The 57,231-nt window shown below is 76.3% G+C and carries 54 protein-coding genes and 1 pseudogene (1 of these 55 only partly in view); 31 read left to right on the top strand and 24 right to left on the bottom strand.

The genetic code is table 11. The features are described from left to right. Window positions 1-709, bottom strand: a 709-nt coding sequence (locus BUE37_RS22245; RefSeq protein ID WP_139253103.1) for a PRC and DUF2382 domain-containing protein, incomplete at its 3' end; no start/stop codon positions are given. 248 nt (window positions 710-957) lie between these two features. Between BUE37_RS22245 and BUE37_RS22250 the strand changes: the two genes are divergently transcribed. Next, window positions 958-1,830, top strand: coding sequence for a DUF3097 domain-containing protein (locus BUE37_RS22250; RefSeq protein ID WP_245794882.1), 873 nt, complete (start codon window positions 958-960; stop codon window positions 1,828-1,830). A 268-nt stretch (window positions 1,831-2,098) separates the two neighbouring features. On the opposite strand, the gene BUE37_RS22255 is transcribed toward BUE37_RS22250, so the two are convergent. After that, window positions 2,099-2,938 (bottom strand): aldo/keto reductase, encoded by an 840-nt coding sequence (locus BUE37_RS22255; protein WP_175562968.1) that lies wholly within the window; start codon window positions 2,936-2,938, stop codon window positions 2,099-2,101. 72 nt (window positions 2,939-3,010) lie between these two features. Next, entirely contained in the window at window positions 3,011-4,267 is a 1,257-nt protein-coding gene (locus tag BUE37_RS22260; RefSeq protein ID WP_073422654.1) for an MFS transporter, read from the bottom strand. A 192-nt stretch (window positions 4,268-4,459) separates the two neighbouring features. Here BUE37_RS22260 and BUE37_RS22265 point away from each other — a divergent pair, with 192 nt between their 5' ends. From BUE37_RS22265 to BUE37_RS22290, 6 genes are all read left to right on the top strand, one after another. After that, window positions 4,460-5,338 carry a hypothetical protein gene (locus BUE37_RS22265; protein WP_073422655.1) on the top strand — a complete coding sequence of 293 codons (879 nt, stop codon included), beginning with the start codon at window positions 4,460-4,462 and terminating at the stop codon, window positions 5,336-5,338. 148 nt (window positions 5,339-5,486) lie between these two features. Beyond that, window positions 5,487-6,551 carry a GTP 3',8-cyclase MoaA gene (moaA, locus tag BUE37_RS22270; RefSeq protein WP_083629024.1) on the top strand — a complete coding sequence of 355 codons (1,065 nt, stop codon included), beginning with the start codon at window positions 5,487-5,489 and terminating at the stop codon, window positions 6,549-6,551. A 4-nt stretch (window positions 6,552-6,555) separates the two neighbouring features. Continuing rightward, window positions 6,556-6,798, top strand: a complete 243-nt coding sequence (locus BUE37_RS22275; RefSeq protein WP_073422656.1) for a MoaD/ThiS family protein — start codon at window positions 6,556-6,558, stop codon at window positions 6,796-6,798. A 69-nt stretch (window positions 6,799-6,867) separates the two neighbouring features. Continuing rightward, the gene (locus BUE37_RS22280; protein ID WP_073422657.1) at window positions 6,868-8,256 is read left to right on the top strand and encodes a hemolysin family protein; all 1,389 of its coding nucleotides are present in this window, start codon (window positions 6,868-6,870) and stop codon (window positions 8,254-8,256) included. Next, window positions 8,249-9,298 (top strand): hemolysin family protein, encoded by a 1,050-nt coding sequence (locus BUE37_RS22285; protein WP_073422658.1) that lies wholly within the window; start codon window positions 8,249-8,251, stop codon window positions 9,296-9,298. Before BUE37_RS22280 ends, BUE37_RS22285 begins: the two co-directional genes overlap by 8 nt. Continuing rightward, the gene (locus tag BUE37_RS22290; RefSeq protein WP_073422659.1) at window positions 9,295-9,513 is read left to right on the top strand and encodes a hypothetical protein; all 219 of its coding nucleotides are present in this window, start codon (window positions 9,295-9,297) and stop codon (window positions 9,511-9,513) included. Before BUE37_RS22285 ends, BUE37_RS22290 begins: the two co-directional genes overlap by 4 nt. A 49-nt stretch (window positions 9,514-9,562) precedes the next feature. Here BUE37_RS22290 and BUE37_RS22295 read toward each other — a convergent pair whose 3' ends face one another. From BUE37_RS22295 to BUE37_RS22320, 7 genes and pseudogenes are all read right to left on the bottom strand, one after another. Then, window positions 9,563-9,988 carry a molybdenum cofactor biosynthesis protein MoaE gene (locus tag BUE37_RS22295; protein WP_245794883.1) on the bottom strand — a complete coding sequence of 142 codons (426 nt, stop codon included), beginning with the start codon at window positions 9,986-9,988 and terminating at the stop codon, window positions 9,563-9,565. Continuing rightward, window positions 9,985-10,578, bottom strand: a complete 594-nt coding sequence (locus tag BUE37_RS22300) for a nucleotidyltransferase family protein (RefSeq protein WP_073422660.1) — start codon at window positions 10,576-10,578, stop codon at window positions 9,985-9,987. The genes BUE37_RS22295 and BUE37_RS22300 overlap by 4 nt, the downstream gene beginning before the upstream one ends. A gap of 118 nt (window positions 10,579-10,696) precedes the next feature. Then, window positions 10,697-11,152 (bottom strand): TOBE domain-containing protein, encoded by a 456-nt coding sequence (locus BUE37_RS25030; RefSeq protein WP_425432429.1) that lies wholly within the window; start codon window positions 11,150-11,152, stop codon window positions 10,697-10,699. 120 nt (window positions 11,153-11,272) lie between these two features. After that, a pseudogene (locus tag BUE37_RS25035) lies at window positions 11,273-11,716 on the bottom strand (ATP-binding cassette domain-containing protein); the annotation flags it as partial. A 29-nt stretch (window positions 11,717-11,745) separates the two neighbouring features. Continuing rightward, window positions 11,746-12,540, bottom strand: a complete 795-nt coding sequence (locus BUE37_RS22310) for an ABC transporter permease (protein ID WP_073422662.1) — start codon at window positions 12,538-12,540, stop codon at window positions 11,746-11,748. Then, complete coding sequence (gene modA, locus BUE37_RS22315) at window positions 12,537-13,328, bottom strand: molybdate ABC transporter substrate-binding protein (protein WP_073422663.1); 792 nt, start codon at window positions 13,326-13,328, stop codon at window positions 12,537-12,539. Before modA ends, BUE37_RS22310 begins: the two co-directional genes overlap by 4 nt. Before the next feature lie 42 nt (window positions 13,329-13,370). Next, window positions 13,371-13,766, bottom strand: a complete 396-nt coding sequence (locus BUE37_RS22320; RefSeq protein WP_073422664.1) for a TOBE domain-containing protein — start codon at window positions 13,764-13,766, stop codon at window positions 13,371-13,373. 214 nt (window positions 13,767-13,980) lie between these two features. Between BUE37_RS22320 and BUE37_RS22325 the strand changes: the two genes are divergently transcribed. The 3 genes from BUE37_RS22325 to BUE37_RS22335 all read left to right on the top strand — a co-directional run bounded on the left by BUE37_RS22325 (window position 13,981) and on the right by BUE37_RS22335 (window position 17,383). Beyond that, window positions 13,981-15,693 (top strand): RecQ family ATP-dependent DNA helicase, encoded by a 1,713-nt coding sequence (locus tag BUE37_RS22325; RefSeq protein WP_073422665.1) that lies wholly within the window; start codon window positions 13,981-13,983, stop codon window positions 15,691-15,693. 93 nt (window positions 15,694-15,786) lie between these two features. Next, window positions 15,787-15,987 carry a hypothetical protein gene (locus BUE37_RS22330; protein WP_073422666.1) on the top strand — a complete coding sequence of 67 codons (201 nt, stop codon included), beginning with the start codon at window positions 15,787-15,789 and terminating at the stop codon, window positions 15,985-15,987. Between the two features lie 4 nt (window positions 15,988-15,991). Continuing rightward, window positions 15,992-17,383 carry an Asp-tRNA(Asn)/Glu-tRNA(Gln) amidotransferase GatCAB subunit A gene (locus tag BUE37_RS22335; protein WP_073422667.1) on the top strand — a complete coding sequence of 464 codons (1,392 nt, stop codon included), beginning with the start codon at window positions 15,992-15,994 and terminating at the stop codon, window positions 17,381-17,383. Window positions 17,384-17,405: 22 nt separating this feature from the next. Here the strand turns inward: BUE37_RS22335 and BUE37_RS22340 are convergent, their stop codons facing one another. Then, the gene (locus BUE37_RS22340; protein ID WP_073422668.1) at window positions 17,406-18,056 is read right to left on the bottom strand and encodes an FMN-dependent NADH-azoreductase; all 651 of its coding nucleotides are present in this window, start codon (window positions 18,054-18,056) and stop codon (window positions 17,406-17,408) included. Window positions 18,057-18,202: 146 nt separating this feature from the next. Here BUE37_RS22340 and BUE37_RS22345 point away from each other — a divergent pair, with 146 nt between their 5' ends. The 4 genes from BUE37_RS22345 (at window position 18,203) to BUE37_RS22360 (ending at window position 22,551) form a co-directional block, all read left to right on the top strand. Further along, entirely contained in the window at window positions 18,203-18,697 is a 495-nt protein-coding gene (locus BUE37_RS22345) for a MarR family winged helix-turn-helix transcriptional regulator (RefSeq protein ID WP_217651356.1), read from the top strand. 110 nt (window positions 18,698-18,807) lie between these two features. Further along, entirely contained in the window at window positions 18,808-20,457 is a 1,650-nt protein-coding gene (locus tag BUE37_RS22350; protein ID WP_073422669.1) for a carbamoyltransferase family protein, read from the top strand. Between the two features lie 269 nt (window positions 20,458-20,726). Continuing rightward, on the top strand, window positions 20,727-21,143 hold the full coding sequence (locus BUE37_RS22355) for a DUF4383 domain-containing protein (protein ID WP_245794884.1): 417 nt from the start codon (window positions 20,727-20,729) through the stop codon (window positions 21,141-21,143). A gap of 196 nt (window positions 21,144-21,339) precedes the next feature. Then, the gene (locus BUE37_RS22360; protein ID WP_073422671.1) at window positions 21,340-22,551 is read left to right on the top strand and encodes an acyl-CoA dehydrogenase family protein; all 1,212 of its coding nucleotides are present in this window, start codon (window positions 21,340-21,342) and stop codon (window positions 22,549-22,551) included. Window positions 22,552-22,608: 57 nt separating this feature from the next. Here the strand turns inward: BUE37_RS22360 and BUE37_RS22365 are convergent, their stop codons facing one another. Together BUE37_RS22365 and BUE37_RS22370 are read right to left on the bottom strand one after the other, a co-directional pair. Next, a complete protein-coding gene (locus BUE37_RS22365) occupies window positions 22,609-22,803 on the bottom strand; it encodes a hypothetical protein (RefSeq protein WP_245794889.1) in 195 nt (64 codons plus the stop codon). Between the two features lie 86 nt (window positions 22,804-22,889). After that, the gene (locus BUE37_RS22370; protein WP_073422696.1) at window positions 22,890-23,069 is read right to left on the bottom strand and encodes a hypothetical protein; all 180 of its coding nucleotides are present in this window, start codon (window positions 23,067-23,069) and stop codon (window positions 22,890-22,892) included. Between the two features lie 206 nt (window positions 23,070-23,275). Here BUE37_RS22370 and BUE37_RS22375 point away from each other — a divergent pair, with 206 nt between their 5' ends. Continuing rightward, entirely contained in the window at window positions 23,276-23,569 is a 294-nt protein-coding gene (locus BUE37_RS22375; RefSeq protein ID WP_073422673.1) for an ArsR/SmtB family transcription factor, read from the top strand. Continuing rightward, window positions 23,554-23,946, top strand: coding sequence for a VOC family protein (locus BUE37_RS22380; RefSeq protein ID WP_073422674.1), 393 nt, complete (start codon window positions 23,554-23,556; stop codon window positions 23,944-23,946). Before BUE37_RS22375 ends, BUE37_RS22380 begins: the two co-directional genes overlap by 16 nt. A gap of 22 nt (window positions 23,947-23,968) precedes the next feature. Here the strand turns inward: BUE37_RS22380 and BUE37_RS22385 are convergent, their stop codons facing one another. Continuing rightward, the gene (locus BUE37_RS22385) at window positions 23,969-25,570 is read right to left on the bottom strand and encodes an LCP family protein (protein WP_083629026.1); all 1,602 of its coding nucleotides are present in this window, start codon (window positions 25,568-25,570) and stop codon (window positions 23,969-23,971) included. Between the two features lie 243 nt (window positions 25,571-25,813). On the opposite strand from BUE37_RS22385, the gene BUE37_RS22390 reads away from it, so the two are divergent. Further along, window positions 25,814-26,620, top strand: coding sequence for an exodeoxyribonuclease III (locus BUE37_RS22390; protein WP_073422675.1), 807 nt, complete (start codon window positions 25,814-25,816; stop codon window positions 26,618-26,620). A 96-nt stretch (window positions 26,621-26,716) separates the two neighbouring features. Further along, entirely contained in the window at window positions 26,717-27,013 is a 297-nt protein-coding gene (locus BUE37_RS22395; protein WP_073422676.1) for an ANTAR domain-containing protein, read from the top strand. Window positions 27,014-27,050: 37 nt separating this feature from the next. On the opposite strand, the gene BUE37_RS22400 is transcribed toward BUE37_RS22395, so the two are convergent. Both BUE37_RS22400 and BUE37_RS22405 read right to left on the bottom strand, forming a co-directional pair. Further along, on the bottom strand, window positions 27,051-27,332 hold the full coding sequence (locus BUE37_RS22400) for a hypothetical protein (RefSeq protein WP_139253104.1): 282 nt from the start codon (window positions 27,330-27,332) through the stop codon (window positions 27,051-27,053). A gap of 48 nt (window positions 27,333-27,380) precedes the next feature. After that, the gene (locus BUE37_RS22405) at window positions 27,381-27,917 is read right to left on the bottom strand and encodes a gamma carbonic anhydrase family protein (protein WP_073422678.1); all 537 of its coding nucleotides are present in this window, start codon (window positions 27,915-27,917) and stop codon (window positions 27,381-27,383) included. A 95-nt stretch (window positions 27,918-28,012) separates the two neighbouring features. On the opposite strand from BUE37_RS22405, the gene BUE37_RS24900 reads away from it, so the two are divergent. The 6 genes from BUE37_RS24900 to BUE37_RS22435 all read left to right on the top strand — a co-directional run bounded on the left by BUE37_RS24900 (window position 28,013) and on the right by BUE37_RS22435 (window position 37,239). After that, window positions 28,013-31,318 (top strand): ATP-binding protein, encoded by a 3,306-nt coding sequence (locus BUE37_RS24900; protein WP_073422679.1) that lies wholly within the window; start codon window positions 28,013-28,015, stop codon window positions 31,316-31,318. A gap of 46 nt (window positions 31,319-31,364) precedes the next feature. After that, a complete protein-coding gene (locus BUE37_RS22415; RefSeq protein WP_073422680.1) occupies window positions 31,365-31,988 on the top strand; it encodes a LysE family translocator in 624 nt (207 codons plus the stop codon). Between the two features lie 2 nt (window positions 31,989-31,990). Next, on the top strand, window positions 31,991-33,175 hold the full coding sequence (locus BUE37_RS22420) for an SPL family radical SAM protein (RefSeq protein WP_245794885.1): 1,185 nt from the start codon (window positions 31,991-31,993) through the stop codon (window positions 33,173-33,175). A 22-nt stretch (window positions 33,176-33,197) separates the two neighbouring features. Beyond that, the gene (yaaA, locus tag BUE37_RS22425) at window positions 33,198-33,944 is read left to right on the top strand and encodes a peroxide stress protein YaaA (RefSeq protein WP_073422681.1); all 747 of its coding nucleotides are present in this window, start codon (window positions 33,198-33,200) and stop codon (window positions 33,942-33,944) included. Window positions 33,945-34,096: 152 nt separating this feature from the next. Continuing rightward, window positions 34,097-36,709 carry a SpoIIE family protein phosphatase gene (locus tag BUE37_RS22430; protein WP_073422682.1) on the top strand — a complete coding sequence of 871 codons (2,613 nt, stop codon included), beginning with the start codon at window positions 34,097-34,099 and terminating at the stop codon, window positions 36,707-36,709. Window positions 36,710-36,792: 83 nt separating this feature from the next. Beyond that, window positions 36,793-37,239 carry an iron chaperone gene (locus tag BUE37_RS22435; RefSeq protein ID WP_245794886.1) on the top strand — a complete coding sequence of 149 codons (447 nt, stop codon included), beginning with the start codon at window positions 36,793-36,795 and terminating at the stop codon, window positions 37,237-37,239. Between the two features lie 12 nt (window positions 37,240-37,251). Here BUE37_RS22435 and BUE37_RS22440 read toward each other — a convergent pair whose 3' ends face one another. Then, entirely contained in the window at window positions 37,252-38,949 is a 1,698-nt protein-coding gene (locus tag BUE37_RS22440) for a DEAD/DEAH box helicase (protein ID WP_245794887.1), read from the bottom strand. 52 nt (window positions 38,950-39,001) lie between these two features. Between BUE37_RS22440 and BUE37_RS22445 the strand changes: the two genes are divergently transcribed. Continuing rightward, window positions 39,002-40,441, top strand: coding sequence for an amidase (locus BUE37_RS22445; protein ID WP_073422684.1), 1,440 nt, complete (start codon window positions 39,002-39,004; stop codon window positions 40,439-40,441). 60 nt (window positions 40,442-40,501) lie between these two features. Here the strand turns inward: BUE37_RS22445 and ppk2 are convergent, their stop codons facing one another. From ppk2 to BUE37_RS22465, 4 genes are all read right to left on the bottom strand, one after another. Further along, complete coding sequence (gene ppk2 / locus BUE37_RS22450; RefSeq protein ID WP_083629028.1) at window positions 40,502-41,524, bottom strand: polyphosphate kinase 2; 1,023 nt, start codon at window positions 41,522-41,524, stop codon at window positions 40,502-40,504. A gap of 24 nt (window positions 41,525-41,548) precedes the next feature. Beyond that, the gene (locus BUE37_RS22455) at window positions 41,549-42,265 is read right to left on the bottom strand and encodes a 1-acyl-sn-glycerol-3-phosphate acyltransferase (RefSeq protein WP_073422685.1); all 717 of its coding nucleotides are present in this window, start codon (window positions 42,263-42,265) and stop codon (window positions 41,549-41,551) included. Between the two features lie 238 nt (window positions 42,266-42,503). Next, entirely contained in the window at window positions 42,504-47,411 is a 4,908-nt protein-coding gene (locus BUE37_RS22460; protein ID WP_083629035.1) for an NAD-glutamate dehydrogenase, read from the bottom strand. A gap of 78 nt (window positions 47,412-47,489) precedes the next feature. Further along, on the bottom strand, window positions 47,490-47,858 hold the full coding sequence (locus BUE37_RS22465) for a phage holin family protein (RefSeq protein WP_083629036.1): 369 nt from the start codon (window positions 47,856-47,858) through the stop codon (window positions 47,490-47,492). Window positions 47,859-48,017: 159 nt separating this feature from the next. On the opposite strand from BUE37_RS22465, the gene BUE37_RS22470 reads away from it, so the two are divergent. The 4 genes from BUE37_RS22470 to BUE37_RS22485 all read left to right on the top strand — a co-directional run bounded on the left by BUE37_RS22470 (window position 48,018) and on the right by BUE37_RS22485 (window position 52,044). Continuing rightward, window positions 48,018-48,974 carry a chemotaxis protein CheB gene (locus BUE37_RS22470; protein ID WP_073422686.1) on the top strand — a complete coding sequence of 319 codons (957 nt, stop codon included), beginning with the start codon at window positions 48,018-48,020 and terminating at the stop codon, window positions 48,972-48,974. A gap of 69 nt (window positions 48,975-49,043) precedes the next feature. Further along, entirely contained in the window at window positions 49,044-50,231 is a 1,188-nt protein-coding gene (locus tag BUE37_RS22475) for an ATP-binding protein (RefSeq protein WP_073422703.1), read from the top strand. A 116-nt stretch (window positions 50,232-50,347) separates the two neighbouring features. After that, window positions 50,348-51,112, top strand: a complete 765-nt coding sequence (locus BUE37_RS22480) for a ZIP family metal transporter (protein WP_073422687.1) — start codon at window positions 50,348-50,350, stop codon at window positions 51,110-51,112. Between the two features lie 17 nt (window positions 51,113-51,129). After that, complete coding sequence (locus BUE37_RS22485; protein ID WP_073422688.1) at window positions 51,130-52,044, top strand: alpha/beta hydrolase; 915 nt, start codon at window positions 51,130-51,132, stop codon at window positions 52,042-52,044. Window positions 52,045-52,088: 44 nt separating this feature from the next. Here the strand turns inward: BUE37_RS22485 and BUE37_RS22490 are convergent, their stop codons facing one another. Further along, entirely contained in the window at window positions 52,089-53,861 is a 1,773-nt protein-coding gene (locus BUE37_RS22490) for a SpoIIE family protein phosphatase (protein WP_073422689.1), read from the bottom strand. A 179-nt stretch (window positions 53,862-54,040) separates the two neighbouring features. Between BUE37_RS22490 and BUE37_RS22495 the strand changes: the two genes are divergently transcribed. Together BUE37_RS22495 and BUE37_RS22500 are read left to right on the top strand one after the other, a co-directional pair. Beyond that, the gene (locus BUE37_RS22495) at window positions 54,041-55,681 is read left to right on the top strand and encodes a GAF domain-containing SpoIIE family protein phosphatase (RefSeq protein WP_083629030.1); all 1,641 of its coding nucleotides are present in this window, start codon (window positions 54,041-54,043) and stop codon (window positions 55,679-55,681) included. Between the two features lie 101 nt (window positions 55,682-55,782). After that, window positions 55,783-56,241, top strand: coding sequence for an ATP-binding protein (locus BUE37_RS22500; protein ID WP_073422690.1), 459 nt, complete (start codon window positions 55,783-55,785; stop codon window positions 56,239-56,241). Window positions 56,242-56,254: 13 nt separating this feature from the next. On the opposite strand, the gene BUE37_RS22505 is transcribed toward BUE37_RS22500, so the two are convergent. Beyond that, a complete protein-coding gene (locus tag BUE37_RS22505) occupies window positions 56,255-56,851 on the bottom strand; it encodes a GDSL-type esterase/lipase family protein (RefSeq protein WP_073422691.1) in 597 nt (198 codons plus the stop codon). A gap of 217 nt (window positions 56,852-57,068) precedes the next feature. Further along, on the bottom strand, window positions 57,069-57,231 hold part of the coding region annotated (locus BUE37_RS22510) for a hypothetical protein (RefSeq protein WP_073422692.1) (this coding region is incomplete at its 5' end). 216 nt of the annotated region lie beyond the right edge of the window; 163 of 379 annotated nt are visible.

Below are 57,231 nucleotides of genomic sequence, written 5' to 3' on the forward strand. Positions count from 1 at the left end.
CGTCCATGGCGTTGCCGTAGTTGGCGTCGGTGATCGGCTCGCGCTCGACCCGGACCTCCTCGTGGGAGACCGGCACGGTCTGCGTCACGTTCTCGCTGACGACGTACTTGCGCAGCCGCGCCCGGCCGGCCTCGACCCGCTGGGTGCCGACGGCGAGGTGCTCCTCGGAGCGGGTCATCGCGTTGTCGGTGGTCGGGCCGGAGGTGTCGTGGCCCACGGTGCCGCGGGTCTCGAGGTCGTCGCGGACGCCGTCACGGTCGCGGTCCATGCCCGCGGTGCCGGCCACGCCGGTGCCGGCGGTGGTCAGGTCCTGCTGGCCGCGGGTCTGGTCCATCGAGTAGGTGCCGGCGGTGCCGGTGTCCGTCGTCGTGGTCTGCGTGGTCTGCGTGCCCGAGCCGTAGCCGAGGCCGTAGTACCGGTACAGCTCCTGCTCCTCCTGCGGGGAGAGGTGGCCGTCGGTGTCGACCTTCGGCGCGTCCTTGACCTGGGCCTTGGTGACGCCCACGCGCAGGCCGTCGTTGGTCAGGTCGGCGTCACGCAGCGGGACGAAGGACTCCTTGGTGCCGAACAGACCGGTGCGCACCGTGGCCCACTCCGGCTGACCGGTCTCGTCGTCGAGGTAGACCTCGGAGGCGGACCCGATCTTCTCGCCCGACTGGTCGTAGACGTCCTGTCCGATCACACGGCTGATGGTGTCGGTGCCGATCATCGTCGTTTCGCGCTCCCATCTGAGCTCTGGTGTAACGGTCGACTCAATGGGTGACCGAGGTCGGCGGACCGAAACGACCGGATCGGATCTTCGTCCGCCCGTCACCGTCCGTCCTCGTTCCGGCAACCGGGCCCCTCCCCCCGGCGGGACGACGTCCGTGCAGGTCAGCGCGGTGTGTCGGAGGACGTCGCCGTACCGCTCGACGAGCGACGACTCGTAGCGGTACGTGACCGTCCGGTCGCCCGGGCGTGTCGCGCTCGTCCCGCCCGGCGCGTCTCCACGGCTGGCGCGCCGTCATCGGCTCTATTGGAGGCGTGCCGCCCCGCTCGCCCTACGACAACCTGGTGCACCCCCGCACGGTGAAGAAGCCGCCGCCGCAGGTGGCCGCCGAGCGCGACCTCGTCGTCGAGGACCCGTCGTCCGGCTTCGTCGGCGCCGTCGTGCGCTGCGAGAAGGACGTCGTCCACCTCGAGGACCGGTTCGGGAAGGTCCGCGCCTACCCCCTCGGCCCCGGCTTCTGGGTCGACGGCCGGCCGGTGGTGCTCGTGCGCCCGACGCCGAAGGGCCCCGCGACGCCGACCCGCAGCGCCTCGGGCTCGACCTACGTGGCCGGCGCCCGCGCCCGCGTCGCCCGCGAGGGCCGCATCTACGTCGAGGGCAAGCACGACGCCGAGCTGGTCGAGAAGGTCTGGGGCCACGACCTGCGCATCGAGGGCGTCGTCGTCGAGCCGCTGCACGGCGTCGACGACCTGCCGGCCATCGTCCGCGAGTTCCGCCCGGGCCAGGGCCGGCGGCTCGGCGTGCTGGTCGACCACCTGGTGCGCGGGTCGAAGGAGTCGCGGATCGCCGAGCAGGTGACCGGGCAGCACGCGCTCGTCGTCGGGCACCCGTTCATCGACATCTGGCAGGCCGTCAAGCCCTCCGTCGTCGGCATCCGCGCCTGGCCGGAGGTGCCGCGGGGCGAGGACTGGAAGACCGGCGTCTGCCGGCGGCTGGGCTGGGAGGACGACACCGGCTACGTGTGGGCCCAGCGCATCCTCGCCCGCGTGCGCACCTGGACCGACCTCGAGCCCGCGCTCATCGGCCGCGTCGAGGAGCTCATCGACTTCGTGACGGAGTGATCGCGACACCGTGATCCTCCGGATCACACCGCGGCCAGGTGCCCGGAAGGACCTCGGTGCCCCCCACACCTCGCACGCTCGGCGCGGGCCCCTGCACCGAGGCCGGTCGACGCGCTGAGCCCGGCCACGACGTCCCGGTCGGGAGCCTCCGGCCCCGCGTCCGGTCCGCCGTCCCCCGCAGGGGCGGCTCGGGTGTCGCTGCGCCCCCGCCACACGGCGACGGCCGCCGCCCCGGGAGGGGACGGCGGCCGTCGTGGTGGTGCTCCGGTCAGCTCGGCACGTAGTCGAACGTGTCCGGGTCCGGGCCGGTGCGCTCGCCGCGGTCGAGCCCGCTGATGGTGGCCATCTGGCCCTCGTCGAGCTCGAAGTCGAACAGCGCGAAGTTCTCCTCCACGCGCTTGCGGGTCACCGACTTCGGGAAGACGACGTCCCCGCGCTGCACGTGCCAGCGCAGCACGACCTGGGCCGGGGTGCGGCCCAGCGTCTCCGCGATCGCGGTGATCGCCGGGTCGTCGAGCACCTTGCCCTGCGCGATCGGAGACCAGGCCTCGGTGACGATCTCGTGGTCGGCGTCGAAGGCCCGCACCTCGTCGTTGGCCAGGTACGGGTGGACCTCGATCTGGTTCACCGCCGGGCGCACGTCGGTCTCGGAGAACAGCCGGCGCAGGTGGTGCGGGTTGAAGTTGGAGACGCCGATCGCGCGGCAGCGGCCGCCGGCGTAGATCTCCTCCATCGCCTTCCACGTCTCGACGTAGTCGACGTCGATGGTCGGCAGCGGCCAGTGGATGAGGAACAGGTCGAGCTGCTCCAGGCCGAGGTCGTTCATCGTCTGATCGAAGGCGCGCAGCGCGTCGTCGCGGCGGTGGAAGCCGTTGTTCAGCTTGCTCGTGACGAAGACCTCGGACGGGTCGATGCCCGACTCGCGGATCGCCTGCCCGACCTCCTTCTCGTTGCCGTACATCTCGGCGGTGTCGATGTGCCGGTAGCCGACCTCGAGCGCGGTGCGCACGGCCTCGACGGTGTTCTCCGGCTCGACCTGGTAGACGCCGAAGCCCAGCTGCGGGATCTCGACGCCGTTGTTCAGGCGGATGGTGGGCACGGTGGCCACGGGTGCTCCCTCTCGTCGTGGACGGTGGGCGGCGCGCCACTCCATGGCGCGCGCCTCTCCCGTCGGGGGCCGCTACCCGCCGACCGCGTCCTCAACCCGCGACGCGGGCTGCGTCACAGGCCCGGGGGCGCCGCGCCGGAGCAGCGGCGCACCGGCCAGCGCGATGAGCGCCGCCGAGGCGGCGGCCACCGCGGGCACGGCGAACGCGGCCTGCGCGCCCCAGGAGTCGACGGCGGCGCCGGCCAGCGCCGAGCCCGCGGTGACGCCGACGGTCAGCCCGGTGTTGGACCACGACAGCGCCTCGGTGAGCGCCGCGCGCGGCACCCGCGACTCGATCAGCGAGGCGCCCGACACCAGCACCGGGGCGACGGCGAGGCCGGCGAGGAACCCGGCGCCGATGAGCAGCGGCAGCGACGACACCGCCCACAGCCCCTGCGCGGCCACGCCGAAGAAGACGGCGGTGCCGAGGAACCGGGCGGCGAGCGTGCCGGGCAGCCGGGCGACGCCGTAGGCGAGACCCGCGACCAGGCTGCCGCCGGCGTACAGCGCCAGCGCGACGCCGGCCAGCGCGGGCATCCCGAGGGACTCGGCGTACCCCACGACGACGACGTCCATGGCGCCGAACACGGTGCCCACGCCCAGGTAGGCGGCGCAGACGAGCAGCACCGCGGGCCCGAGGGCGGCCAGGCGCCGCGACCCGCCGCCCTCGCCGGCCGGCGTGACGACCGGCTCGGTGGCGCGCTGGCGCGCCAGCCACAGCCCGCCCACCGTGCCCAGCACGATGCCGGTGGTGAAGCCGGCGGCGGGGGCCACCAGCGTGCCGAGCACTGTCACCAGCGGCGGGCCGACGACGAACACGACCTCGTCGACGACGGACTCGAAGGCGAACGCGGTCTGGCGGCGCTCGGCGTCCTCCAGGGCGGCCACCCACCGGGCGCGGACCAGCGCGCCGATGTTGGGGAGGCTGGCGCCGGTGAGCGCCGCGAGGCCGAACCAGGTCCAGCGCGGCGCGTCGCCGACGACGACGCCGACGAACGCCAGGCCGGTGAGCAGGTAGGCCGCCATCGCCACCTGCAGCACCCGGCCCTGGCCGCGGCGGTCCATGGCGCGCGCCCACTGCGGGCCGGCGACCGAGGCGGTCAGCGCCAGGGTGCCCGAGACGGCGCCGGCGAGGGCGTAGCTGCCGGACTCGCCCTCGACGAGCAGGACCGCGCCGAGGCCGAGCATCGGCAGCGGCAGGCGGGCGACCCAGCCGGCGAGGGAGAACCAGGCGGCTCCGGGGACGGTGAACAGGCGTCCGTAGGGACCGAGGAGGGTGCGGGGTGACACGGGCTTCTCGCGCTTCCTGGCCACAGGCGAGTGCGGGTCTGCCCGCCGGACTCTCGGGTGGCGACGCGACCGTAACAACGGACGGGGACTCCGTCGTCCCGGTTTCCTCGCGACCGAGCGTGTCGACGTCGTCACTCAGGGGCGTTGCGAGGACCCTCCGTGGCGTCCCGCACACCTCTCCCGAGGAGCCCCGTGGCCCCGACCGCCCAGCGCGCCACCCGCCCGCTGCCCCTGCGCCTGCTGCTCGTCCTGCTGCTGGCCCTCACCGCCCTGCTGTCCCCCGGCACCGCCCGGGCCTCCGGCGGCGACGACGGTGGCACCCAGGGCGCCGCGGCGGGCGGCGACTTCGCCGTCACCGTCAACGGCCGGACCACGAACCCCGGCGCGGGCAGCGAGTACCGCCTCCGCGACACGACGCCCACGAGCCCGGTCGCCGTCCGCGGCCGGCACGTCACCTTCACGATCGACCCGGCCACCCTCGGCGTGTACGACTACGCGCTCACCGGCGCCCCCGATCCGCAGCGCATGGTCACCGCCCCGACCGTCGTCTTCTCCTCGAAGGTGCCGGTGCTCACCGCCGCCCAGCTGCGCGGCGTGCGGATCGGTGAGCTGCGGCTGCGCGACGACGTCCTCGTCGTCACCTTCACGACCGCCTCCGGCGGCAAGCTCAAGGTGCAGGCGAAGGACGCCCCGCAGGGGGGCATCTTCCAGATGGAGCAGGAGTTCGGCGTCGCCGTCGAGTACGTGCACACCCTGGGCCCCGGCCTCTTCTACTTCGTCAACGAGTTCACCGGGAAGGTCAACCTCGGCAACGGCGTCGCCGGCGACGCCACGCACCAGATGCTGCTCGGCAAGGACAGCCCGCAGGTGGCCACCCGGCTGTCGCTGTCGGCGACGACGTCCCGCTGGTCGGTGGCCTCGGGCGGGCGCATGGGCGGCGTGCTCGGCGAGGACGCCGTCGAGCTGTCCGCCGGCGCGACGAACTGCACCAGCGACTGCCAGGCCCGCAACCGCATCCAGGGCTCGGTCCCCGTCCCGCCGGACCCGACCTCCCCCACCCCGATCGGCTGACCACCCCGCCGGCGTGCAACGTCGGTGCAGCACCCGCATCCGCGGGCGCGGCCGGGACTCCCCGGTGGCGTCCGCGGATGCGGCGTTCCGGGGCCCCGGTGCCGCGGGACCGGGGACGGCCGGGCCTCCCGCGGCTACATTCGCCAGCGTGAGTGCCACCCCGCTGCCCGACCCCCGGCCCCGTCGCGCCGACGCGGTCGAGGGCGGTGCGGCCCCGGGCACCGGGGGCCTGGTCGACCGGCACGGCCGCGTGGCCACCGACCTGCGGGTGTCGCTCACCGACCGCTGCAACCTGCGCTGCTCCTACTGCATGCCGCCCGAGGGCCTGCAGTGGCTGCCCAAGGTCGAGCAGCTCACCGACGACGAGGTCGTCCGGCTGGTGCGCATCGGCGTCGAGCAGCTCGGCATCCGCGAGGTCCGCTTCACCGGCGGCGAGCCGCTGCTGCGCCCGGGCCTGCCCGGCATCGTCGCGGCCGCGACCGCGCTCACCCCGCGTCCCGAGGTCAGCCTGACCACCAACGCGATCGGGCTGTCCCGCGTGGCCCCCGCGCTCGCCGAGGCCGGGCTGGACCGCATCAACGTCAGCCTCGACACCCTCGACCGCGAGCGCTTCAAGCGGCTCACCCACCGCGACCGGCTCGACGACGTGCTGGCGGGCCTGCGGGCCGCGCACGACGCCGGGCTCACGCCGGTGAAGGTCAACGCCGTCCTGCTGCGGGGCGTCAACGAGGAGGACGCCGTCCCGCTGCTGGACTACTGCCTGGAGCACGGCTACCAGCTGCGGTTCATCGAGCAGATGCCGCTCGACGCCCACCACGCGTGGACCCGCGGCGAGATGGTCACCGCCGAGGACATCCTGGAACGGCTGTCGGCGGCGCACGTGCTCACGCCCGACACCGAGGAGCGCGGCTCGGCCCCGGCCGAGCGGTGGCTGGTCGACGGCGGCCCCGCCACGGTCGGCGTCATCGCGTCGGTCACCCGCTCGTTCTGCGGCACCTGCGACCGCACCCGGCTCACCGCCGACGGCCAGATCCGCAACTGCCTGTTCGCCCGCGACGAGTCCGACCTGCGGACGGCGATGCGCGAGGGCGCCACCGACGCCGAGCTGGCCGACCGGTGGCGGATCGCCACGCTGGCCAAGCTCCCCGGCCACGGCATCGACGACCCGAGCTTCCTGCAGCCGAGCCGGCCGATGTCGGCCATCGGGGGATGACCCGGTGGCGGTGACCGTCCGCTACTTCGCCGGCGCCCGCGCGGCCGCCGGCGTCGACACCGAGACCTGTGAGGCCACCACGCTCGAGGAGCTGGTCGGCCGGATCGTCGAGTCCCACGGCGAGCGTCTCGAGCGGGTGCTCACCGCCTGCTCGTTCCTGGTCGACGGAACCCAGACGCGGGACCGCGCGTTGGCACTCGGACCCGGGGCAGTCGTCGACGTGCTGCCCCCCTTCGCCGGAGGATGACCGCCCCCTCGTGAGCTCGCCTCACCATACGAGCCGTCCCCGTCCGCTCCGCTCCGCCGAGGTCACCCCATGACCGAGTGGCTGCTCGTCCTCGTCGGCGTCCTGCTGGTCGCCGCCTGCGCGGCGTTCGTGGCCTTCGAGTTCGCCCTGGTGACCGTCGACCGGCCCACCGTCGAGCGCGCGGCCGCCGGTGGCGACCGCCGGTCCGGCGGCGTGCTCACGGCGCTGCGGACCCTCTCCACCCAGCTGTCGGGCGCCCAGCTCGGCATCACCGTCACCAACCTGGCGATCGGTTTCGTCGCCGAGCCCTCGATCGCCGAGCTGCTGCGCGGGCCGCTGGAGTCGGCCGGGCTGTCCGGCGCGGCCGCCCGGTCGGTGTCGATCACGCTCGCGCTGGTGCTCGCCACCGTGCTGACCATGGTGTTCGGCGAGCTGGTGCCCAAGAACGTGGCGATCAGCGAGCCGCTGCGCACCGCCCGCGCGGTCGCCGGCTTCCAGCGCGGCTTCACCCGGGCCACCGCCCTGGTCATCCGCTTCCTCAACGGCTGGGCCAACGCGCTGCTGCGCCGGCTGTTCGGCGTCGAGCCGCAGGAGGAGCTGGCCTCCGCCCGCTCGCCGGAGGAGCTGACCTCGCTGGTCCGCCGCTCGGGCCGGCAGGGGACGCTGCCCACGGAGACCGCCACGCTGCTCGAGCGCGGGCTGGCCTTCGGTGAGCTGCGCGCCAGCGACGCCGCCACGCCGCGCACCCGCATGACGACCGTGCCCGCCGGCGCGCCCGTCGACGAGGTGCTCACCGCGGCCCGCGACTCGGGCCACTCGCGCTTCCCCGTCGTCTCCGGCGCCGGCATCGACGACGTCGTCGGCATGGTCCACGTGAAACACGCCCTCGCCGTCCCGCGCGACCGGCGCGCCGCCACTGCGGTGTCGGCGGTGATGCTGCCGGCGCTGTTCGTGCCCACCTCGCGCCGCCTGGACGACCTGCTCGGTGACCTGCGCCGCGGCGGCCTGCAGATGGCCGTCGTCGTCGACGAGTACGGCGGCACCGACGGCGTGGTGACCGTCGAGGACCTCGTGGAGGAGCTGGTCGGCGACCTCGTCGACGAGTACGACGAGGAGGGCGGCGACGACGTCGTCGACCGCGGCGACGGCACCTGGTCGGTGTCGGGCCTGCTGCGCCCCGACGAGGTGGCCGCCGCGACCGGCCTGGCGGTGCCGTCGGACCGCCACTGGGAGACCCTCGGCGGGCTCGTGCTGCACGTGCTCGGCCGGATCCCCGAGGTCGGCGACCGCATCGAGGCCCGCCCGACCCTGCCGCCGGAGCTCGCCGCCGAGGCCGAGGGCCTGCCCGCCGGGGTGTGGGTGCAGGTCGAGCGGGTCGACGGCACCCGGGTGGAGCGCGCCGTCGTCGGCGGCGTGCCCGCCACCACCGGCGACGACGAGGAGGACGACCGTGGGTGACTGGCTCGGCGTCCTGGTCGCCGTCGTCCTGCTGCTGGCCAACGCCTTCTTCGTCGGCGCGGAGTTCGCGCTGATCTCCGCGCGCCGCTCGTCGATCGAGCCGCTGGCCGAGGCGGGGTCGCGCCGCGCCCGCACGACGCTCGCGGCGATGGAGCGCGTCTCGCTGATGATGGCCGGCGCGCAGCTGGGCATCACCGTCTGCTCGCTGGGCCTCGGCGCCATCGGCGAGCCCGCCGTGGCGCACCTGCTGGAGCCGGTCTTCGCGGCGCTGTCGGTGCCCGAGGCGCTCGTGCACCCGATCTCGTTCGTCATCGCGCTGACCGTCGTCGTGGCGCTGCACGTGGTGATCGGCGAGATGGTGCCGAAGAACCTGGCGCTGGCCGGCCCCGACCGCGCCGCGCTGGCGCTCGCTCCCCCGCTGCGCGCCGTCGTCACCGTGCTCAAGCCGGTCATCGTGTCGCTCAACGCGCTGGCCAACGGCGTCCTGCGGCTGCTGCGCGTGCAGCCCAAGGACGAGGTGACCAGCGCGTTCACCCGCGACGAGGTGGCCGGGCTGCTCGACGAGTCCCGCGCCGGCGGCCTGCTCGACGAGCGCGGGCACGAGCTGCTCACCGGCGCGCTGCAGCTGGAGGACCGCGACACCCGCTCGGTGCTCATCCCCCGCGCGGCGCTCACCACGGTGGCGCCCGGCGACGGGACCGACGCCGTCGAGCGGGCGGCCGCGGCCACCGGCTTCTCCCGGTTCCCCGTGGCCGACGGCGACCGGCTGCTCGGCTACGTGCACGTGAAGGACGTGCTGGTGGCCGACGGCGCGCCGGAGCCGCGGGTCCGCGACATCACCCGGCCGCTGCCGCGGGTGGCCGCCGCCGACGACCTGCGGCGCACGCTGGGCGTGATGCAGGCCGGACGGGCACAGTTCGCGGCGGTGACCGACGGCGGCCGGGTGGTCGGCGTCGTGGCCCTGGAGGACATCCTCGAGGAGCTGGTCGGCGAGATCCGGGATGCTGCACACAGGGGTACGGAGAGGACGGGAACGCGATGAGCTTCGTGGACAAGGCCAAGGCGAAGGCCGAGGAGCTGCTGGGCCGGGCCGAGGAGGTCTACGGCGAGTCGCACGGCGACGCCGCCGCGCAGGTGGCCGGTGAGGCGCACCGCCTGGAGGCCGAGGTGGAGCTCGAGGAGGAGCGCGCCGAGGAGGCCGCCCACGGGCACGGCACCCCGCGCCCGACGGACGAGGACGGCCGCACCGTCGGCTGAGTCCGCTCAGCCGCCGGGCCGGTGTCTCACCGGCCCGCGGCCGGCCGCCTCAGGGGCAGGCCACCCACTCCTCGTCGCCGTCGGTGAAGACCTGGCGCTTCCAGATGGGCAGCCGCTTCTTCACCTCGTCGACGAGCTCGGCGCACGCGGTGAACGCCTCGCCGCGGTGGGCGGAGCTGACCGCGCAGGCCAGGGCGACGTCGCCGATGCCGAGCAGGCCGACGCGGTGGGAGACGGCGACCGCGCGCACGCCGGGCCGGGCGGCGAACTCCTCGGCCAGCTCGGTGATGACCTGCTCCGCGGTCGGGTGGCCGACGTACTCGAGCTCGGTCACCGAGCGGCCGCCGTCGGTGTCGCGGACGACGCCGGAGAAGGAGACGACGGCACCCGCGCCCGCGTCGGCGACGGCCTGCTCGTGCTCGGCGACGGACAGCGGCTCGTCGACGACTCTGGCGACCAGGTGCCCGGCTGTCACGGGCCCGAAGCTACCCCGTCGCCGGACCCGGCCGGGGGCACGTCGAGGTCGACCGGGTCGGCCAGGCCGGTGCAGTCGACCTCCGTGACGTCGTGCGCGGCGAGGTACCGGCGGGCGCCCTCGTCGCCGGCCGCCGTCGCCGCCACCCCGGCCCAGTGGTCCCGGCCGAGGAGCACCGGGTGCCCGCGGACGCCGTCGTAGGTGGCGACGGCGAGCGCGCCGGGGGAGGCGTGCGCGGCGACCGCCCGCAGCGCCTCCGGCGTCATGCCCGGCATGTCCACGAGCGTGACGAGGGCGGCGTCGACCCACCCCGGCCAGCCGCGCAGGCCGTCGAGGCCGGTGCGCAGGCTGGAGGCCATGCCGGTCTCCCAGTCGCGGTTGGCCAGCACCGTGGCGCCGGTGAGGTCCGCGGACCGCCACACGTCGACCGCGCGGGCGCCGAGGACGACCAGCACCGGGTCGCAGGCCGCGCGCGCCGTCCGCACCGCCCGCTCGACCAGCAGGCTGCCGTCGTACTCGACCAGCGCCTTCGGCATCCCGTAGCGGCGGCCCCCGCCCGCGGCGAGGACCAGCCCGGCGACCGTGCTCATGCCCCTCCCCTCCCCTGCTCCGCATGATCAGCCGGCCTGGTCGTGTCGCGTCCTGGCTCACGTCCCACGGTGAGCCAGGACGCGTCCCGGTGATCCCGCCTGATCATGCGCCGCCCCCTCAGCGGGCGTAGACGGCGACCTCGGAGGCCTTGACCACCGCCCACACCGGCGAGCCCGGCGCGAGGCCGAGCTCGGCGAACGCGGTGGCGGTGACGTCGGCGAGCAGCGGCACCTCGCCGTCGAGCTCGCAGCGCACCGTGGAGCCGTGCGGCGTCGCGCCGGCCACGGTGGCGGGCCAGGCGTTGCGCGGGCTGCCCTCGGGCCGCGCGGGGTAGAGCGCCACCGACTCCGGGCGGACGGCGACCAGCACCGGCCCGCTCGCGGGCTCGGCCACGGTGACCGCTCCCCCGCCGTCCAGGCGCACCGTCGTCCCCTCCGCCGTGCCGGGCAGCAGCGACAGCCCGACCAGCCGGGCCACGTAGTCGGTGCGCGGGTGCCGGGCGACGTCGGCGGGCGGGCCGGCCTGCACCACGGCGCCGTCCTCGACGACGAGCACGCGGTCGGCCAGCGCCATCGCGTCGACCGGGTCGTGGGTGACCAGCACGGTGCTGCCGGCGAAGTCGGCGAGGTGGCGCCGCAGCTCGGCGCGGACGGCCAGGCGGGTGCGGGCGTCCAGCGCCGACAGCGGCTCGTCGAGCAGCAGCAGCGCGGGGTCGCCGACCAGCGCCCGGGCCAGCGCCGCCCGCTGCGCCTGCCCGCCGGAGAGCTGCCCGGGCCGCCGCGGCCCGTGCTCGGCCAGCCCCACCCGCGCCAGCCACGCGGCCGCGGCGGCGCGCGCCTCCCGCCTCGGCACGCCGCGCGTCCGCGGGCCGAAGGCGACGTTCTCCAGCACCGACAGGTGGGGGAACAGCAGGTGGTCCTGGAACACCATCCCGAGCGGCCGGCGGTGGGCGGGCAGGTGCGCGCGGGCGGCGACGTCGTCCCACGGGGTGCCGTCGACGGCGACCCGGCCGCCGTCGGGCGCGAGCAGCCCGGCGAGCACGCGCAGCAGCGTGGACTTGCCCGCGCCGTTCGGGCCGAGGACGGCGAGCACCTCGCCGTCGGCCACCTCCAGGGCGACGTCGACGGTCAGCGGCCCCCGGCGGACGACGACGTGCGCGTCCACGCTCACGCGGCGGCGCCCCGGCCGAGCCAGCGGTCGCGCAGCAGCAGCAGGGTGGCGACCGAGACGACGAGCAGGACGAGGGAGAGCACGATCGCCGCCTGCGGGTCGCGCTGCAGGGCCAGGTAGACGGCGAGCGGCATCGTCTGCGTGGTGCCGGGGAAGTTGCCGGCGAAGGTGATCGTGGCGCCGAACTCCCCGAGCGCGCGGGCCCAGCACAGCACCGCGCCCGCGGCGACGCCCGGCGCCACCAGCGGCAGGGTGACGCGGCGGAAGGTCGTCCAGCGGTCGGCGCCGAGGGTGGCGGCGGCGTCCTCGTAGCGGACGTCGGCGGCCCGCAGCGCGCCCTCGACGCTGATGACGAGGAACGGCATGGCCACGAACGTCTCGGCGATGACCACCGCCGTCGTGGTGAACGGGATGGTGATGCCGAAGGCGTCGTCGAGCCAGCTGCCGACGATCCCCTGCCGGCCGAGCACGAGGAACAGCGCGACGCCGCCGACCACCGGCGGCAGCACCAGGGGCACGGTGACCAGCGCGCGCAGCACCGACCGCCCGCGTGCCCGGGAGCGGGCGAGCACCCAGGCCAGGGGCACGCCGAGGACGACGGAGACGAGCGTGGCGAGCGTCGCCGAGACCAGCGACAGCCGCAGCGCCTGCCCGACGCCGGGCGCGGTGAGCAGGGCGCCGAGCTGCGACCAGGGCGTGCGGACCAGCAGCCCGGCCAGCGGCAGCACCAGGAAGGCGACGGCGAGGGCCGCCGGGACCAGCAGCGGCGCCGGGGTGCGGGCGCGCCTCACGGTGCCCGGAAGCCGGCGTCCTGCAGGGCCTGCTGCCCCTCGTCGGAGAGCACCAGGTCGACGAAGGCGCGGGCGGCGTCGGGGTTGGGCGCGTCGGCCAGCGTGCAGAGCGGGTAGTCGTTGACGGCGTCCTCGGCCTCGGGGACGGAGATGCCCTCGACGGCGTCGCCGGCGGCCACGACGTCGGTGGCGTAGACGAGCGCGGCGTCGACCTCGCCGAGCTCGACCTTGGTCAGCGCGGCCCGGACGTCCTCCTCCTGCGTGTCCGGGCGCGGGGTGACGCCGGCCGCGGCGAAGACGTCCTCGGCGGCGGCGCCGCAGGGCACGTCCGGCGCGCAGACGGCGAGGGCGAGCTCCTCGCGGGCGAAGTCGGCGAGGCCGGTGACGCCGGCGGGGTTGCCGGCGGGCACGGCGATCTGCAGGACGTTGGCGGTGAAGACGGTGGGGTCGCCGTCGGCCAGGCCCGCGTCGGTCACGACCGACATCTGGGCGCCGTTGGCGGAGGCGAAGACGTCGGCCGGGGCGCCCTGGGTGAGCTGGGTGGCCAGCGCCGAGCTGCCGGCGAAGTTGAACTGCACGGTCAGCCCGTCGTTCTCCGCCTCCAGCTGATCGCCGAGGGTGGTGAAGACGTCGGTGAGCGAGGCGGCGGCGAAGACGGTGAGCGTGCCGGTGGGCCCGCCGTTCCCGCCGGTCGGCGTCGTGGCGGCCGCGCCGTCGTCGCCGCCTCCGCAGGCCGACGCCGCCAGGGCCACCGCCGTCAGTCCCGCGAGGACGCGTCCGCTCCGCATGCGCGGGACCCTAGCCCCTGCCGGTCCGCTGGTGCGGAACAGCTACGGGACGTCGACGCTCACCTGCGTCGCCTTGACCGTCGCCACGGCGCGGACGCCGACCTCGAGGCCGAGCTCGTCGGCGGCCTCGCGGGACATGAGCGAGACCAGCCGGAACGGGCCGGCCTGGATCTCGACCTGGGCCATCACGGTGTCGCGGAGGACGCGGGTGACGATGCCGGCGAGCCGGTTGCGCGCCGAGGAGCCCCGGGTGGTGCCGGGCTCGGGCGCCTCGTGCAGCTCGGTCGCCAGGCGGGCGAGGTCGGCGCCGTCGACGTGCGCCGGCCCGCCGCCCTCGCGGGAGGCGGGGAGGCGGCCGCTGTCGATCCACCGGCGCACCGTGTCGTCGCTGACCCCGAGCAGCGCCGCGGCCTCGGCGATCCGGTAGCTCGCGCTCACGCCGGGCGACCCTAGTCGCCGGGCCGCCGTCCGCTGACCCGTCCCGCGGAGGGACGGGCACGCGGTGTGCACGCACCGCGCCCGGGGAGCCCGTGCGAGCGCGCTGCGTGCACAGGGCGCGGGCCGGACGGGCGCGCGGGGACGCCGCCACCCTCCCAGGGTCGGGCCACCTGCGTTCCGTTTGCCGATCACGGCGCCCGGGGAGTGGCAGCCGGTGTCACGCACCCCCAGCGAGAACCCCGCCGGCGGCTCGGCGTCCGTCCGCACCCGCCGGCTGCGCGAGAAGGCCCGCGACGTCCTCGGCTTCGAGGAGTTCCGGCCGGGCCAGGAGCGCGCCATGCAGGCGGTCCTCGCCGGGCGGGACACCCTGGCGGTGCTGCCGTCCGGCGCCGGCAAGAGCGCCGTCTACCAGGTCGCCGGGCAGCTCGTCGACGGCCCCGTGGTGATCGTCTCGCCGCTGATCGCCCTCCAGCGCGACCAGGTCGAGCGGCTCGCGGAGCTCGGCGAGCGGGCCGGCCGCGCCGCCCAGCTGAACTCCAGCCTGTCGGCCGGCGACCAGCGCGCCGCCCTCGAGGGCCTGGCGGACGGAACGGTCCGCTTCCTCTTCCTCGCGCCCGAGCAGCTGACCAAGCCCGAGGTCGTCGACGCGGTCCGCGACGCCGGCCCGGCGCTGTTCGTCGTCGACGAGGCGCACTGCGTCTCCGCGTGGGGCCACGACTTCCGGCCCGACTACCTGCGGCTCGGCCAGGTGGTCGAGCAGCTCGGCCACCCGACCGTGCTCGCGCTCACCGCCACCGCCGCGCCCCCGGTGCGCGCGGAGATCGTCGAGCGGCTGTCCATGCGCGACCCGGAGGTCGTCGTCGCCGGGTTCGACCGTCCCGAGATCCGCCTGGAGGTGGACCACCACGCCGACGCGCACGGCAAGCGCGCCGCCGTCCTCGACCGGGCCGCGGGCGAGGTCGAGGCCGGCCGCGGCCCGGGCATCGTCTACAGCGCCACCCGCAAGGGCACCGTCGACCTCGCCGACGCCCTCACCGAGCGCGGCCTGCGCGCCCGGCCGTACCACGCGGGCCTGAGGAAGAGCGAGCGCGAGGACACCCAGCGCGCGTGGATGGACGACGAGCTCGACGTCGTCGTCGCCACCACCGCCTTCGGCATGGGCATCGACAAGCCCGGCACCCGCTTCGTCGTGCACGCCGAGCCGGCGGACTCCGTCGACAGCTACTACCAGGAGATCGGCCGGGCCGGCCGCGACGGCGAGCCCGCCCTCGCGGTGCTCGTCTACCGCCAGGAGGACCTCGGCCTGCGCCGGTTCTTCGCCGCCGGCGCCCCCGCCGAGGAGGAGTTGCAGCAGGTCGCCGGCCTCGTCGCCGCGGCGCCGGCGGCCGGCCTCGACGACGGCGTCGACGTCAGGACGCTGCGCGAGGAGACCGGCCGCGGCGCCACCCCGCTGGCCCGGGACCTCAACCTGCTCGAGCAGGTGTCCGCCGTGGTCCTCGACGACGAGGGCGCCGCCCACCCCGCCGAGGGCGCCCCCGCCCCGGGGGACGCCGCGGCCGCCGCGCGCGAGCTCGCCGAGCACCACGAGCGCGTCGACCAGAGCCGCGTCGAGATGATGCGCGGTTACGCCGAGACCACCGAGTGCCGCCGCCAGTACCTGCTCGGCTACTTCGGCGAGCAGCTCGAGGAGCCGTGCGGCAACTGCGACACCTGCTCGGCCGGCACCTCGCACGAGCAGCACGTCGGCGACGACACCGACACGCCCTTCCCGCCCGAGACGCCGGTGACCCACACCGAGTGGGGGCCCGGCGTGGTCATGCGGGTGGAGGACGACCGCGTCGTCGTGCTGTTCGAGGAGGTCGGCTACAAGACCCTGGCGCTCAAGGCGGTCGAGGCCAACGACCTGCTGCAGGTCCGCGGCGCCTGACGGGGCGGCGGGGGCGGGCGGGGGCTCCTGCGCGAGCGCGGGGACCCGGGCATGCTGTGCGGCACGTCACACCTCGACCGGAAGAGGGAGCCCATGGCCTCGACCCCGCGGTCGCCGCTCGGCGACGAGGCGCTCGACCAGCTGCTCGCCCACGCCCGCCTGGAGCTCGGCCCGGACCGGCGCACGGCCGCCACCCCCGCCGTGACCATGGTCCTGGGGCTCTACGACAGCCTCGACGCGATCGCGGTGGGCGAGACCCCGCCGGCCACCGGCTTCGACGCGCGGTGGGAGTGAGGACGTGCAGCCCTTCGAGCTGAGCATCGCCGAGGCCGCCCGGCAGATCGAGCAGCGCGCGCTGTCCCCGGTCGAGCTGGTGCAGTCCGCGCTCGACCGCATCGCGGAGGTCGAGGACCGCCTGGGCGCCTTCGTCGTCGTGACCGCCGACGAGGCGCTCGAGGCCGCCCGCCGGGCGGAGCAGGAGATCCGCGACGGCGGACACCGCGGCCCGCTGCACGGCATCCCCGTGGGCATCAAGGACCTCTACGACGTGGCCGGCCTCCCGACCACGTCCAGCTCCGCGGTGCGCTCGGGGCACGTCGCCACGGAGGACTCCGCCTGCGTGGCCCGGCTCCGCGACGCCGGGGCGGTGGTGGTGGGCAAGACGCACACCCACGAGTTCGCCTACGGGGTGCTCACGCCGACCACCCGCAACCCCTGGGACACCGGGCGCGTGCCGGGCGGCTCCAGCGGCGGGTCCGGGGCCGCGGTGGCCGGCGGGGAGTGCCTGATGGGGATGGGCACCGACACCGGTGGCTCGATCCGCATCCCGGCGTCCGTGTGCGGCACCGTCGGCCTCAAGCCGACCTACGGCCGGGTGTCCCGCGCCGGGGTCACCTCGCTGTGCTGGTCGCTCGACCACGCCGGGCCGCTCACGCGCACCGTGCGCGACGCGGCCCTCACGCTGCAGGCGATCGCCGGGTTCGACGCCCGCGACCCGGGTTCGGCGAAGGAGCCGGTCCCCGACTTCACGGCCGGCCTCGACGCCGGTGTCGCCGGCCTGGTGCTCGGCGTCCCGGCCAACTACTTCTTCGACGACGTCGACCCCGAGGTGGAGGCGGCCGTCCGGGAGGCGATCGGCGTCCTCGAGGCCCGGGGGGCGCGGCTGCGGGAGGTGGAGATCCCCTACGCCGAGCAGATGATGGCCGTCGAGTTCGGGGTCCTCGTGCCCGAGGCCAGCGCCTACCACCAGGAGATGCTGCGGGAGTCCGGGGACCTCTACACCGACGACGTCCGGGTCTTCCTCGAGGCCGGCGAGACGGTGCTCGCCACGCAGTACATCAAGGCGCTGCGCGTCCGGACGCTGGTGCAGCAGGCCTTCCGCCGCGCGTTCGAGGGCATCGACGCGCTCGTGTGCCCGACCCTGCCCGCCGCGGCGGCCGCGGTGGGGCAGCAGACCTTCACCTTCCCCGGCGGCACGGAGAAGGCGGTCATCGACGCCTGGGTCGGGCACTCGGCCCCCGGCAACGTCACCGGCCTGCCGGCGCTGTCCGTCCCGTGCGGCTTCACCTCCGCCGGGCTCCCGATCGGGCTCCAGGTGATCGGCCGCCCGTTCGACGAGGCGGGCGTGCTCCGCGTGGGGCAGGCCTACGAGTCCGCGACCGACTGGGGCGCGCGGCGCCCCCCGCTGTAGGAGGACGCCGGCGCCCGGGACGTCAGCCGACCGGCAGCGCGCCCAGCGCCCGGCCGGCCTCGCGGGCGGCGCTCAGGGCCGCCACGTGCATCTCGGCGGCGGTGTCGGTGAACGCGTCCAGCGCCGGGTTGACGCCGACCAGCGTGAACTCGCGCTCGACGACGGTCAGGTCGGCGCCCCAGACGTCGGCCAGGATCCGCCGCAGGTAGGCGGTGGAGTGGTCCCAGCCCTCGCGCGGGGTGCCGGCGCCGTAGGCCCCGCCGCGGACGGTGGCCAGCACGGTGGGCGTGCCGGCCAGCAGCGGCGCGGAGCCGCCGGCGGCGCGCGGGTCGGCGATGACCAGGTCCATCCACGCCTTCACGTGCTGCGAGACGCCGAAGTTGTAGAGCGGGACCGCGAGCAGCACGGCGTCGGCGCCCGTGAGCTCGTCGACGAGCGCGGCGCTCAGCGCGACCGCGGCGCGCTGCTCGGGGCTGCGCAGCTCCTCCGGGGTCTGGGCGCCCGAGACGGCGGCGGCCCACGCGCCGGAGGGCAGCGGGTCGAGGCCGACGTGCCGGCGGACGACGTCGTCGCCGGGGTGGGACTGCCGCCACTCGGCCTCGACGACGTCGGCGATTTCGCGGCTGGCGGAGCCCTCGGGGCGGATGGTGGCGTCCAGGCGGAACAGGGTCACGGCGGTCTCCCAGGGAGGAGGTACGGGGGCGTCCCCGGGTGGCGGCGCTGCCGGCGGGGCTCCTCATACGTTCCGCCGTGAGATGTTCTGTGTCAAGAAGTTCTCAGGGCGGACGTGTCCTTGGCCGCCTCGGTACCGTGGAGGGCGTGACCGCGACCGAGGACGACGCGAGCCCCGCGTCCGTGCACTCGGCCCTGTCCGGCGACCTGACCTGGCTGGTGCAGCGCGTGGGCAGCGGCCTGGTCGGCGCGATGGACCACGTCGCCCGCGTGCACGGCGGCAGCCTGCGCAGCGTCGTCGTCCTGCGGCTGCTGGCCGCCTGCCCGCCGGCCACCCAGCTCGCGCTCGGCTCGTCCGCGGGCCTGGACAAGACGACGGTCACCTCCGCCCTCGACGCGCTCGAGCGCGCCGGCTGGGCGGTGCGCCGCCCGTCGGCGCACGACCGCCGCGTGCGGCTGGCCGAGATCACCGACGCCGGCCGCGAGTGGCTGGCCGCCGTCGAGCCCGAGCTCACCCGGGTCGAGGACGAGCTGCTCGCCGACCTCCCCGCCGCCGACCGCGAGCACCTCGTGCGCACCCTCCACCGGCTCGCCGCCGGCCGGTTCGCCAGCGCCGCGCCCCCCGCGGGGTCCTGCGTCTAGGTCGCCCGACCGGGCTCCCCCGGCCCGCTCGCCCTGCGGGACCGCCGCCGCGCGCCGAAGATCAGCCGCAGAGAGCCGGGCACGTCGCCCGGTGCGGGAGGAGAGCGCACGTGAAGGTCCTCGGCATCAACGCCATCTACCACGACCCCGCGGCGGCGCTCGTCGTCGACGGCAGGGTCGTGGCCGCGGCCGAGGAGGAGCGCTTCAGCCGGCGCAAGCACGGCAAGCGCCCGCTGCCCTGGAGCGCCTGGGAGCTGCCCGAGCTGTCAGCGGCGTGGTGCCTGAAGGAGGCCGGCATCCGCCCCGAGGAGCTCGACGCCGTCGCCTACTCCTTCGACCCCGCGCTCATGGGCACGCCGGAGGACTCCGGGCTGTTCGACGACGGCGACACGATGCGGAAGAAGTACGCCGAGATGGCGCCGGACTTCCTCGCGCACGCCCTCCCCGGCCTGGACCCCGCCAAGGTGCGCTTCGTCAAGCACCACGTCGCGCACGCCGCCTCGGCCGGCAAGGCCGCCCCGCAGCGCGACAACGCCGTCCTGGTGCTCGACGGCCGCGGCGAGGCGCACAGCCACCTCGCCGGCCGCTACGTCGACGGGCAGCTCGAGGTGCTGGCCGGGCAGTCGCTCCCCCACTCGCTGGGCCTCATGTACGAGGAGCTCACCGACCACCTGGGCTTCCTGCGCAGCTCCGACGAGTTCAAGGTCATGGCGATGGCCTCCTACGGCAAGCCGCGCTTCCTCGGCGAGCTGTCCGAGCTCATCCGCGCCACCGGCGACGGCGGCTTCCGCACCGAGCGGATCGACTTCTCCGAGTTCGCCCCCCGCCTCGGGCGGGACGAGCAGTGGACCGAGGACCACGCCGACCTCGCCGCCAGCGTGCAGACGCGGCTGGAGGAGGTGCTGGTCGACCTCGCCCGCTGGGTGCACGAGCAGACCGGCTCGACGACCCTCACGATGGCCGGCGGTACCGCGCTCAACTGCGTGGCCAACACCCGGATCCTCGCCGAGAGCCCGTTCGAGCACGTGTGGGTGCAGCCGGCCGCCGGTGACGCCGGCACCGCCCTCGGCGCCGCCCTGCACGTGGCCGCCGAGCTCGGCGAGCGCACCGAGCCGATGCCGGGCGCGGCCCTGGGCCGCGGCTGGAGCGACGACGAGATCGAGCGCTGGCTGCAGACCGCCGCCATCGACTACGAGCGGCCCGACGACGTCGCGGAGGCCGTGGCCGAGGTGCTCGCCGACAACGGGATCGTCGCCTGGTTCCAGGGCCGCAGCGAGTACGGCCCGCGGGCGCTCGGCCACCGCTCCCTGCTGGCCCACCCCGGCTTCGAGGCCAACCTCGAGCGGATGAACGACGTCAAGGGCCGCGAGCAGTTCCGCCCCGTGGCGCCCATGGTGCTGCTGGAGAAGGCGCCGGAGATCTTCAGCCGGGGCCCGATCCCCTCGCCGTACATGCTCTTCGTGCACGACGTCGCCCCCGAGTGGCGGGACCGCATCCCCACGGTCACCCACGTCGACGGCACGGCGCGCATCCAGACGATCGACCCGGACACCGAGCCGCTGGTGCACCGGATGATCGCCGCCTTCGAGCGGCGCACGGGCCTGCCGGTCGTCGTCAACACCAGCCTCAACACCGCCGGGCGCCCGATGGTCGACGACCCCCGGGACGCCCTCGAGTGCTTCGGCTCCGCGCCGGTGGACCTGCTGGCCATCGGCCCGTTCGTCGTCCGCCGGCCGGTGCGCACGCCCCGCCCCGAGTAGTCCCGAGCGGTCCCCGCGACGGTCCCGATCCGGTTCGCCCCTCCCCGGACGGGGGAGGGGCGAACCGGATCGGCATCGGCTGCGAACCCCGTGTGCACGCCGCCCCCGGCAACGATCCGGCATCGGCGGTCCCCCGAACGGGGGTCCGGCGTTCCGGGCCGCCCAGCGGGGGTAGCCACCCCAGGCGCCCGCCGCGACGGCGGGCGCACCACGGACACGGAGGAACGCACACGATGGCTACCACAGGCAACACCGGAGCCCGGCCGGGCATGACCTGGCCGCAGATGCTGGCACTGGCCTTCGGCGTCGTCTACCTGCTCGTCGGCATCGTCGGCTTCTTCATCACCGGCTTCGACGGGTTCGTCAGTAACCGCACGGCCGACGGCAACGACGACATGCTGCTCTTCTTCATGATCAACCCGCTGCACAACATCGTGCACATCGTCATCGGCCTGGCGGGCATCGTCCTGTCCCGCACGCTGGCCGGCGCCCGCACCTACGGCTGGCTGCTCGCGGTCGGCTACGGCGCGGCCTTCGTCTACGGCCTCATCGCCGCCGGCCAGGACTGGGACTTCCTGAACATCAACGCCGCCGACAACGTGCTGCACATCGCCACCGCCGTCATCGGCCTGGTGATCGCCCTCGGGCCCGTGAACAACACGGTCGCCCGCCCCACGCGCGCCTAGTCGGAGGGCCCTCCTGCCCCCCACCGCTCGCACGCTCGCGGCGGGACCCTGCAGGAGGGCCGTTGCAGCACCTCACCCGAGCCGGTCCCCCGTCCGCGGGGGGGCCGGCTCGGCTGCGTCCGGCCCCCGAGAGGACGCCGCAGGGGAGCCGCACCCCGGCGCGACGACCCGTCCGCCGCGGTCTACCTTCCGACGCATGGACTTCGCCCTCTCCGCCCGAGCCGAGGACGTCTGCGGCCGGATGTGGGACTTCATGCGTGAGCAGGTCTTCCCCGCCGAACCCGTCTACGACGCGTGGCGCGCCGAGCGCGGCCACGACGACCACGGTCACCCGCCGGTCCTCGAGGACCTCAAGAAGGAGGCCCGCTCCCGGGGCCTGTGGAACCTCTTCCACCACGAGCTCGCGGGGCTGACGAACCTCGAGTACGCGTCGGTCGCCGAGATCAGCGGCTGGTCGCCCACCATCGCGCCCGAGGCGATCAACTGCGGCGCCCCCGACACGGGCAACATGGAGACGCTGATGCTGTTCGGGACGCCCGAGCAGAAGCAGCGCTGGCTCGACCCGCTGCTGGAGGGCGAGATCCGCTCCGGCTTCGCCATGACCGAGCCCGACGTCGCCTCCTCCGACGCGCGCAACATCCAGACGTCGATCGTCCGTGACGGCGACGAGTACGTGATCAACGGCCGCAAGTGGTGGACCACCGGCGCCGCCGACGAGCGCTGCCAGATCTTCATCGTCATGGGCAAGACCGACCCCGACGGCCCGCCGCACCGGCAGCAGTCGATGGTGCTGGTGCCCCGCGACACCCCGGGCCTGGAGATCGTCCGGCACCTGCCGGTGTTCGGGTACCAGGACCAGCACGGCCACTCGGAGCTGCGCTTCACCGACGTCCGGGTGCCGGTCACCAACGTCCTGGCCGGCGAGGGCGACGGGTTCATGATCGCCCAGGCCCGGCTCGGCCCCGGCCGCATCCACCACTGCATGCGCGCCATCGGCATGGCCGAGCGGGCGCTGATGCTCATGGTCGAGCGGTCCAAGCAGCGGGTCGCGTTCGGCCGCCCGCTGGCCGACCAGGGCACCGTGCGCGACGCCATCGCGCGCTCGCGCATCGAGATCGACCAGGCCCGCCTGTACGTGCTCAAGACGGCGGACCTCATCGACCGCTTCGGCGCCAAGGGCGCGCGCACCGAGATCTCGGCGATCAAGGTGGCCGCGCCGCAGGTCGCGCTCGACGTCATCGACCGCGCCATCCAGGTGCACGGCGGCGCCGGCGTCAGCAACGACACGGTGCTCGCCCGCTTCTACGCCAGCGCCCGCACGCTGCGGATCGTCGACGGCCCCGACGCGGTGCACATCCGCGGCGTGGCCAAGGAGGAGCTCGCGCGCGAGCGCCCCTGGGTGGGCTAGGCCCCGCACGCGACGGGCCCGGCACCTCGCGGAGGTGCCGGGCCCGTCGTCGTCCGGCTAGATCTGCAGGTTGCCGCCGATCGCGCCGCCGGCGAGCTTGGCCTGCAGCGTCGAGCGGTCCAGGCCGGCCGCCTCGAGCGCGTCGGCGTGGGCGTCGGTGTCGATCTCGTCGGGCAGCTGCGCGTCGACGGCGTCGGCCCGGTCGTTGTCGCCCTCGGCCCGCAGCACCTTCACGAGCTCCTGCTTGCTCATCTTCACGCGCGTCTCCCGTCGTCGGACCCTGCGTCCCCCGGGAGTGTGGTGCCGGTCACGCGGCCGTCGCAAACGGGCGATCCGGTTCAGCGGGCGCGCGACCGCCGCAGCAGCACGGCGCCCGCGACCAGCAGTCCGGCGGCGAGGACGAGCTGACCCGCGCCCACGCCGGACCGGCCGCTGCCGAACCAGGTGACCGACGTCAGCAGCAGCACGGCGCCGATGCCGAGCACCAGCAGCGCCACGAGCCGCTCGCGCCCGGCCACCCGGCCGCCGTCCCGGCCGCCACCGTGGCCGCCACCGTGGCCGGCGCCGCGACCGTCACCGCGACCGTCACTGCCCCGCGGTGCCCCTGTCATGTCGCCTCCGCTCCGGCCGGGCACCCGCCGCGGCCTCCCCGAGCCAACCAGACGCCGCCACCGGCGTACGCGAGGTCTCGACAGGCAAGCGCTCACTTGCGTATGGTCCGGGCGTGGGCGACGTGTTCAAGGCCCTCGCCGACCCGACCCGCCGCGCGCTGCTCGACGAGCTGCAGGACCGGGACGGCCAGACGTTGTTCGAGCTGTGCACCCGGCTGCTGCACCGGGGTGTCTCCTCGTCGCGTCAGGCCGTCTCCCAGCACCTCGACGTGCTCGAGCAGGCGGGGCTGGTCCGGCGGCGGCGGGAGGGGCGCTACACCTTCCACTCCCTGGACACCTCGCCGCTGCGCGCCATCACCGAGCGATGGCGCATCGACCCCGAGGAGGGCCCGTGCGGATCACCCTGACCAGCGTCCTGGTCGACGACCAGGAGAAGGCGCTGCGCTTCTACACGGAGGTGCTGGGCTTCGTGAAGAAGACCGAGGTCCCCCTCGGTGAGCACCGCTGGCTGACCGTCGTCTCGCCGGACGCGCCCGACGGCGTCGAGCTGGTCCTGGAGCCCGGCGCCCACCCGGCGGTGCCCCCGTTCAAGGAGGCGCTGGTCGCCGACGGCATCCCGTTCACCTCGTTCACCGTCGACGACGTGCACGCCGAGGCCGAGCGGCTCCGCGCGCTCGGCGTCCGGTTCACCCAGGAGCCGCTGGCCATGGGCCCGGTGACCACCGCCGTCTTCGACGACACCTGCGGCAACCTGATCCAGATCGCGAGCGTGCCCGCGGCCTGAGCGGTCAGCCCCGCCGCGGCGCTCAGCCGCGGCGGGTGGGGGGCTCGCCGGCCGCGAGCGCGGCCTGGGCCTGGGCCGGGTCGTAGGCACAGGCGTCGGCGATGTCGGAGGCCGGTGCCGCGCCCTCGACCGGCTGCGGCGGCGACCCGTTGGGCACCTCGGCGCCCGAGGCGCTGGTGCCCGGGGCGGGCGCCGGCGCCGGGGTCGACGTCGCCGTGCCGGCGAGGGTGTCCTGGACGATCTGGCGCATCTTCGGGAAGTCGGGGTACGCCGGGTCGATCAGGCTGGTGTCGAACACGACGCTGCGCACCTCGGCGTCCTTGACCAGGAAGGCCAGGTCGACGAAGTCGTCCAGCGCCGAGCGCGGGATGTCGGTGCTGACGATGTCCTGCGTCGTCGCCGCCAGCTCCTGGTACTGCTCGAGCAGGGTGATCGGGTCGGCGGCGTCGATGATCGCGTCGATGGTGCAGCGCTGGCGGGCCATCCGGTCGTAGTCGGTGAGGCCGAACCGCCCGCGGGCGAAGTGCAGCGCCGTCTCGCCGTTCATCGTCTGGTCCGGCCCCGGCGCGATGTAGCCGTCGGGCAGGATGCCGAGCGTCGGCTCGCCGTTGATCGGCACGTAGTAGTTGACGTTGACGGTGATCCCGCCGAGCGCGTCGACCAGCCGGCTGAAGCCGTCGAGGTTGACCAGCACGAAGTAGTCGATGGGCAGGCCGAGGGCCTCGCCGACGCCGAGCTTGAGGAAGTCGGCGCCGGGGTCGTCGGTCGGGCCGAGGACGTCGGGGTGGTCGGCCGGGCCGTTGCGGTAGACGGCGTTGAGCAGGCTCTCGCTCTCGTTGCCGGACTCGAAGCCCTCCGGGTAGATCGCGGCCAGCGGGCTGTCGGCCGGGAAGGGCAGGTCCTCGAGGTTGCGGGGGAGGCTGAACAGCGTCGTCTCGCCGGTCTCGGTCTCGATGCTCGCGACGATGACCGTGTCGGTGCGCACGCCCTCCCGCCCCTCACCGCCGTCGCCGCCGAGGAGCAGCACGTTGACCCGCTCCTGGTCGCCGAAGGGATCCGGGGTGTCGACGACGGTGGCCGACTCGCGGTCCTCGGCGAAGACGCCCTCGAGCAGCCCGCGCTGGGCGGCGGCCACGGTGCCGACCCGGTAGGCCGGGTAGGCGACGGCCGCGACGAGCGCCGCGACGAGCAGCCCGCCGAGCAGGTGCCGGGGGCGGCTGCTGCGGCGCGGCAGCAGCGACCGGTAGCCGGTGACGATGACCGCGACCCAGGCGACGGCGAGCACGGCGATGCCGGCGATCAGCCAGACGAGCCCGGTGGAGTCCACGGCGAGCTGCACCGCGCTGCGCCGGCCCGCGGTGGCCAGCCAGACGGCCCCGCCGACGAGCAGCAGGGCGACGAGGAGCACGGCCGCGCCGGTGCGGCGCCGTCCCGAGGCCAGGAAGGCGGTGCCGGGGAGGGCGGCGTTGAGGGCCGTGAGCCCGAGGACGGAGGCCAGCGACCGGGACTCGCGACGCCCGTACCGCGCCGCGTGCCCGCTCGCGGTGGCGGAGCGGCCCGGGGGGACGGGCGGCAGCTCGGGGGCCTCACCGATCGGGCGGGTGAGGTCCTGGTCGTCGGTCACGCGCGCACCCGGGACGGGACGTGTCCGCTCTCCTGGGCTCGGCTCGTCCGGGTTCCGGTCACCCGGTCATGATCCCACTGCCTGGAGGCGGTCACGACGGTTCCGTACCCCGCGGACCGACCGCGCACCCGATCGGACGTGAGATGCGTCTCCCCAGGTCACAGGTGGTGTCCGGCCGGGGGCCGCCCGTGACGGTCACCGCCGGGGAGAGGGTGTCGGCGCCGTCTCCTAGGCTCGGGTGCCGTGCGACTGGCCACCTGGAACGTGAACTCGATCCGCACCCGCGTCGACCGGGTGGCCGCCTGGCTGCAGCGCCGCGACGTCGACGTCCTGGCGCTGCAGGAGACCAAGTGCCGCGACGACCAGTTCCCCGAGGAGCGGTTCCGCGAGCTCGGCTACGAGGTCGCGCACGTCGGCCACTCGCAGTGGAACGGCGTCGCCGTCGTGTCCCGGGTGGGACTGGCCGACGTCGAGGTCGGGTTCCCCGGCATGCCCACCTGGGCGGCCAAGGAGGGCGCCGAGCCCGCCGCCGAGGCGCGTGCCGTCGGCGCCACCTGCGACGGGGTGCGGGTGTGGAGCCTCTACGTGCCCAACGGCCGCCAGCTCGGCGACCCGCACTACGACTACAAGCTCGAGTGGCTCTCGGCGCTGCGCACCGCGGCGGGCGGCTGGCTGGCCGCCGACCCCGCGGCGCAGGTGGCGCTGGTCGGCGACTGGAACATCGCCCCGCAGGACGACGACGTCTGGGACATGTCGGTGTTCTCGCACTCCACGCACGTCTCCGAGCCCGAGCGGGCCGCGTTCCGCGCCGTCGTCGAGACCGGCTACGCCGACGTCGTCCGCCCGCTGGCGCCCGGTCCCGGCGTCTACACGTACTGGGACTACACGCAGCTGCGCTTCCCGCGCCGCGAGGGCATGCGGATCGACTTCCAGCTCTGCTCCCCCGCGCTGGCCGGCCGGGTCACCGCCGCGCTCATCGACCGCGAGGAGCGCAAGGGCAAGGGCGCCAGCGACCACGCGCCGGTGGTCGTCGAGCTGTCCGACCAGTAGGTCGGCCGACCGTCGGGCGAGCTGCCCCGGCTCGGGCCGATCTCCCGGAGTGGCGGTGAGGCGCGACGTCGCCGGTTTACTCTGTAAACTGCTTCCGTGTGCGGCGGGGGTGACGCGGCGACCGACGTGGTCCGGCTCCGCGAGGAGCTCGCCGCGGCCGTCTCGCGCGCGGACGACCTCGAACGGGCCCTCCTGAGCAACCGCCGGATCGCGATGGCCGTGGGCATCGTCATGAGCCGGTACCGCGTCCACGAGGACGAGGCCTTCACCCGCCTGCGCCAGGTCAGCCAGCGGAGCAACGTCAAGCTGCGCGACGTGGCGGACCAGGTCGTCTACACCGGGGACCTGCCGGTCGTCCCCGCACCCCGGGACGGGTCCCGGGAGCCCCGGTAGCCCGTCGGGGAGCGGGTGCCCGTGGCACGACGGCCGGTCACCCCGCGGCGGGCACGGCCCCGGCGGCCCGCGGCGCGGGTGTCCCGGCGGCCTCCGGCGCCGGGGGCGGCGACGTCGTCACCGACGCCTCGTAGCACCACCACACCCGGCCCCGGGTGTCGCGCTCGCGCCGGGGCGCGGACACCAGCAGCCCCGCCCAGTCCGGCTCGCCGCCGTCGCCGGCGTCCGCCAGGCAGCGGTCCAGCTGGTCGCGCAGCGCTCCCGCCGCCCGTCGCCCGTGCCTGCGCCGCAGTGCCGTCACCGCCCAGTGAGTCGCCATGGCGCACAGGGTGGGGCCGGGCGGTGTGGCCGTCGTCACCCCGAGGGGTCAGACGCCGGGATCGGGCAGGCGCTCCACCGTCGCCGCGTGCCGGCGGGCGAGCTCCTGGTAGATCGACGGGTTGCCGTCGACCCACACCGCGGCGCCCTCGGTGAGCGGGCCGCGCACCTTCGCGGGAGCACCGAAGGCGAGCACCTCGTCGGGCACGACCATGCCCGGCGGCACGAGGCTGCCGGCGCCGATCAGCGACCGCCGTCCGATGCGGGCGCCGTCCTGCACGGTCGTCCCGTTGCCGATCAGCGCCTCGGCACCGATCACCGAGCCGTGGACGACGCACACGTGCCCGACGGTCGCGCCGGGGCCGACCTCGGTGACCGGGTCGTCGCCGCCGTGCAGCACGGAGTTGTCCTGCACGTTGGCGCCGGCGCGGACGACGATCGCGCCGAAGTCGGCGCGCAGCACCGCCCCGTACCAGATGGAGGCACCCGCCTCGACGACGACGTCGCCCACCAGCGTGGCCGTCGGCGCCACCCACGCGTCGGGGTGCACCTGCGGCGATCGGCCCTCGAAGGAGAACAGCGGCACGGTCGCGCAGCCTAACGGGCGGGCACCGGCCTCCTGTCCCCGCTGACCTGCGCGGACGTCTCCCCGGGCGGCCGGGACGGCGCTATCGTCCCGCCGTGCTGGTGGTGCGCGTCCTCGGCGGACTCGCACTGGAGCACGCCGGCGAGCCGCTGGAGCCGCCGGGGAGCCGCCGGGCCCGTGAGCTCCTGGCGCTGCTGGCCGTCACTCCCGGGCGCTGCTCCCGCGGGCTGCTGGCCGCGCGGATGTGGCCGGACGTCCCCGAGGCCGGCGCCCGGACCGGTCTGCGCGGCGCGCTCGCCGAGCTGCGGCGCGGGCTCGGGCCGCACGCCGCCGTGGTGCAGGCCGGCCGCGACGACGTGGGCCTCGACCCGGCCGCCGTCCGGGTCGACCTCCGCGGGTTCCGGGCCGCCGCGGACGCCGGGCGCTGGGCCGAGGCGCTGGCGTGGGACCGCGGCACGCTGCTGCCCGGGCTGGAGGCGGAGTGGGCCGAGGAGGTCCGCGCCGAGCACGCCCGGTCCCTGCTGCGGGTCCTGGCCGAGGCCGCGGCCGGTCACGAGGCGGCCGGGCGGCTACGGGAGGCCGCGGAGCTGGCCGCCCGCCGGGTGCGCGCGGACCCACTGTCGGAGCAGGCCGGCCGCGAGCTCGTCCGGCTGCTGGCCGCTGCCGGCGACCGGGCGGCCGCCCTGGACGCCGGCCGGGCGCTGGCCGAGCGGCTGCAGCGGGAGCTGGGTGTGCCGCCGGACCGCGAGACCGCGGCGCTGCTCGACGGCCTGCGCCGCGCGCGGGCGGCCCCGGCCGGTGACGACGCCGTCTCCGGGCCGACCGCCCCGGCGCTGGGCGACCTCGCGCCGGCGGAGTTCGTCGGGCGGGACGGGCCGCTGGCCGCCGTGCGCGCCGCCCGCCGCGCCCCGCTGCCGGCGATGGTGCTGGTGCGCGGGGAGGCCGGCATCGGCAAGACCGCGCTGGCCGCCGTCACCGCCCGCGAGGCCGTCGCCGAGGGCTGGACGGTGCTGCACGGCCGCTGCGACGAGGAGTCGATCGTCCCCTACTGCGCGTGGGTCGAGGCCCTCGGGCCGGTGGTCGACGGACTCGACGACCGCGCCGCCGCCCGGGTCGTCGACGACGGCGGGGGCGGGCTGGTGCGGCTGTTCCCGCGGCTGCGGCGGGGGCGGCAGGGACCGGAGGTCACCGAGGACGCCGACACCGAGCGCTGGCGGCTGTTCGAGGCCGTCGCCCGGTTGCTGGCCGGCCTGGCCGCCCGGGCGCCGGTGCTGCTGGTCCTGGAGGACGTCCACTGGGCCGACCGCTCCACCCTGCTGCTCCTGCGCCACGTGCTGCGCACCTCGCAGGAGACGGCCTGCGCCGTGCTGGTGACGGCCCGCCCGGAGGAGGCCGGCGAGGAGGCCCTGCTCCCGGCGCTGCTGACCCAGGAACGCCGGGAACGGCGGCTCACCGAGGTGGACCTCGCTGGGCTGAGCGAGACCGACGTCGGCCGGCTGGCCCGCCGGCACCGCGGCGGCAGCGACTGGTCGCGGTTCGTGCGGGCGCTGCACGCCGAGACCGAGGGCAACCCGTTCTTCGTGCGCGAGATCCTGCGCAACCTGCCGACCACGCCCGACAGCGCGCCGCTGCCGCCGGCCGGCGGGTTCGACGTGCCCGACGGCGTGCGGGAGCTGCTGCAGCGCCGGCTGCGGCGGCTGGACCCGGTGGCCCAGGACGTGCTGACGCTCGCCTCGGTCGTGGGCCGCGACGTCGACCTCGGGACCCTGGAGGCCGTCGGGACCTGGGCCCCGGACCACCTCGTCGACGCACTGGACGCCGCCACCGCGTCCGGCCTGCTGACCGAGCAGGGCATCGGCCGCTGGTCCTTCCCGCACGCGCTGGTCCGCTCCGCCCTCTCCGACGGGCTCTCGCGCACCCGGCGCGCCCGGCTGCACGCCCGCGTGGCCGACGCGCTGGAGCGACGCGGTGCGGCCGGTGCCGCCGAGATCGCCCACCACCTCCTCGGTGCCGGCGACCCCGCCTCGGTCGACCGCGCGGTCGGCTATGCCCGGCAGGCCGCCGCCGAGGCCGTGGCCCAGGCCGCCTACGCAGAGGCCGCCGCCGTGCTGCGGCGGACCGTCGACGCCGTCACCGCCGTCCTGGGCGCCGACCCGCACCGGCTCGGCCCCCTGCTGCTCGAACTGGGCGAGGCGCTGTCCCGCGCCGCCGACACCGCCGCGGCGCGGCAGACGTTCACCGAGGCCGCCGGGGCCGCCCGCGCCGTCGGCGACCCCGCCTGGCTCGGTACCGCGGCCCTCGGGCTCGCCGGCCCCTCCTGGCAGGGCTTCGGCACCGTCGACGCCGAGGTCATCGGCCTGCTGGAGGACGCCCTCGCCGTCGTCCCGCCCGACCGGCCGGCGCTGCGCGCGCGGCTGCAGGCGCGGCTGGCGGTGGCCCTGTCCTTCGCGCGCCGCCCCGAGCGCGTGCAGGAGCTCACCGCCGCGGCCCTCGACGCCGCCCGCGGCCTCGGCGAGGGCCCGGTGCTGGCCGCCGCCCTGGAGGCCCGCCTGTGGGCGACCTGGCACCCGTACGGGGTGGCCGAGCGGCTCGCGCTGGCCGACGAGCTGCTCGACGTCGCCCGGCGGGAGGACGCCCCCGAGACGGCCGCGGTCGCCCGGCGCTGGCGGGTGGTCGCACTGCTGGAGGCCGGGCGCATCGAGGAGGTGTGGCCGGAGACCGCCCGGCACGCCGAGGAGGCGGGCCGGCTGCGGATGCCCTACGAGCTGATGTACGTCGCCGTCTTCACGACGATGCGCGCGCTGCTGGAGGGCCGGCTCGCCGACGCGCAGGCGTCCGCCGAGCACGTGCGGACCTTCGCCGAGCTGCGCGGCGGCGCGGACGCGGTGCAGTTCGGCGGGGTCCACGCGCTGACGCTGGCCTCCCTGGCCGGCGGCCTCGCCGCGATGGCCGACCCACTGCTCGGCTTCGCCCGCGCCTACCCCGCGCTGCCGGCCTGGGGCGGCGCCGCCGCCTACGCGCTCGCCGTGGCCGGCCGGACGGACGAGGCGCAGGCGGAGGTCGACGCGCTGTGGCCGCCCGAGGAGCGGCTGCCCGTGGACGCCGTCCTGCTCCCCGGCCTCGTCTTCCTCGCGATGGCCGTCACGGCGCTCGGTGACCGCGAGCGGGCCGCGCACCTGTACCGGCTGCTGGAGCCGCTGGCCGGGCGCACCGTCGTCCTCGGGGCCGGCGGTGCCGTCTGGGGCACCACCGACGCCCGTCTCGCCGAGCTCGCCGAGACCGCCGGCCGCCCCGGCGCCGCGGCCGCCCACCGCGCCGCCGCCCGCGCGGCCCTGCGGGCCCTCGGCGCGGACCCGGAGCTGTTCGCACGCAGCGCGCACGCGGTCCCCACGGTGCACTGACGCGGGACGCACGCTGCCCGCACGCACGCCGAGCAGCCTCTGCTGCATGCCCGCCTCCGCCACCCTGCTGCTCTACGTGCTGTCGACCGCGGCGCTGCTCGCCGTCCCCGGCCCGTCGGTCGTCTACGTCGTCGCCCGGGCCGTCGAGCACGGCCGCGCGGCGGGCCTGGTGTCCGTCCTCGGCCTGGAGACCGGCGCCCTGCTGCACGTGCTGCTCGCCGCGGGTGGCGTGACCGCCGTCCTGGCCTCCTCCGAGTGGGCCTTCGCGGTGCTCAGGTACGGCGGCGCGGCCTACCTGCTGTGGCTGGGCCTGCGGCAGCTGCTGTCCCGCCGCCGCCCGGCCGGCGCCGGCCCCGCGGCCACCCCGGCGTCCCGCCGGCGGCTGTTCCGCGACGGCGTGCTGGTCGACCTGCTCAACCCGAAGACCGGGCTGTTCTTCCTGGCCTTCCTCCCGCAGTTCGTCGACCCGGCCGCCGGGCCGGTGGCACTCCAGGTGCTGGTCCTCGGCCTGCTCTTCGTGGTCATGGCGACGGCGACCGACAGCGCCTACGCGCTCACCGCGGCGGCGCTGCGGAACCGGGTCGCCCGGCCCGCGTCGGGGCGGCCGGTGCTGCAGCGGACCACCGCCGTCGTCTACTGCGGCCTGGGCGGGCTCGCCGCGGTCGTCTGACCGTGACCGTCGTCATGCCGGGCCGGGGCAGCGGGAACCCCGGCCCGGTGTTCTCCCTGGTGATGACCGCGCCAGCCCTCCTCACCGCGCCCGACACCGCCGCCGCGCCCGCCGTCCCCGCCCCGTCCCGCCTGTGGACGCCGAAGCGCGTCCTGGTCACCCGCTCGGCCGCCGAGCGCCCGCACGGGCAGCGCGTGCTGTCCCGGCTCGAGGCCGCCGGCGTCGACGCGATCGAGCTGCTCCCCGGCGACCGGCTCCCGTCGCTGCGCGGCGACGACGACCGCGCCGCGTTCATGGCCGCCAAGGACACGATGGCCCTCGTCGTCCCGCCGCCGTCCAAGCGCAAGCTGCAGCCGATCCCGCCGTCGGCGGACTTCCGCCTCGACCTGGCCGAGGGCTGCCCCGCGCACTGCCAGTACTGCTACCTCGCCGGCTCCCTGTCCGGTCCGCCGATCACCCGCGTGTGGGCCGACCTCGACGAGGTGCTCGAGGGCCTCGACGACCACGTCGGCCGGGGGACCGTCACCTCCGGCACGCTCGAGCGCGGCGGCGAGGGCACGACGTTCGAGGCGTCCTGCTACACCGACCCGCTGGCCATCGAGCACCTCACCGGCGGCCTGTCCCGCATGGTCGAGCACTTCGGCACGCACGCGTGGCCCGGCCCCGTGCAGCTGCGCGCCACGACCAAGTTCGACGACGTCGCGGGCCTGCTCGTCCTCCCCCACGGCGGCCGCACCCGGCTGCGCTTCTCGGTGAACGCCACGGCCGTCGACCGGCGCTTCGAGGGCGCGACGGCGAAGGTGCCCGCCCGGCTCGGCGCGCTCGCGGCGGTGGCCGCGGCCGGCTACCCGGTCGGCGTCACCATCGCGCCGATCATGCCGGTGGACGGCTGGCGCGAGCAGTACGCCGAGCTCCTCGACGGCATCGCCGCCGCCGTCCCGGCCGGCCACGACCTCACCGTCGAGTGCATCACCCACCGGTTCACGCCGGGCAGCAAGGAGACGCTGCTCGACTGGTACCCGCGCACCAAGCTCGACATGGACGAGTCCCGCCGCACCACCAAGCGGGGCAGGTTCGGCTCGGTCAAGCACGTCTACCCCAGGGAGACGATGGCCGAGCTGCGCGGCTGGTTCGAGCGCGAGGTCGCCGAGCGGCTGCCCGGCGCCCGCCTCCTCTACTGGACCTGAGCGCTCCGTAGCCTGGCCCCTCGTGCTCGTGCTCCTGCCCCCGTCGGAGACCAAGTCGCCCGACGGCGACGGCGCCCCGCTGGACCTGGCCGCGCTGTCCACGCCGGAGCTGACGCCGGTCCGCGAGCGGCTGGTCGGCGCGGTCGTCCGGCTGGCCGCCGACCCGCCCGCCGCCCGCGCCGCGCTCGGCCTCTCCCCTGCCCAGGACGTCGAGGTCGCGCGCAACGCGGCGCTGTGCACCAGCCCGACGAAGCCCGCGATCGAGCGCTACACCGGCGTCCTCTACGACGCCCTCGGCATCCGCACGCTCACCCGCGCGCAGCGGGCCCGCGCCGACCGGCGGCTGGCGGTCGGCTCGGCGCTGCTCGGGCTCGTCCGGGCCGGCGACGCCATCCCCGCGTACCGGCTGTCGGCGGGCTCCGCGCTGCCCGGGCTGCCCACCCTGCGCGCGCTGTGGCGGCCGGTGCTCGGCCCGGTGCTGGCGGCGAGCGGCGAGCTCGTCGTCGACCTGCGCAGCGGCGCCTACCAGGCGCTGGCCCCGGTGCCCGGCGCGGTGACCGTCGACGTCCTCAGCGAGCGGCCCGACGGCAGTCGCACCGTGGTCAGCCACGCGAACAAGGCGCACAAGGGCCGGGTGGCGCGGCTGCTGGCCACCACCACCGCCGAGCCGGACTCCGCCGTCCGGCTGCGGGCGCTGCTGCGCCGGGCCGGGTTGCACGTGGAACACGACGGCGGGACGGCGCTGACGCTGGTGCTGCCGCCCGCCTGAACGCGCGTCGCCACGCCGGGTGAGACGTGACGCACCCCGCGTGAGCCCTGTTGCCCACAACGGGCGGCGCTTACGATGTACGCGCGCCCGGACCGAGACACGGCCGGAGGCGCGGTGGTACGAGTCGGCCCCGAGCCGGACGGAGAGGTTCGGTGGACGACACGACCCGGCCCCACGGCACGGGGCCGGTCGCGAGCACGCGCGCCGCGGCCGAGGTCCTGCAGGCCGACCGCTCCCGCACGCGCGCGGCGCGCCGGCTCCGCCTGCGGGACGCCAGCGCCGCCCTCGACCGGCTGGCCGAGCTCGCCGCCCGGCTGCTCGGCGCCCCCATCGCGCAGATCTCCCTGCTCGACGACGTCGAGGTCGTCGTCGCCGGCGCCGGGCTGCCCCCGGGCACGGTCGGCCGCGAGGCACCGCTGGACGCCACCGCGTGCGCGGTCCCGGCCGCTGAGGGCATGCCCGTCGTCGTCCCCGACGTGCACGCCGAGCCCCGCGCCACCGACCTCCCGCAGGTGCGGGCGGGCATCGTCGGCTCCTACCTCGGGGCGCCGATGGTCGACTCCGACGGCTTCGTCGTCGGCGTCGTCTGCGTGGCCGCCCCGACGCCGCGGCCGTGGTCGGACACCGACGTCGCCACCCTGCGCCAGCTCGCCGCCGCCGCCATCACCGAGCTCGAGCTGGCCGCGCTGCGCACCGCCTACGAGGGCGACCGGCTGCGCTACGGCCTGGCGATCGACGCCGCCGGCATCGGCACCTTCGACTGGGACCTGCGCACCGGCGAGCTCACCTGGGACGACCGGCTCATCGAGATGTTCGGCTACGACGCGGAGTCCTTCGGCGGCACCATCGAGGCCTTCAACGACCGCGTGCACCCCGACGACCTGCCGCGCGTCACCGACGCCCTGCAGGCCAGCATCGCCGCGCTCGGCGACTACGAGGCCGAGTACCGCGTCGTGTGGCCCGACGGCGAGACGCGCTGGGTGCAGGCCCGCGGGCGCACGCTGCGCGACGGCGACGGCGGCGCCGCCCGGGTGCTCGGCGCCGCCTACGACACCACCGCCGAGCGCGCCGCCGGCCTGCGGGTCACCCGCGTGCTCGAGGCCATGCCGGCCGGCTTCTACTCCCTCGACCGCGAGTGGCGCTTCACCCACGTGAACGCCGAGGCCGAGCGCCTGCTGGGCCGCGGCCGCGACGACCTCCTCGGCCAGGAGCTGTGGACGGCGTTCCCGGCGGCCATGGACGGCGCCTTCGAGACGCACTACCGGGAGGCGGTGCGCACCGGGAAGCCGGTGCAGTTCGACGCGCACTACCCCGCGCCGCTGCACGGCTGGTACGAGGTCCGCGCGTGGCCCAGCCCCGAGGGCCTGTCGGTGTACTTCCTCGAGGTCACCGAGCGCCGCCGCGTGCAGGACCGCGCCGAGCGGGGCGCGCAGCGGCTGGCGCTGCTCGCCCAGGTCAGCGCCGAGCTCGCCGGTGCGCTGGACGCCCAGACCGCCACCGCGCACCTGCCGCGGCTGGTCGTGCCCGCGCTGGCCGACTGGTGCATCGTCACCGTCGTCGACCCCGACGGCCGCCCCCGCGACGTCGGCCACTGGCACGCCGACCCGGCGGCCCGCCCGCTGGTCGACCGGTACGCAGGCGCCCGGATCGACGCCATGCCGGTCACCGCGCCGCTCATGCGGGCCCTGCTCACCGGCGAGGCCGTCATGGAGCGCACCCGCGCGGTCGTCGACCTGCTGCCCGAGGGCGAGGCCCGCGACCTGCTCACCGCGCTCGCGCCGGAGTCCGCCGTCGCGCTCCCCCTGCGCGGCCGCGACCGGACCCTCGGCGTCATGACCCTCTACTTCCGCCGGGGCTGGGCCCCGCGGGAGGAGGACCTCGCCACCGCCCAGGACGTCGCCGACCGGGCCGGCCTGGCGCTGGACAACGCCCGGCTCTACGGGCAGCAGCAGGCGCTTGCCGAGGGGCTGCAGCGCAGCCTGCTCACGGAGCCGCCGGAGCCCGACCACGCCGAGATCGCCGTCCGCTACCTGCCGGCGGCCGAGGCGGCGCGGGTCGGCGGCGACTGGTACGACGCGTTCCTGCAGCCCGGCGGCGCCACGATGCTGGTCATCGGCGACGTGGTCGGCCACGACACCGAGGCCGCCGCGGCGATGGGCCAGCTGCGCGGCCTGCTGCGCGGCATCGCCACCTACAGCGACGCCGGCCCCGGCGAGGTGCTGCGCGGCCTGGACGCCTCCATGGCGCTGCTGCAGACCCACGTGATGGCGACCGCCACCGTCGCCCGCTTCGAGCAGACCGCCGACGAGCTCGAGCGCGGCGTCACCCGGATGCGGTGGGCCAACGCCGGGCACCTGCCGCCGCTGGTCATCAACCCCGACGGCAGCGTGGCCGAGCTGGCCTCCTGGCGCGGCGACCTGCTGCTCGGCGTCGACCCCGAGGCACGCCGGGAGGAGTCGGTGGTCACGCTCGACCGCGGCGCCACCGTGCTGCTGTTCACCGACGGGCTCATCGAGCGGCGCGACGCCGACCTCGACGCCGGCATGGCCCGGCTGCGCGAGGCGCTGCGCGAGCTCGCCGGCCGGCCGCTGGACGAGGTGCTCGACGAGGTGCTCGACCGGCTGGTGGACGGCCGCCCGGAGGACGACGTCGCGCTGGTCGCCGTCCGGCTGCACCGCCAGGACCGGCCGCGGCCGCTGGACGCCGGCCCCAACCGGGTGCCCGACGTCGTCCCCGACGACCCCGCGAGCCCGACGCTCCGCTGACCGGTCAGGAATCGAGAAGCCCCCGGGGCCGGCCGGGCCCCAGGATCGTCGCCAGGACACCGGACGACGAGAGGGAGCGGGACGTGACCGGCAGCGACGTCGAGGAGAGCACCGGCTTCAGCGCCGAGGAGCGCGCGGCCATGAGGGAGCGCGCGGCCGAGCTGCGCGCCGGGGGGCGGAAGGGCGCGAAGAAGGCCGACGGGCTGACGGCGGTCCTCGACCGGATCGCGGAGATGGCGCCGGAGGACCGGGCGCTCGCCGAGCGGGTGCACGTCGTCGTCACCACGCACGCCCCGCACCTGGCGCCGAAGACCTGGTACGGGATGCCCGCCTACACGAACGCCGAGGGGAAGGTCGTCGTCTTCTTCCAGGACGCCGGCAAGTTCGGCACCCGGTACTCGACCCTCGGCTTCAACGACGCCGCGACCCTGGACGACGGCGACCTGTGGCCGGTGTCGTTCGCGCTGCGCGCGTGGGGCCCGGCGGTGGAGGAGCGGGTGGTCGGGCTGGTGCGGACCGCCACGGCCTGACCGCCCGCCTCCTCAGTCGCGGCCCTTGTCGCGGCGCACGGTCACCTTCTTGCCCTTGACCGAGCTCGCCTTGAGGGCGGCGATGACCTCCTCGGCCGCGGCGGCGGGCACCTCGACCAGGCTGAACCGCTCGGCGATCTCGATCGCGCCGACGTCGCGGCCGCGCAGGCCGGTCTCCCCGGCGATCGCGCCGACGAGGTCGCCGGGCCGCACGCCGGCGCTGCGGCCGGCGCCGATGAACAACCGGACGCTGTCGCCGGAGCCGCCCGACCGGGACCGGAGCGCGCGGCCCTGACCGCGGTCGCCGTCGCGCTGCGGGCGCTCCGGCCGGAGGGTGACCTCGGGGATCTCCTCGTCGTCGTCCGGGCCGGTGGTGGCCTCGTGGGCGAGCTTGACCGCCGCGAGCGCCACCTCCATGACGTCGAACTCGTCGGTGAGCGTCTCGACGACGGCGCGGAAGCGCTCGAGGTCGTCGCCGAGCAGGCTCTCGCGCAGCGCGGCGCGGGTGAGCTCGAGCCGGCGGGCGCGCAGATCGGCGACGGTGGGGACCCGCTCGACCTTGATCGGGGCGCCGGTGACCCGCTCGATGGTCTTGAGCATCCGGTGCGCCCGCGGCTCGACCAGCGTGATGGCCACGCCCTCACGCCCGGCCCGGCCCACGCGGCCGATGCGGTGCACGTAGGTCTCCGCCGCGGCCGGGACGTCGTAGTTGACGACGTGGGTGAGCTGCTCGACGTCGAGGCCGCGGGCGGCGACGTCGGTGGCGACCAGGAGCTCGGCGGTGCCGCCTCGCAGCCGGCCCATGACGCGGTCACGCTGCTCCTGGCTCATGCCACCGTGCAGCGCCTCGGCCCGGTAGCCGCGGCCGTTGAGCGTCTCGGTGAGGTCGTCGACCTCGTCGCGGGTGCGGCAGAAGACGATGGCCGCCGTCGGGCTCTCGACGTCGAGCACGCGCCCCAGCGCCGCCGGCTTGGCCGCGCGGGAGACGACGAAGGCGGTCTGGCGCACCCGCGGCGCCTCGCCCTCGGTGGGCACCTCGCGGGCCACCTGGATGCGCAGCGGGTCGCGCAGGTGGCGGCGTGCCATCGCGTCCAGGCGGCGGGGCATGGTGGCGCTGAACAGCACCGTCTGCCGCTCCTCGGGCACCTCGTCGAGCAGCGCCTCGAGGTCCTCGGCGAAGCCCATGTCGAGCATCTCGTCGGCCTCGTCGAGCACCACGGTGGCGACCCCGCCCAGGTGCAGGCTGCCGCGCTGCAGCAGGTCCAGCGCCCGGCCGGGGGTGGCGACGACGACGTCGACGCCGGCCTCCAGCGCGCGCAGCTGGCGCGGGATCGGCTGGCCGCCGTAGACGGGCACCACGCGGGCGCCGAGGTCTCGGCCGTAGCGGTGCAGCGCCTCCGACACCTGGATGGCGAGCTCGCGGGTGGGCACGAGGACCAGGGCCAGCGGGTCGCCGCCGGGGCGCTCGTCGGGCAGCCGCTGCAGCACCGGGAGCGCGTAGGCGGCGGTCTTGCCGGTGCCGGTGGCCGCCTGGCCGAGGAGGTCGCGGCCGGCGGCCATCGGCGGCACCGCCTCCCGCTGGATCGGCGTGGGCTCCTCGTAGCCCAGCCGCGTCAGCGCCGCCAGCAGCTCCTCGCGCAGCCCGAGGTCGGCGAAGGTCACCGCCTGCTCGTCGTGCTCGGTCGCCTGGCCGCTCGTCTCGCCGTCCACCCGTCCAGTGTCGGCCATGTGCCCGCCCGGCCCGACGTGGCACCCTCCCCGGGTGACCCCCGCGACCGCCGACCCCGCCCGCGACGCAGACCTCTGCCTCCGGCCGGCCACCGAGCTGGCCGCCCTCGTGCGGAAGAGGGAGGTGTCCGCCCGCGAGCTGCTCGACGCGCACCTCGCGCGCATCGAGCGGGTCGACCCGCAGGTCAACGCGATCGTCACGCTCGACGCCGAGGGCGCGCGGGCCGCCGCGGACGCCGCCGACGCGGCGCTCGCCGCCGGGGAGCCGGTCGGGCCGCTGCACGGGCTGCCCGTGGCCCACAAGGACACCCACGCCACCGGCGGCATGCGCACCACGTGGGGCTCGCCGCTGCACGCCGACACCGTCCCGGCGCGCGACGAGCTCGTCGTCGAGCGGCTGCGGCTCGCCGGGGCGATCCGGGTGGGCAAGACCAACGTGCCGGAGTTCGCCGCGGGCTCGCACACGTTCAACACCCTGTTCGGCGCGACCCACAACCCCTACCGGCACGGGCTGTCGGCCGGAGGGTCCAGCGGCGGCGCCGCGGCCGCACTCGCCGCCGGGCTGGTGCCGCTGGCCGAGGGCAGCGACATGGGCGGCTCGCTGCGCAACCCGGCGGCCTTCTGCAACGTCGTCGGCCTGCGGCCCACCCCCGGCCGGGTGCCCACCTGGCCGGCGGCGATGGGCTTCTCGACCCTGTCGGTGCAGGGGCCGATGGGCCGCACGGTGGCTGACGTCGCCCTGACCCTCTCGGCGATCGCCGGGCCCGACCCGCGGGTGCCGATCTCGCTGGCCGACGACCCGGCCGGCCTCGCCGCGCCGCTGCCGGAGGACCTGCGGGGCCTGCGGGTGGCCTGGGCGCCGGACCTCGGCGGCCTGGTCCCGGTCGACCCGGCGATCCCGGCCGTGCTGCGCGAGGTGCTGCCGGTGGTGGAGTCGCTCGGCGCCACCGTGGAGGAGGCATGCCCGGACCTGCGCGAGGCCGACGAGGTGTTCGGCACGCTGCGCGCCTGGCTGTTCGAGGCGACGTTCGGCGAGGCCGTGCGCCGCTCGCCGGACAAGGTGAAGGCGGCGATCCGCGGCAACGCGGCGATCGGTGCGGCGCTCACCGGCGCCGACGTCGGCCGGGCCGAGGTGGCGCACACCCGGCTGTACGAGCGCGTCGTCGGGTTCTTCGACCGCTACGACGTGCTGCTCGCCCCCACCACGCAGGTGCTGCCCTTCCCCGTCGAGCAGGAGTACCCCACGGAGGTCGCCGGGGTGCCGCAGGCCGACTACCTCGGCTGGATGCGGGCCTGCACGCTGGTGTCGGCCACCGGCTGCCCCGCGCTGTCGCTGCCCGGCGGGTTCACCGCCGACGGGCTGCCGGTGGGCCTGCAGGTCGTCGCCGCCCCGCGGGCCGACCGGCGGCTGCTCGAGGTCGCGCACGCGATCGAGCAGGCCACCGGCTTCGGCCGCCGCCACCCGGTCCTCTGAGACCGTCTGCGGCTCTCTAGTTCCCCGACTAGAGAGCCGCAGACGGGCACATGGACGTCCTTAGCGGCGCCCGGTCCGGGGCGGCGGCGGGGCCACCGGGGTGTCGGAGTGCTCCTCGAGGACGTCGGCCGCCGAGCCCACGATCAGCGGGTCCGGGTCGCCGACGACGGCGCAGTCCTTGTCCTCGTAGTCCAGCCGGCACAGCACGTGCCGCATCGCCTCGAGTCGGGCGCGCTTCTTGTCGTTGCTCTTGATGACCGTCCACGGCGCGTGGGCGGTGTCGGTGTGCAGGAACATCGCCTCCTTGGCCTCGGTGTAGGCGTCCCACTTGTCGAGGCTGGCGAGGTCGGTGGGCGAGAGCTTCCACTGCCGCACCGGGTCGATCTGCCGCACGATGAAGCGCGAGCGCTGCTCGCCGCGGGACACCGAGAACCACAGCTTGAACAGCCGGATCCCGCTGTCGACGAACATCCGCTCGAGCTCGGGGGCCTGCAGCAGGAACTGCTGGTACTGCTCCTCGGTGCAGTAGCCCATCACCCGCTCGACGCCGGCGCGGTTGTACCAGGACCGGTCGAACAGCACGATCTCGCCGGCCGCCGGCAGGTGCTGCACGTAGCGCTGGAAGTACCACTGGTTCTGCTCGCGCTCGGACGGCTTGTCGAGGGCGACCGTGCGGGCGCCGCGCGGGTTGAGGTGCTCGGTGAACCGCTTGATCGTGCCGCCCTTGCCGGCGGCGTCGCGGCCCTCGAAGACGATGACCAGCCGCTGGCCGGTGTCCTTCACCCAGCCCTGCAGCTTCAGCAGCTCGATCTGCAGCCGGCGCTTCTCGATCTCGTACTCCCGGCGCTCCATGCGCTCGGTGTAGGGATAGCCCTCGCGCCAGGTCTCGACGCGCTCGCCGTCGGGGCCGAAGAGCTCGCGGTCGTCGTCCCAGTCCTCGTCGCTGTTCTCGTCGGGGAGGGAGTTGAGCCGCCACTTCGTGAGGTCGAGGACCTCGGCCTTGTGGGGCACGCGGACCGGCGGCGGGGCCGGCTCGCCGTCGGCGTCGTCCTCGCTGCGGTCGACGAGGGTGTCGGGCTGCACGGGGGCGTCTCCTCCCGGGAGTGGTCAGGGACGCTGGCGGCCGTACCCCGGACGGGCGCGGACAGTCCTGTTCCGGGATGCGGGCGTGGGCCGCGCGGGGCCGGGGTCGCCGGCCTCCAGCACGTGGGCGACGGCGTACTCGGCGAGCGCGGCCAGCGGGCGGGCGTCGGTGCCGGGCTGCAGCGCCGGCAGCAGGTGCACCTCGACGACGCTGCCGCCCTCCGCGGACCGCACGGCGACCGGGCAGACCGGCACCTGCGCATCGACGGCGGCGGCGACCGCGCGGGCGCGGAACCGGCCGGGCTCGCCGTCGGCCGCTGCGCCGCCGGGGTGCGTGGCGACGCTGACGCCGGCGCGCAGCAGGGCGGTGACCTCGGCCCGCACGGCGCCGCTGCCGTCGTCGACGAACAGGCCGCCGCGGCGGGCGAGCGAGCGCAGCAGGGGGGTGTCGACCAGGGCGGCGTCGACGACGGGGGTGGCCGGGACGACGGTGGCCAGCGCCAGCACGTCGAGCCAGCCGGCCGCGTTGGCGACGACCAGGCGGGGGCCCCGCGGCCAGGCGACCGGGGACGAGACGACGCGCACCCGCACGCCCTGGGCACAGAGGATGTCGGCGGCGGTGCACACGAGCAGGCGCCGGCGGCGACGGTCCCCGCCCCACGAGGCGGTGGCGGCGCGGACGGCGGTGCGGGCCACCGTGCTCGCGACGGCGGGCGTCAGGGTGGCGGTCGGGCTGTCCACGGGGCCTCCCGGTGTGGTCTCTCCGGGGGCCAGCGTCGGCGGCTCAGGTGTCCTGCGGGTGACGGCCGTGCGGAGATCCCCCGTCGGGACCGTGCACTCCCTCCCGGGTGACCACCCGTGCGGGTGCACGCGCGCCTGCGCGCGCCTCTCGTGTCGATCATCGGATGCGTGCACGGGACACGCGCGGACACGCCGGGACGAGCGGCACGCATCCGATGATCGACGGCTGAGCGGACCCCTACCGGCGGCGGAGGCCGCGCAGGGTGCGCACCGCGACCACCAGCTCGGGCAGCTCGTGCCGGTCGCCGGCGGCGATGTCGGCGAGCTGGGCGGCGGCGCGGCGCTGCGGGCCGTCCCAGCCCTCCGCCCACTCCCCCACCAGCTCGGCGGCGTCGCCGCTCCCCCGCGCGGACAGCACCTCAACGGCGAGCTCGGCCTGCTCGGCGGCCAGGTCGTCGCGCAGCGCGGCGCGGGCCATCGACGGCCAGCGCCGGTCCCGCGGCAGCGCGATGACCAGCTCGCGCAGCGGCACCAGCGCCAGCCGCTCGGCCAGCTCCTGCGCCACCCGCCCGGCCAGCTCGATCGGCGCCCCGGTGCGCTCGGCGACGACGGCGAGGTCCAGCGCGGCCGGCAGCAGCGGCGCCGCGGCCACCTCCCCCGCCAGCGCCTCGGGCACCCCGGCCGCGCGCAGCCGCTCGGCCCGCGCCGCGTAGGACGCCGCCTCGTCGCCCAGCAGCCACCCGGGCAGGCCGGCGCGCACCGCCGCCACCGGCGCGGCGAACCGCTCGGTCACCGCGGTGATCCCCGCGGCGGGGTGGACCAGGAGCTCGGGCAGCCGCAGCAGCCACCGCGCGGCCCGCTCCGACAGGCGCGTGGCCTCGGTGCGCAGCTCCACCTGCACCGGCGCGGGCACCCGGTTGTCCAGCGGCCGGACGGCGTCCCACAGCCCGTCGACGTCGAACACCGCCCGGGCCACCGCGTGCGCCCGCACGACGGCGGCGAGGTCCAGGCCGGTCTCCTCGGCGAGCCGGTACAGGCCCGTGACCCCGGCGGTGTTGACCGCCCGGTTGGTCAGCGCGGTCGCGATGATCTCCCGCCGCAGCGGGTGGCCGTCGACGGCCGCGGCGAACCGCTCCCGCAGCGGCGCCGGGAAGTAGTCGCGCAGCAGCCGGGCCAGCGCCGGGTCGTCGGGCAGGTCGCCGTGCAGGACGGCGTCGTTGACCTCGAGCTTGGCGTAGGCGAGCAGCACCGACAGCTCCGGGCTGGTCAGCGCGTGCCCGTCGCGGCGGCGCTGGGCGAGCGCGCGGTCGTCGGGCAGCGCCTCCACCGCGCGCACGAGCCGGCCGGTGCGCTCCAGGTGCCGGAGGAACCGCTCGTGGGCGTCGAGCAGGCTGCGCGAGGACGTCACCTCGGCGGCGAGGGTGGCGTTCTGGGCGTGGTTGTCGGTGAGGACGGCGGCGGCGACCTCGTCGGTCATCTCGCCCAGCAGCGCGGCGCGGCCGTCGGCGTCCAGGGCGCCGGCGGCGACCACCCCGTTGAGCGCGATCTTGATGTTCACCTCGTGGTCGGAGGTGTCCACGCCGGCGGAGTTGTCGATCGCGTCGGTGTTCACCCGGCCGCCGGCCAGCGCGTACTCCACGCGCCCGCGCTGGGTGAGGCCGAGGTTGCCGCCCTCCCCCACCACGCGCACGCGCAGCTGGTGGCCGTCGACCCGGACGGCGTCGTTGGCCTTGTCGCCCACGTCGAGGTGGCTCTCGGACGCCGCCTTGACGTAGGTGCCGATGCCGCCGTTGAACAGCAGGTCCACCGGCGCGAGCAGCACCGCGCGGATGAGCTCCACCGGCGAGAGCGTGTCGACGTCGTCGGGCAGGCCCAGGGCGGTGCGCACCGGCCCGCTGACGGGGATCGCCTTCGCCGTCCGCGGCCAGACCCCTCCCCCGGCGCTGATCAGCGCGGGGTCGTAGTCGGCCCACGAGGAGCGCGGCAGGTCGAACAGGCGGCGCCGCTCCGCGAACGACGTCGCGGCGTCCGGGGTCGGGTCGACGAACACGTGCCGGTGGTCGAAGGCGGCCACCAGGCGGATGTGCTCGGACAGCAGCATCCCGTTGCCGAACACGTCGCCGGACATGTCGCCGACGCCGACGACGGTGAACTCCTGGCTCTGCACGTCGAGGTCGAGCTCGCGGAAGTGCCGGGTCACCGACTCCCACGCGCCGCGGGCGGTGATGCCCATGGCCTTGTGGTCGTAGCCGACCGAGCCGCCGGAGGCGAAGGCGTCGCCCAGCCAGAACCCGCGCTCGAGCGCGACGGCGTTGGCGAGGTCGGAGAAGGTCGCCGTCCCCTTGTCCGCGGCGACCACGAGGTACGGGTCGTCGCCGTCGTGCCGGACCACCCGCTCGGGCGGCACGACCTCCCCGCCGACCAGGTCGTCCGTCAGCGACAGCAGCGCGCCGATGAACAGCCGGTAGCAGGCCTGCCCCTCGGCCAGGACCTCCTCGCGGGAGGCGCCGTCGGGCGGGGGGTTGCGCACGACGAAGCCGCCCTTGGCGCCGGTGGGCACGATGACGGTGTTCTTGACCATCTGCGCCTTGACCAGGCCGAGCACCTCGGTGCGGAGGTCCTCGCGGCGGTCGGACCAGCGCAGCCCGCCGCGGGCGACCGCGCCGAAGCGCAGGTGCACGCCCATCACCCGGGGGCTGCTGACGAACACCTCGCGGGCGGGCCGCGGCTCGGGCAGGTCGGGCACGGCGTGCGGGTCGAGCTTGATGGCCAGCGGGCCGCCCGCGTAGTAGGTGGTGCGCTGGGTGGCGGTGACGGCGGCCAGCAGGCTGGTGAGCACGCGGTCGGCGTCGAGGGAGTCCACCCGCCCGATCGCCTCGCGCAGCGACGCGGCCAGCGCCTCCTGGCGGGTGCCCCGGCCGGCCTCGCGACCGGGCGAGAACCGCGTCTCGAACAGCGCCACCAGCCGGGCGACGACGTCGGGGTGCGCGGCCAGCGTGGTCTCCACGTAGCGCTGGCCGAAGGGCAGGCCGGCCTGGCGCAGCCACTGCACGTAGGCGCGCACCACGGTGACCTGCCGCCAGTTCAGCCCGGCCAGCAGCACCAGCGCGCCCAGGCCGTCGTCCTCGGCGTCGCCGCGCCAGACCGCCGCGACCGCCTCGGTGAAGCGCTCGGGCAGCGACCCGGGGAACGGCAGCTCGCCGCCGGGCAGCGTGGCCGGCGGCACGGTCAGGCCGAAGTCGTAGATCCACGCCGGCCGGGCGCCGATCCGGTCGATCTCGTAGGGCCGCTCGTCGACGACGTCGACGCCCATGTGCTGCAGCACCGGCAGCACGTCGGACAGCAGCAGCCGCTCCCCCACCCGGTAGACGGTCAGCCGCGGCTCGCCCTCGGCGGCGCCGCGCGGGCGGCGCAGCCGCAGGCCGAGCTCCCCGGGGGCGAGGGCGTCGAGGCGGGCGAGGTCCTCCACGGCCGTCGTCGCCGGGAAGTCGTCCTGGTAGGAGGCCGGGAAGGCGTCGGCGACGCGGGCGAGCACCTGCTCGGCGTCGGCGCCGTGGCGCTCGGCCAGGGCGTCGGCGAGGTCGTCGGTCCAGCTGCGGGCGACGGCGGACAGGCCGTGCTGCAGCGCGTCGACGTCGACGTCGGACAGCGCGGGCACCCCGCCGCGGGCCACCGGCACGCGGACGACGAAGTGCAGCCGGGCGAGGACCGACTCGGTGACGTGGGCGCTGAACTCGATGTCGCGGCCGCCCAGGCGGGAGAGCAGCTCCTGTTGCATCGCCAGGCGCACCTCGGTCGTGTACCGGTCGCGCGGCAGGTAGACCAGCGCCGACCAGAACCGGCCGTAGGGGTCGCGGCGGAGGAACAGCCGCGTCTGGCGGCGCTCCTGCAGGTAGAGCACGGACATCGCGACCGGCAGCAGCTCGCCGGCCGCCGCCTGGAACAGCTCGTCGCGCGGGAGCGTCTCCAGGACGCCGACGAGCGTCTTGCCGGTGTGGCTGTCGGCGGGCACGCCGGAGCCCTCGACCACCTCGTCGACCTTCCGGCGCACCAGCGGCACGTCGCGCACGCCGGCGGCCGCCGCGGTGCTCGGGAACAGCCCGACCAGGCGGTGCTGGCGGGCCGGACCGCCGTCCTCGCCGGGGAGGGTGACGGCGACGAGGTCCAGCCAGGCGCGGCGGTGCACGGTGGAGCGGATGTCGGCCTTGGTCACGGTGACCAGCGCGGGCCCCAGCGCGCCCGCGGCCTCCGGGAGTGCGCCGCCGGAGTCGCTGCGCAGCACGCCGAGGCCGGAGCCGGGGACGGCGCGCACGCCGTCGCCGCCCACCTCGACCTCGCGGGCGCCGAGCAGCACGAGGTTGCCGTCGGCCAGCCAGCGCAGCAGCGCGGCCACCTCGGCGGGGTCGTCGGCCGGGTCGGCGGTGGCCTGCGAGCCGATCTCCTCCAGCCGGGTGGCCAGCTCCAGGGCGCGGGCGGCGATGCGCGGCGCGTCCTCGTCGACGGCGCGCACGTCGGCCAGGGCGGTGCGCAGGCCGGCGACGAGGTCCCCGGAGGCCTCGTCGTCGAGCGGCCCGTCGAGGACCACGGCCATCCACGACTCGGCCAGCGCGTCGGGACCGCAGTCGCCGACCTCGGTGCCGCCGCTGTCGCAGAACGCCCGCAGCGCGCCGGACACGTCGCGGCGCACCACCACCACCGGGTGCACGACGTGCTGGAGGCCCACGCCCTGGCGGACCACCTCGGCGGTCACGGAGTCGACGAGGAAGGGCATGTCGTCGGTGACGACGAGCAGCAGCCCGCGGCCGTCGGTCAGCCGCTCGACGACGACGGTGGCCGAGCCCTGCGGCCGGACGGCCGCCACCCGCAGGTGCCGCAGCGCCAGCGCCGCGAGGTCAGCCGGTCCGTGCCCGAGGACCTCGGCCGGCGGCTCGGACCAGTAGTACCGCTGCAGCAGGGCCGGGAGGTCGGTGACCTGGCAGCCGGCCGGCAGGGCGGGGCCGCCGTCGAGGGCTCCCTCCGCCGCGGCGGCGGCCTCGGCCAGCAGTGCCCGCTTGCGGTCGTTCGCCGCCTCGAGGGCGACCAGCCCGGGCGGGGCGGCGTCCTCCGGTCGGCCGGGGACGACGGTGTCCACGCCGGTGGTGCTCATGGCCACCGACGCTAGTCGAAGGACCCCCCGCCCCCCACCGCTCGCGAGCGCGCGTCGGGCCCCTGCCGGGGGACGGGCTCAGCGGCGGTCGAGCACCAGGTCGGCGGCCCAGCCGACGACGGCGAGCACGAGGCCGCCGAGCACCGCGGTGCCGAAGCCGTCGACCGACAGCCGGTCCGACAGCGCCGCGGTCAGGCCGAGCAGCGCGGCGTTGACGACCAGCAGGAACAGCCCCAGCGACAGCAGGATCGCCGGGAAGGAGAGGAACCGCAGGATCGGTCCGACGATCGCGTTGACGACCGCGAAGACGAGTGCGACCCAGAGGAAGGTGCCGCTGATGCCCAGCGCCCCGTCCTCGTTGCCGTCGATCTGGATGCCGGACAGCAGCCGCGTGAGGCCGTAGAAGGCCAGGGCCATGACGACGACCTTGAGCGCGAACCTGATCACGGCCGCCACGCTAGCGGCGCGACCTGTGAGGTCCTGTCGTCTGACGCCGTCTAGGGCTCTCTCGGGTCGGCCGCAGAGCCCCCTAGACGGACCTCGAGAGGCGTAGGCGGGCCCGATCCGGGCACTGGACGGGGACCAGTCCCCGGGAGGTGGTCCGGCGTGGTGGACCGGCTCGTGGTCGTGGGCGCCTCGGCCGGCGGCCTGCAGCCGCTGCGGCAGCTGCTCGCCGCGCTCCCGGGTGACCTCCCGGCCGCCGTCGCCGTCGTGCTGCACCTCTCCCCCACCGGCGAGAGCCGGCTGCCCGAGCTGCTGTCCCGCGGCGGGGCCCTGGCCGCCCGGCACGCCACCGAGGGCGAGGCGCTGACCGCCGGGAGCGTCGTCGTCGCCCCGCCCGACCGGCACCTGACGGTGCTCGACGGGCGGGTCCACCTGTCGCGCGGGCCCCGGGTCAACCGGCAGCGTCCGGCCGTCGACGTCCTGCTCCGCAGCGCCGCCCGCTCGCACGCCGGCGGCGTCGTCGCCGTCGTGCTGTCCGGCGCGCTCGACGACGGCGCCGTCGGCTCGGCCGCCGTCGCCGCACAGGACGGCACCGTGCTCGTGCAGGACCCCGCGGAGGCCCGGGTGACGGGCATGCCGCGGGCGGCGCTGACCACCGTGCGCCGCGCCCGTGCCGTGCCCACCGCCGAGCTGGGCCCCCTGGTCGCCGACCTGGTCCGGCGACCCCTGCCGCCGGCGCCCGGCGCCGCTCCCCCGCCCGACCCGAGGAGCCCGCTCATGTCCAGCGGCCCGACGTCCGCGACCGACCTCGGAGCGCCCGCCGCGCTCGGCTGCCCCGACTGCCAGGGCGGCATGTACGAGAGCACCGCCGACGGCGCCGTGGGCTTCACCTGCCACGTCGGCCACTCGTGGTCCGCGCAGAGCCTCCTCCAGGCCCAGGGCCAGGCGGTCGAGGACGCGCTGTACAACGCCGCGTCCAAGCTGCTGGAGACGGCCTCCGTGCACCGCCGGCTGGCCGGGCTCGCCGGTGGCCCCGCCGGGGAGGAGCACCTGCGCGCCGCCGAGCGGGCCGAGCGCCGCGCTGAGCGCCTGCGCGCCGAGCTGGACGGGGACGCCTGACGCGACACGCGCTACGCCGTTCTACGGATCTCTACGGTCCGGGCTAGACGCGGCCATACGGTGCTCGACGTGGACCCCGTGCGGAACCCCTACGCCCCCGGCGCCGGGCAGCGCCCGCCCGAGCTGGCCGGCCGCGACGACGAGCTGTCGGCCTTCGACGTCGTGCTGGAGCGGATCGCGCGCGGCCGGCCGGAGCGCTCGCTGGTGCTCACCGGGCTGCGCGGCGTGGGCAAGACCGTGCTGCTCAACCAGCTGCGCTCGGCGGCGATCGGCCGCGGCTGGGGCACCGGGAAGATCGAGGCGCGGCCGGACCAGTCGCTGCGCCGGCCGGTGTCCTCGGCGCTGCACATGGCGCTGCGCGAGCTCCGGCACCCCGACCAGGAGTCGATGGACAGCGTGCTCGGCGTCCTCAAGGCGTTCGCGCAGCGGCAGACGCCGGCCGACGCGAAGCTGCGCGACCGGTGGCAGCCGGGCATCGACGTCCCGGCCACCAGCGGCCGCGCCGACTCCGGCGACATGGAGATCGACCTCGTCGAGCTGCTCAGCGACGCCGCGGGGCTGGCCGCCGACGTCGGCCGCGGCATCGCCCTGTTCATCGACGAGATGCAGGACGTGCAGGCTCCCGACGTCTCGGCCATCTGCGCGGCGTGCCACGAGCTGTCGCAGCAGGGCGCGCCGCTGATCGTCGTGGGCGCGGGACTCCCCCACCTGCCCGCGGTGCTGTCGGCGTCCAAGAGCTACTCCGAGCGGCTGTTCCGCTACCTGCGCATCGACCGCCTGGACCGGCCCGCCGCCGACCGCGCGCTGCTGGCGCCGGCCGAGCGCGAGGAGGTCAGCTACGAGCCGGCCGCCCTCGACGCGCTCTACGACGCCGCCGACGGCTACCCGTACTTCGTGCAGGCCTACGGGAAGGTCACCTGGGACGTCGCGGCGGCCTCCCCGATCACCGCGGCCGACGTCGCCATGGCCGCCCCGGTGGCCGAGGCCGAGCTCGCCGTCGGTTTCTTCGGGTCCCGCTACGACCGCGCCACCCCCGCGGAGCGCGAGTACATGCACGCGATGGCGGAGCTCGGCGGGCCGGCCGGCGCCCCGGTGGCGACGTCGGAGGTGGCCGCGGCGCTGGGCCGCAAGCCGGCGTCGCTGTCCCCGGCGCGCGACTCGCTGATCAAGAAGGGCCTCGTCTACTCCGCCGAGCGCGGCCAGATCGCGTTCACGGTGCCGCACTTCGGCCGCTACCTGCTCCGCCACCCCGACTAGGACCCCAGGCATTGGATCCTCTCCCCACGTCCTGGGCGCCGAGACGTGGGGATCGGATCCCATGCCTCGTCGTCGGCGGACGGTTGGGCGGCGCAACCGGGGGCACCGTCCCCCCCGTGCCGGGAGCTGTCGAGGCGGGACTGTGGGGGCTGCTGGGCGGCGCGGCCCTCGTGCTGGGGGCGCTGGTCGCCTGGTTCGTCCGGGTCCCGCAGGCGGTCATCGCCTCGGTGATGGCGTTCGGCTCGGGCGTGCTCATCTCCGCCGTCGCCTTCGACCTCATGGCCGAGGCCGCCGACACCGGCGGGCTCACCGCCACCGCCGTCGGCTTCCTCGGCGGCGCGCTGGCCTACGTCGGCGCCAACGCGCTGCTGGCCCGGCGCGGCGCCCGCCACCGGAAGCGCTCCGGCGCGGGCGGGGAGCAGCAGCCCTCGGAGGACGAGCAGTCCGGCAGCGGCGCGGCCATCGCGGTCGGCGCGCTGCTCGACGGCGTCCCCGAGTCGGTCGTGCTCGGCCTCGGGCTGCTCGGCGGCGGCGCGGTCAGCCCGTCGGTGCTCGCCGCGGTCTTCATCTCCAACGTGCCCGAGGGCCTGTCCAGCGCGGCCGGGATGAAGGCCAGCGGGCGGCGGGCCGGCTACGTCTTCGGCGTCTGGGGCGGGATCGCGGTGGTCAGCGGCCTGGCCGCGGCCCTCGGCTACGTCGCGCTGGGCAGCGCGTCCCCCGAGGTGGTCGCCGTCATCACCGCCGTCGCGGCCGGCGCCATCCTCACCATGATCGCCGACACGATGATCCCGGAGGCCTTCGAGCGCACGCGCACCTGGACCGGCGTCATCACCACCGTCGGCTTCCTCGTCGCCTTCGGCATCGAGCGGCTCGGCGCGTGACCGGGCAGGGTGGGGACGTGGTCGAGCCCGTGCAGGTCCGTGTCCCGGTCGACGGCGGGGAGCTCTCCGCCCTGCACTGGGCCGCCGACGCCCCCGGCTCCCCCATCGTCGTGCTGGTGCACGGGATCACCGCCAACGCGATGGTCTGGGCGCCGGTGGCCGCCGCCCTCGCCGGGGAGTTCGAGGTGGTCGCGCCCGACCTGCGCGGCCGCGCCGGCTCCGCCGGCCTGCCCGGCCCCTACGGCCTGCAGCGGCACGCCGACGACGTCGCCGCGCTGCTGGACCGCTACGGCGCCGACGACGACGCCGGAGCCGACGCCACGGTGCTCGTCGGCCACTCGATGGGCGCGTTCGTCGCCACGCTGGCCGCCGCCGACCCCGCCCGCGACCGGGTGCACGGCCTGGTGCTCGTCGACGGCGGGCTGGCGCTGCCCGAGCCGCCCGGGGCCGACGTCGACGCGAAGCTCGCCGCGCTGCTCGGCCCGTCGCTGGGCCGCCTCGGCACCACGTTCCCCGACCTGGCCGCCGTCCGGTCGTTCTGGGCCGGGCACCCCGCCGTCGGCCCGTGGGTGGACGAGCCCGCGGTGGCCGCGTACCTCGCCCGCGACCTCGCGCCCGGCGAGCCGCCGCTGCGCAGCGCCTGCGTGCCCGAGGCGGTCCGGGTCGACGGCGGCGACGTCCTGCTCAACGAGCGGGTGCTCGAGGCGACCGGGGCGCTGCCGGTGCCGGCCACGCTGCTGTGGGCCACGCGCGGGCTGCTCGACCAGACGCCCGGCCTCTACGACGACGCCCGGCTGGCCGGGATGGGCCTCGACGGGCTCGGCATCGCCGCGCAGGAGGTCCCCGGCACCAACCACTACTCGATCCTGTGGAGCGAGGAGGGGGTCGCCGAGATCGCCGCGGCGGTGGCCGCGGCGGCGACGGTCGGCTAGGAGGACCGGCGGCTAGGAGGACCGTCGGCTAGGCGGACCGTCGGCTAGGCCGGGCGCCCGACCACCGGGGGCAGCACCTCGGGCCCGGCCTCCGCGGGGCGCTCCTCCCGCATCGGGTGGGCGCGCACCGCGAGCACCGCGACGTCGTCCTCGGCGCCGTCGGCGAGCATCTCGGTGAGCAGGTCGTCGCACAGCTCGGCCAGCGGCCGGTCGCCGCCGTCGGCCAGCAGCGCCCGCACCCGGTCGCGGCCCTCGTCCAGCGGGACGCCGCGCCGCTCGAAGAGCCCGTCGGTGAACAGCAGCAGCGTGGCGCCCTCGGGGACGACCGCCTCGCCGTCGGCCCGCGGCCCGCGCCAGCCGATGCCCAGCGGCGGTCCCACCGGGGCGCTGAGGTCCTGCACGGTGCCGTCGGGCAGCAGCAGCATCGGGTCGGGGTGCCCCGCCGACGACCAGCGCAGCCGGCGCACCCCGGCGTCCCGCTCGGCCGCGTCCTGCTCCACGCGGCAGACCAGCGCGGTGGCCATCGCGGGGACGTCGAGCCCGACGATCGCGTGGTCGACCCGGCGCAGCACGCCCGCGGGCTCCTCGAGCCGGTCGAAGGCGATCGCGCGGACCAGCGTCTTCACCTGGCCCATGGCCGCGGCGGCCTCGATGTCGTGGCCCATGACGTCGCCGATCACCAGCACGGTGTCGCCGTCGGGCTGCAGGAAGGCGTCGTACCAGTCGCCGCCGATCGCCACCCCGCGGGTGGCCGGGCGGTAGCGGACGGCGAGCTCGAGGTGGTCGGGCTGCACCGGCGGGGACAGCAGGCTGTGCTGCATCCGCTCGGCCACCTGCTGCGCGGCGGTGGCCAGCCGGGCGTTGTCGAGGGCGAGGGCGGCGCGGCGGGAGGCGATGTCGGCGGTGCGCAGCTCGGCCTCGGTGTGCGGCCCGCGCTCGGGCCCGTTGACCAGCGTGAACGCCCCGAACAGCTCGCCGCGGGCGAGCAGCGGGAAGGTGGCGACGGCGGAGGGGCGCAGCGGCGCCAGCGCGGCCCGGCTCTCCTCGTCGGCCGTCATCGCGACGACGTCCTCCGGCGTGAGGTGCGGGATGACCACCGGGCGGCCCTGCGACAGCGCCGTCGGCACGGGCGCATTGGGCCGGTTGGTGCGCACCCGCAGGTCGGCGTAGCGGTGCATCGCCCCGACCATCGCCGGGTCGCTGTGCGCGCGGCCGACGTCGCGGCGGGTGCCGTCGGGGTCGACCACGCTCACCAGGCACCAGTCGGCCAGCACCGGGACGACGGTGGACGCGAAGCGGGCGACCGCCTCGTCGACGTCGGTGGTGGAGGTCATCGCCTGGCTGATGTCGCCGAGCAGGGCGAGGTACCGCGCCGAGGTCGCGGCCAGCACCGCGGACGCGGCGGCCTCCGCGGCCGCCCGCTCGCGGGCCGCGACCGCCGCCGCGCGCTCCTCCTCGGTGCGCCGGCGCATCGTGACGTCGTCGTAGGTGACCACCAGGCCGGCGGGGGTGAGGAAGGCGTCGGCGCGGAACCACCGGTCCAGCGGCGCGAAGAAGGCCTCGGTGCCGCCGGCCACGCCGGTCGCGCGCACCCGGCGGTACAGCTCCTCGAACGGCCCGCCGACGGCCTCGGGGAACTCCTGCCAGATGGCGTGCCCGACGAGGTCCGCGACGGTGCGCTCGAGGACGGCGGCACCGGCCGGGTTGACGTAGCTGAACCGCCAGTCGCCGTCGAGGACGAACAGCGGCCGGTCCATGCCCTCGACGGCCTGCACGAGCAGGTCGCCGGGCGGCGGGGCCGCGCCGTCCGGGGTCATGGGGACACATGCTGCCCCATCGGGGCGGCCCGGTCTCGGTTGCCGTACCGGCCCGCCCCCTCCTGATGAGGCGGCGCGCGCGCCGGACCGTTGGCAGGAGCGCCCGGCGGGGGCCATGATCGCCGTCGAGGCCGCGGGAGCCAGCAGCGCCCCGGAGGGCACCGGGAGGTCCAGGGGCGATGGCCGACCAACCCGTCGCGGGGCCGTTCCCCACCGTCCCGCTCACCCGGCGCACCCCGGGCGACCCGGCCGCGCTCGCGGCGCTGGTCGACCGGCTGCCGGCCGCCGTCCTCGCGCTGGACCCCGCGGGCCGGCTCACCTGGCTCAACGCCGCCGCCGAGCGCCTGCTCGGCGCGCTGTCGCCCCTGCTGCTGGGACAGGTGCTCGCCGAGGTGCCGGGGACCGCCGGGCGGGCGCTCGCCTCCGCCGGCGCCGAGGCCGCCGACACCGGGGAGCCGGTCACGGTGCAGGCGGCCGGCGGCTGGTACGAGGTGCGCGCCGCCCGGGCCGAGGAGGGGCTGGCGCTCACCGTCTCCGACGTCTCCCGCCGCCGCACGGTGCAGGAGCGCGCCGACCGGTCGGCCGCCCGCGCCACGCTGCTGGTGCGGGTGGCCGCGGAGTTGTCGGGCGCCCTCGACGGCGTCTCCGCCCTCGGCCGGCTCGCCCGGCTGGTCGTGCCGGTCCTCACCGACGGCTGCGTGGTCACCGTCGTCGACCGGGACGGCCGCGCCCGCGACGTCGGGTCCTGGCACGCCGACCCCGACCGCCGCGACCTGCTCGCCCGCTACGCCAGGGTGCGGCTGGACACGCTGCCGCCGTCGTCGCCGGTCGGGCGGGCGCTGCGCACCGGCGAGCCGGTGTCCTCCGCCGTGACCGACGTCCTGGCGCTGATGTCCGACGACGGCACGCGGGAGATGCTGCGGGCGCTGCGGGCGGAGTCGGTGGTGGTGCTGCCGCTGCCGGCCGAGTCGCGCACCGTCGGCGTCCTGTCGCTCTACCTCGACGCCGGCCGGCAGGTGTCGGCCGAGGACCTCGCCACCGCCCGCGCCGTCGCCGTGCAGGCCGGCCGCGCGATCGACCGGGTGGGCCGGCAGAGCCGCCAGATCCAGCTCGCCGAGGCGCTGCAGCGCAGCCTGCTCACCGACCCGCCGGACTTCCCCGGCGTCGAGGTGGTGGTGCGCTACGTGCCGGCCGCGGAGGCCGCGCGCGTGGGCGGCGACTGGTACGACGCGTTCCGGCACCCCGACGGCGACGCCGTCGTGGTCATCGGCGACGTCGTCGGGCACGACACCGCGGCGGCCGCGGCGATGGGGCAGCTGCGCGGGCTGGTCCGCGGCATCGCGCACTCCAGCCGCGGTGGCCCGGCCGAGGTCCTGCGGGGCCTGGACGAGGCGATGGCGACCATGCACGCCGGGACGCTGGCCACGGCCGCCGTCGCCCGGCTGGAGCGCGGCGGCACCCGGCTGCGGTGGGCCAACGCCGGGCACCCGCCGCCGGTCCTGCTGTGGCCCGGCGGCCGGGTCGAGGCGCTCGCGCACGAGGAGGCCGACCTGCTGCTCGGCGTCGACCCGGAGGCCGAGCGCCGGGAGGACGTGGTGGCGCTGGCCCCCGGGACGACGGTGCTGCTGCACACCGACGGGCTGGTCGAGCGGCGGGGCAGCACCCTCGACGAGGGCACCGAGCGGCTGCACGCGGCGCTGGCCGAGCTGGCCGGCGCGCCGCTGCCGCAGCTGTGCGACGAGCTGCTGGCCCGGCTGCTGGAGGGCACCCCGCAGGACGACGTCGCCGTGGTGGCGTTCACCGTGCGGCCGCCCGTCTGAGGGGGAGACGCCTCACACCACGGGGGCGGGAACGGTTGGGCAGCGCACCGGCTGGGCACCCCCGGGACCGTCCGAGAACGGGACGACGGCGGAGAGAGGACATGGCGCGAGCGAGCTGGCCCCTGCGACCGCTGCCCGACGGGCGCGGTGAGCTGTGGCGCTGGGACCTGGGCGACATCGCCGAGCTCCCGGCTGCGCGCGCCGGCCTGCGCGACCACCTGGGCTCGCTCGGCTTCCCGCGCGACCCGGAGGACGCGGCGTCGGACCGGTTGGTCCTGGCGTTCGACGAGCTGGCGTCCAACGCGCTGCGGCACGGCCTGTCGCCCGTCGTCGCCACCGTGGTGGCCGGCACCGGCGGCTGGCTGCTCGACGTCAGCGACCGCGACCCGGACACCATGCCGGCGCCCGCGGTCGGCCGGGACCCCGCGAAGGGCGGCCTGGGCCTCTACCTCGTGGCGCGGCTGTCGGTGGCCCACGGCTGGTACGTCGACGACGGCTGCAAGCACGTGTGGGCGTGCCTGCCGACGTCGATGGAGGAGCACGCGGTCAGCACCGCCTGACCACGCCGGCCGGTCAGGTCAGCCAGGCGCGCAGCGGGGGCAGGACGACGTCGGTGAGCAGCCGGTAGCCGCGCGCGTCGGGGTGCACGCCGTCGCCGGCGCGCACGGCCTCCGCCCAGGCGGGGTCGCCGGCGAGCGGGCCGGCGAGGTCGGCGAACGGGACCGCGCGGGAGGCGGCCACCTCCGCCATGGCGGCCGACAGGGCCAGCGCCCGGTCGGTCCAGCCGGCGTCGGCGCCGGGCGGCGGTCCGGTGACGAAGGCGGGCCAGCCGGCGGCGTGCGCCTCGTCGAGCATGCCGGCGACCACCTCGAGCGTGCGCTCCTGCGGGACGCGGCGGCGCCCGGCGGGCGCGGAGACGTCGTTGGCGCCGAGGGAGAACACGACGCGGTGGTCGGTGCCGTCGCGGAGCCGGGCGCGGACCTCGGGGTACCACCGGCGGGCGATGTCGAGGGAGGTCTCGCGGCGGATCCCGAGCGGGTAGCCGGTGACGTCGGTGCCGTCGGCCCGCAGCGCGGCGAGCACGGGCCCGACCCACCCGGCGCCGGTCTCGTCCCCGACGCCGGCGGTGAAGGAGTCCCCGACGAGGCAGAGGCGCAGGTCCCGGGTCACGGGGGGAGTGTGCCGTCCGGGCGGACGGCGGGTCCGAGTGCGCCCGGGGCGGCGGGGACGGGAGTCCCTGCGCCGCCCCGGGGCAGTCTCGATGTCGACCGGTCACGGTGTCGTGGCCGGTGGCGGGCCCGGAGGGTCCCCGCCGGACGCGACGGTGGTGCTCCGCGTCAGACGGGGACGGCTCCTGGCCGCGGTGTCGTCCGGTAGGACGACGTGGTTACGGGATCACCAGGGAGAGGCGTCCCTTGCCGTAGCCGGGGACCTCGACGGCGAGGTCGAGCCGGTTGAAGGCGGCGAGCATGCCGGCGATGTCACCCGGCAGGTCGTCGCCCGGGGCGTACGACGAGTAGAGCTTCGAGTGCGGCGCGCCGGGCACGTTG

It is taken from the genome of Geodermatophilus nigrescens (assembly GCF_900129495.1).
GTDB lineage: Bacteria > Actinomycetota > Actinomycetes > Mycobacteriales > Geodermatophilaceae > Geodermatophilus > Geodermatophilus nigrescens.

Coding starts and splice junctions, on each gene's coding strand:
- BUE37_RS22280 (WP_073422657.1), top strand. CDS start 6,868: ATGACCGAGTGGCTGCTCGTCCTCGTCGGCGTCCTGCTGGTCGCCGCC.
- BUE37_RS22290 (WP_073422659.1), top strand. CDS start 9,295: ATGAGCTTCGTGGACAAGGCCAAGGCGAAGGCCGAGGAGCTGCTGGGC.
- BUE37_RS22300 (WP_073422660.1), bottom strand. CDS start 10,578: ATGAGCACGGTCGCCGGGCTGGTCCTCGCCGCGGGCGGGGGCCGCCGC.
- BUE37_RS25030 (WP_425432429.1), bottom strand. CDS start 11,152: ATGGCGCTGGCCGACCGCGTGCTCGTCGTCGAGGACGGCGCCGTGGTG.
- modA (WP_073422663.1), bottom strand. CDS start 13,328: ATGCGGAGCGGACGCGTCCTCGCGGGACTGACGGCGGTGGCCCTGGCG.
- BUE37_RS22330 (WP_073422666.1), top strand. CDS start 15,787: ATGGCCTCGACCCCGCGGTCGCCGCTCGGCGACGAGGCGCTCGACCAG.
- BUE37_RS22355 (WP_245794884.1), top strand. CDS start 20,727: ATGACCTGGCCGCAGATGCTGGCACTGGCCTTCGGCGTCGTCTACCTG.
- BUE37_RS22360 (WP_073422671.1), top strand. CDS start 21,340: ATGGACTTCGCCCTCTCCGCCCGAGCCGAGGACGTCTGCGGCCGGATG.
- BUE37_RS22365 (WP_245794889.1), bottom strand. CDS start 22,803: ATGAGCAAGCAGGAGCTCGTGAAGGTGCTGCGGGCCGAGGGCGACAAC.
- BUE37_RS22400 (WP_139253104.1), bottom strand. CDS start 27,332: ATGGCGACTCACTGGGCGGTGACGGCACTGCGGCGCAGGCACGGGCGA.
- BUE37_RS22415 (WP_073422680.1), top strand. CDS start 31,365: ATGCCCGCCTCCGCCACCCTGCTGCTCTACGTGCTGTCGACCGCGGCG.
- BUE37_RS22460 (WP_083629035.1), bottom strand. CDS start 47,411: ATGAGCACCACCGGCGTGGACACCGTCGTCCCCGGCCGACCGGAGGAC.
- BUE37_RS22490 (WP_073422689.1), bottom strand. CDS start 53,861: ATGACCCCGGACGGCGCGGCCCCGCCGCCCGGCGACCTGCTCGTGCAG.
- BUE37_RS22495 (WP_083629030.1), top strand. CDS start 54,041: ATGGCCGACCAACCCGTCGCGGGGCCGTTCCCCACCGTCCCGCTCACC.
- BUE37_RS22500 (WP_073422690.1), top strand. CDS start 55,783: ATGGCGCGAGCGAGCTGGCCCCTGCGACCGCTGCCCGACGGGCGCGGT.